Origin of the sequence: Streptococcus constellatus subsp. constellatus, assembly GCF_023167545.1 — a bacterium.
Classification (GTDB): domain Bacteria; phylum Bacillota; class Bacilli; order Lactobacillales; family Streptococcaceae; genus Streptococcus; species Streptococcus constellatus.
The window spans coordinates 1,326,445-1,384,115 of sequence record NZ_AP014647.1; the positions used below are offsets into that span (position 1 = coordinate 1,326,445).

The window sequence follows — 57,671 nt, forward strand, 5'->3', positions numbered from 1 at the left end:
CGTATTTCCGTCTGAATAACGAAATCAACCGTCCAATCAACGGACAAATTATGCTTCACAAAGATAAGGAAGCTTTGGAGGCATTTTTTAAAGAAAATGTGGAACCAAATACCAAGCAATTCTCATCTATTACTGAAAAAATTCACTTTTTAATTCAAGAAAACTATTTAGAAAAAGAATTTATCCAACTTTATAAACCTGAATACATCGAAGAACTGGCTGCTTTTATTCGTGAGCAAGATTTCCATTTCAAGTCTTTCATGGCAGCTTATAAATTCTATAATCAATATGCTCTCAAAACAAATGACGGCGAGTATTACCTCGAAAGCATGGAAGAGCGTGTTCTTTTTAATGCGCTCTATTTTGCCAACGGTGATGAAGCAATTGCCAAAGATATTGCTAATGAAATCATTCATCAACGTTATCAACCTGCTACTCCAAGTTTCCTTAATGCCGGCCGGTCTCGTCGCGGAGAACTAGTCTCCTGTTTCCTCATTCAAGTAACGGATGATATGAACTCTATCGGTCGCTCGATCAATTCAGCTCTGCAGCTATCTCGGATTGGCGGCGGTGTTGGAATTTCCCTCAGTAATTTGCGTGAAGCTGGTGCTCCTATCAAGGGCTATGAAGAGGCCGCATCTGGAGTGGTGCCAGTCATGAAACTTTTTGAAGACAGTTTCTCATACTCTAATCAACTAGGTCAGCGTCAAGGGGCTGGAGTAGTTTATCTCAATGTCTTCCATCCGGATATTATCTCTTTTCTTTCAACCAAGAAAGAGAATGCCGATGAAAAAGTGCGAGTGAAAACTCTTTCTTTAGGTGTTGTCATTCCAGATAAATTTTACGAATTGGCTCGCAAGAATGAAGAAATGTACCTTTTCAGTCCGTATTCTATCGAACGTGAATATGGCGTTCCGTTCGCCTATATTGATATTACCGAAAAATATGACGAATTGGTTGCCAATCCTAAGATTAACAAAACAAAGATTAAAGCTCGTGATTTAGAAACCGAGATTTCCAAGTTGCAGCAGGAATCTGGCTATCCTTACGTCGTCAATATTGACACCGCTAATCGTGCAAATCCAGTGAATGGTAAGATTATCATGAGCAACCTCTGCTCTGAAATCTTACAAGTACAAGAACCTTCATTGTTGAATGATGCGCAAGAATTTATCAAACTGGGAACAGATGTTTCTTGCAATCTCGGTTCTACCAATGTGGTTAATATGATGACTTCACCAGATTTTGGCAAGTCTATCCGAACCATGACTCGTGCTCTGACTTTCGTTACAGATAGTTCCCACATCAAAGCTGTTCCAACCATTGATCATGGCAACAGCTTAGCTCATACTTTTGGGCTAGGCGCCATGGGCTTGCACAGTTACCTAGCTCAGCAATTGATAGAATATGGCTCAGCTGAATCTGTTGAGTTTACTAGTATTTACTTTATGCTCATGAATTATTGGACCCTTGTTGAATCCAATAATATTGCCCGTGAGCGTGGTATGACCTTCCATAACTTTGAAAAGTCTGACTACGCAAGCGGTTCATACTTTGACAAATATGTGACTGGCGAATTTGTACCGAAATCTGATCGAGTGAAAAAACTCTTTCAAAATATCTTTATTCCGTCTGCCAAAGATTGGACTGAGCTGCGTGAGAAAGTCATGACAGACGGTCTTTATCATCAAAATCGCTTGGCTGTTGCGCCAAACGGATCTATCAGCTATATCAATGATGTATCTGCTTCGATTCACCCGATTACCCAACGCATTGAAGAACGCCAAGAAAAGAAAATCGGAAAAATTTACTATCCTGCTGCCGGTCTGTCAACTGAGACTATTCCTTACTACACTAGCGCCTATGACATGGATATGCGTAAGGTCATTGATGTCTACGCTGCAGCTACTGAGCACGTGGATCAAGGGCTTTCTCTGACTCTCTTTCTACGCAGCGATATTCCGCAAGGTCTCTATGAATGGAAAAACGAAAGTAAACAGACCACCCGCGACCTTTCTATTCTGCGCAACTATGCCTTTAACAAGGGGATCAAATCTATCTATTATGTCCGCACCTTTACAGATGACGGCGGTGAAGTCGGAGCCAATCAGTGTGAAAGTTGTGTGATTTAAATATGAAGAATACCCATCAATTTTTGCAAATATCTCTTTTATTTTTTAATTGATAGTTTAATTATAGATATTTGTTTTCTTATTTTTATAAATATTGTCAGCTTTCTTAACCCTAAAAGCACAGAAATAAATTTCATTACTTTTACAACTTTCTTACTAATTTTTATATATATAATTTTGAAAATTGTATCGATTAAGACTAAGAACATTTTTATCAAGATTTTACCTATATCATATTGGCAACTACTTACTGCAGTCCATTTCTTAATAAAGATGACAGAATTCAATTCCAAACTGCCTTTAACCAGTCAAATACTTATGCTAACGCTTACATTCATTGGAATATCATCTGTTGATAAAGTATATAATACCTATAAAAAATTGGAGGATTAATCTACTTGAAAACCTACTACAAAGCTATTAACTGGAATGCCATCGAAGATGTCATTGACAAATCTACTTGGGAAAAACTAACCGAGCAATTCTGGCTCGACACACGAATCCCTCTTTCCAACGATTTAGATGATTGGAGAAAATTATCAGCTAAAGAAAAAGACCTTGTTGGTAAAGTCTTTGGCGGGCTGACACTTCTTGATACCATGCAATCTCAATCTGGTGTGGAAGCTATTCGAGGAGATATTCGCACGCCTCATGAAGAAGCTGTGCTAAACAATATCCAATTCATGGAGTCTGTTCATGCTAAGTCCTATTCATCTATTTTTTCGACTCTTAACACAAAATCAGAAATTGACGAAATCTTTGAATGGACCAATACCAATCCTTATTTACAAAAGAAAGCTGAGATCATCAATGAGATTTACCTCAATGGAAATGCACTCCAAAAAAAAGTCGCTTCAACTTTCCTTGAAACCTTTCTTTTCTACTCTGGTTTTTTCACACCTCTTTACTATCTTGGGAATAACAAATTAGCCAATGTCGCTGAAATCATCAAATTGATTATCCGTGACGAATCCGTTCACGGTACTTATATCGGCTACAAGTTTCAACTTGGTTTCAACGAATTGTCAGAAGAAGAACAAGAAACATTCCGAGAATGGATGTACGACCTGCTATACACCCTCTACGAAAATGAAGAACTCTATACAAAAACACTCTATGACGCCATAGGATGGACAGATGAAGTTATGACGTTCTTGCGCTACAATGCTAATAAGGCGCTCATGAATCTCGGACAAGATCCACTTTTCCCTGACACAGCTGACGATGTCAATCCGATTATCATGAATGGTATCTCAACTGGAACTTCTAACCACGATTTCTTTTCTCAAGTTGGAAATGGTTATCTTCTTGGTGAAGTTGAAGCCATGCAAGATGACGATTACAATTATGGATTATAAAACACCTGCTCATTAAAATAACATTTGATAACATAAAAACACGAATGAGGTAACACCAGCAAATAGCTGGAACCAAAATTCCATTCGTGTTTTTATTGTAATGATTGCACTATTTTTAGATCACTATTGAAACATCGCAATCAGCATGATTATAGCTGCTGGTGTATTGTTTAAGATATGTACAGCGATTGAATCTTTCAGATTTCCCCGACGTGCAAATGCGACATAAAGCACTAATCCCATTGCAAAATATAATGGAAATTCTGTCCATTTTGAAATATGAGGAAGTGCAAAAATGATAGATGTTATGAGCGCTGCCACTATTTTTTGATCTTTTTCAAAGAAAAAGATCGTCGCAAAACCGCGAAACACCAGTTCTTCAATTATCGGAGCTATCACTGCAACCGTCATCACATATAACAAAGCAAAAAAGATGTGATCAACTGACATAATTTTTCCTAGATTTTGTAAAGCGTTATCGTTGCTAGTTGTACTTTGCCCTGTTAACAGAATATTTAGATAAGTTCCAACTACTGCTACCACTCTCGCCACTAAAAAGAATAACAAGGCTTTTCCAAAATCTCCCCAAGAAAACGACAGAACTTTGACGTCTTTTGAGATATGTGTTTGGTATCTTCTCCATAAAGTGCGGATAGCAAAAAACACGAGCACAAGGTAGGCTAAAACTAGTAAAATTTCTGTATATATTGGTAGATTTTGTCCTTTTGCTAAGAATAACATAGGAATGCCATTGATGACCATAACTAAAACAATTAATCCCAATAATTTTAAAATTCCAAGTCCTATATGGGCTATTTTTTTCATTAAAGATTCTCCCTTTCTCACTAGTTATTTTACAGTGTTTACGGCTTATTTAAAATTATTTTTCACCATAGAAAAGTTCATCACATTGACGTATAGTGGATAAATACTACAATTGCAATGGGAAGATATTGAATCTCACGTAAGCTAAGCGAGATGACAAAGATGAAAACGTAAAGTACTGGCAAAATAAACTGATTTAACTGAAAAAGGATTTTAAAGTTCTGCTTATAATACGCTTCTCGTTCTGCTTCATCATAAGTTTTCATAAATATTAAAATGTCTTCAGGAAATGCAAACGTTGGTAGTTTAAAATGCCAAACCTGCTCAATTGTTTTTTAGAGGTAATATTGCCCATATATGACGAAAGACAAGGTTAAATAAGAAAACAAACTGATTCTAAGTGAAAAACTATTTTTAGTGATAGCTAAACTAAGTGAAGTTAGTATATCAAAAATTACCAAAATTGTCATCACATCTAGGGAAATGGTGCCGTATTCCAGATTTTTAAACATCTTCTGGTAAAGCTGCTCAATTAACTCATTTTCTTTTCTTGATTCCGATTGTTTCTGAATTTTCCGACTAGAAGATAGTAAATAAATCATCGTGCAGAATAAAATCAGATTGAGCAAACGAATAATCCATCCTAAAAGTGTACTATTTAAAAAAGTTGGAAAATGGAAAGTTTCGAGTCAGCTATTGGCTACAAAAATTCCCATCAAAACACTGACTATCATCAAATCACTAATTTTCATCCATTTTTTCATTACTATTCTCCTCTAGATAAACTACATTTTCTACGTTTTCTCCAAAAATATGAGCAATCTTTAAGGCAATAATAACAGATGGAGCATACTCTCCCTGTTCGATTAAACTGACGGTTTGTCGAGAAATTCCTGCTTTTCTGGCTAGTTCTGTTTGATTGAGCCTATCTCTTGCTCGAAGTTCCTTGAGCCGATTTCTCAACTTCATACCATATTCTCCTTTCACAATTTTATTACAACATATATTTGTCATTTTGACAATTATTATTATCAAAATAAATATTATCATTTTCAATTTATAGTATACAGCTATCCAATCCATATAAAAATCCCCCAAAGTTAGTTTGTATCCAACTTTGAAGGAATTCTTCAAGATGATATTGACTTTCTTGCTTCAACTATTCATTATTCTTTTTTGAACGTTTTGCTAAGATAAAGATCACAATTCCTAAAATAACGATCCCTACTAAACCAAGGAAAGTCACTTTTTCACCAGTTGATGGAAGAAAACCACGTTTGTTTTGCTTTGGCGCTTCTTTTACAACTTTATAATTTATTTTGTAAGTAGAGAAGTGAGTTGTTTTAAAGCTAATCGTTTTATCTTTATTGAGAACAAAGTCAAATTTTTCTGCTTGTTTACCATCTTTCATAGCATAAACAGATTCCACCGTAGCACCTTGTTTCACTGGTACTGTCACTAATGTGGAGCTAACTTGTGACACTGCTTCACCTTTTGGATTGGTCAAAGTAATATCATAGCTATCTGCATTTTCTTCAATTGTCTTTTTAACTGCTAATTTGAGATTAGCCTTTACTAAATCTGCATTTTGCAAACGAACACCTGTAGCTGTATCCACTAAGGTATCAGAAGTATCGTTTGGTTTTGGTTTTTCAACATCTGATGAACTAGATGTAGAAGTTTCGTTTGTACTTGACGAAGATTGAGATGTAGACGAAGTTGAAGATGACTCACTTGTACTTGAAGATGGTTCTGTGCTAGAACTTGGCGGTGTTTGCTCATTTTTGATCTTTTCTTCCATTTCAGCTTCTAGAGCTTTCATCTCTTTAAAGACTTTTTCCGCACGTGCCATACTAGCTGCAGTCACTTCTTCTGACGAAGCTCCGCCTGCAGCTGCGTATTGTTCGTCAGCCTTAGCTTGTTCTTCAATCCATTGTGCTTCTAAAGCTTTCCATTTTTCCTGTACACTATTGCCAAATAATTTTTGGTGTTTAGCCGCCATATCGTAAATGTGAGATGCAACCCAATACCACGAATTTTTGTCGTACTTCGTTGTATCAACTTGGTAAGCTGAATACGTATTGGTAATATTTCCATAATATGGTAGATATGGAGCGAAACGAGGACTCCCAACAGAAAGCCACATCGTACCACCACCCATGCTAGCAGGGATATTATCTTTCAATTGGAAAATGTGTGCTTCCATTACGTTTGGGTTGCCAAGCGGATATTTATAGACTGGATCTACTTTTCCACGTTGAGGAATGCCTTTACCGTCTAATTCCATTTGGTCTAGTGGTTTGAATTGCGTTCCTTCAAAACGGTTCCGCTGCATCCGCATCACATCTGCAACACTGATTTTCTTATTGCTAGATTGCAATAAATCAAAATATTTATCATCATAATTGACTGGTGCGTCTGGATTCAAAGCCTTAATACCTGCCCAAGCACGCGAACGATCTGCCTCTGACATTGGTGGATTATAAGATTGGGAAATATGGAATTTACCATCAATCTCCTTGTAAGAATTAGCATCACGCGCTACCTTTTCAACATTTTCTGAAGCAATGACATTTTCCTTGTCATTAAAATCAACACTTCCTAAGAAGAAAGTATTAGGGAAAACACTATATTTATCATCGGGATATTTAATGGCAACATATTGGTGGCCAGAGAGGATTTCCATGTACCAAACACCCGTTTTATCCGCAATCGTCACGATATTGCCTTCAGCAGCACCTTGCTTTTTGACAATCTCCGCGATGAGTTCCACACCTTCACGAGCCGTTTTTACATGTGGTAAAACGACTGTAGTCATAATAGACTCTGCTAAGCCTTTTTCAACATAAGGATCAACTTTTTGAATAGCTTTATTTGCTTTTGCAGAAACAGTGGCTGATATAGATACTCCATGTTCATTGAAGCCTACTTCGTCAAAAATACCTTCTTTTGGCGTGACGTCTGAAACCGAAGTGTATTTATAACTCCGAGCAGGTAACTGCCATTCAAAACCATTGGCTTCATCAATCAGCTTTGCACCTGCTTTATTGTCCTTAGCTGGATGGACTTTATAGACTTTATTATGATGAGGCTCCAAATCCTCTGTACGACCATACAAAGTCGAACCATCTGCTGTCAAGTTCTTCCCAACAATAAAACCTGTACAAGCTTCAACTGCTTGGAAAGGAAAGAGAATGAGAGCAGATAATAAAATTGTTAAACGAAAAATCAATTTTTTCATATATTTCTCCTTTTATCATTGCATGTTGAATACATCAACTTTTTATAAATAAGAGCAATGCACACTCTTATCACCTTTTTAAAACCGTATACCTTAAATTTAGTATACTATTTTAAATCTATTTTAGCAAGCGCTTTCATGTATAATTTATGTATTGATTATTCTTTTTGTCCTAACATTTACAATAAAAAACCAGGAAATCATTCCTGGGTACATCGTTCATATTGTGAAATCTTTTGCAGTATTTTTTGGTAATCGCTTGCTTCTAAATGATAAGTTAATTCCTCTGGGCTGTAGAAATTTTTTCTCAAAAAGAAATCGCTCGGTAATTCTAATCCTAAAGTATCCAAAACAGTCTGAGAAAATATTGTATAGGCAAATCCAATAGCTGTGATAACATTCTTATCTTTTACAACTGGCTGATGGAGTATATTTTCTTTTTCCAAAAAAGAAAAATAGTCTACTAACTCCATATATAAACCGCCTGTATAATATCGATTTCTCAATAAACCAGCTTTTCCCAAAAACATAGGTGACGAAGAAATGGCAGTTACTATTGTTCGCTTGATATCTACATTTTTCAAAAAAGAGATGAGTCTAGAATCATAGAGACTAACAAAAGGCTCCTGTGTACCTGGCAATATGATACAATCATACACTACACCTTGAACTTCTTTAAAAGTAAAATCCGGAATAACTTGTAATCCTTCTTCACTTGTATAAATTTTCTTTTCTGAAGCAAGATAGTCCAAAGACTGCCCAAAAGAAAGACAAAGAATGGATGTCAAAGTTGTGATTTCCTGCAATGAGCACGCTGGATACAGTAAAACTGCTATTTTCATAGAGGCTCCTTTTAGAAACATAGATCAAATGTTTGCTACACTTGCTTTGCCAGATATACAAATTCCATTTCATTCTGTACGATTGCTGCTATCCAGATAGGCGTATAGTTATCATCCTTTATAAGAGATTTTATTTTCTATGCTTTTCAGGATCCCAAACAAAGCTTGCGATAAAACTAAAAACAAATGTCAACAAGCCAACAACAAGGGATAGTAAGAGGGCAATCAAACGTGGCAACAGCAATAATATATTCGGACTTTTTTTCACTTCAAGAGCTGCTACTTCTGCATCTAAACGATCAAATTCTGTCTGAATGCGACGGGCGACTTCTTCCACGCCTTCATCATTCATCTTTTTGATATCCGAAATATCAATCGGCTGGCCAAAATCCATGTCCACACGCTCACCTTTTGCTAAACCTTTCAGGCTCATCGGTCCGACATAAACGGCCGGAAGAATCCGTACCTTTGCCATTTTGGCAATCAAAGCTACTCCTCCTTTAACATCCTTAGAATGACGGCTGCCACTTGGAAACATAATCAACGAGCGGTTGCTTGATTTCAGCATTTTTACAGGGTATTTGATAGCGGATGCTCCAGGATTTTCACGGTCAATCGGAAAAGCACCACACATCCGAATCCACCAACCAAAAACGCGATTCGTGAATAATTCTTTTTTTGCCATAAAAATAAATTGCTTGGGTCTTGTAGCGAAAGCCATATAAACAGGATCCCACCAGGTACGGTGCGGTGCTACCAAAATATAATTTTCCTCTTGGTCAGGAATATTCTCCAGATGATGTAAATGAGCATTACCATTTATAGCCCATAAAATCAACATCACTAATCCTCTTAAATATCTGTAGAACATAACCTCTCCCTTCTTATTTCTTCCATTATACCTTATCCAATTCTTGCTCGCAAACTTTTTTCGTCATAAAAGTGTCGCAGCCGAATGGATTCTATTAGAAATTTTACTAAAAAAATGGTATGATTATCCTCATGAACATGAAAGAATTTACGGGATTAACCCACCAACAAGTCCAAGAAAAAATTGCTCAAGGACTTACCAATGATTTTACAGCCAATACGAGTACCAGCACCTGGCAAATCATCAAGCGCAATGTTTTTACGCTATTTAATGCACTAAATTTTGCAATTGCCCTGGCGCTTGTTGCTGTGCAAGCATGGAGCAACTTGGTTTTCTTTGCTGTTATCTGCTTCAATGCCCTCTCTGGTATCGTGACAGAATTGCGAGCTAAACACATGGTCGACAAACTGAATCTTTTAAACAAAGAAAAGATAACGGTCATTCGCGATGGTAAATCTAGTCAAATCAATCCAGAAGACTTAGTCTTGGATGACTGTATTCAACTGGCTACGGGGGAGCAGATTCCAAGTGACGCAACTGTTTTAGACGGTTTTGCAGAAGTGAACGAAGCCATGTTGACAGGTGAAAGTGACCTTGTTCAAAAGGAGATTGGGGAGCAATTGCTCTCAGGAAGTTTTCTTGCCAGCGGGCGTGTTATTGCCAAAATCACTCATGTAGGCTCTGATAATTATGCTTCTAAACTGATGCTAGAGGCTAAGACTGTCAAACCAATCAATTCTCGTATCATGAAATCCATGGACAGGATTGCAGGTTTTACAGGAAAAATCATTATCCCTTTCGGAATTGCGCTCTTTCTAGAAGCTCTCTTTGTAAAACATTTACCTGTCAAAGACTCAGTTGTCAATACCTCAACGGCTCTTCTGGGAATGCTACCAAAAGGAATTGCTCTTTTAACGATTACTTCTCTTTTAACAGCTGTCATCAAGCTGGGCTTACGAAAAGTCCTCGTACAAGAAATGTACTCCGTTGAAACATTGGCCCGTGTTGATATGCTCTGTCTTGATAAGACAGGTACCATTACACAAGGGAAAATGCACATTGAAACCTTCAGCCCACTCACAGAAGATTTTTCAGAACAAGCCATCTCTGACATTCTTAGTGCTTATATCACTGCAAGCGATGACAATAATCCAACTGCCCAAGCCATTCGCAAGCAATTTACTACTCCGACTGACTATCAAACAAGTAATATGATTCCATTTTCGAGTGACCGTAAATGGGGAGCTATGGAAATGTCGGACTTAGGTACTGTCTTTCTCGGTGCGCCTGAAATGCTCTTTCATGAAGAAATTGAGCTAGCACAGGAAGCTCAAAAGCGTGGTTCGCGTGTGCTCGCTTTAGCTATTAGTCCTGAACGCATTGACCATAAACACATTCACTTACCAAGTAGCATTCAACCCATTGCCATTTTAGAAATCACAGATCCGATTCGTGACGGAGCAGCTGATACTTTGGAATACTTACGCTCACAAGAAGTGGGCTTAAAAATCATCTCAGGTGACAATCCAATTACTGTATCAAACATTGCTGCAAAAGCTGGTTTTTCAAATTACCAAAGTTATGTTGACTGTTCAAAAGTAACGGATCAAGAATTGATTGAGTTGACAGAAAAGACAGCTATCTTTGGCCGCGTTTCTCCTCATCAAAAGAAACTTATCATTCAAACCCTGAAAAAAGCAGGGCATACCACAGCAATGACTGGTGACGGAGTCAATGATATTCTAGCCTTACGGGAAGCAGACTGCTCCATTGCCATGGCTGAAGGGGATCCTGCAACACGACAAGTTGCCAATCTGGTGTTGCTTAATTCTGATTTTAACGATGTACCTGAAATTCTCTTTGAAGGACGCCGCGTCGTTAATAATATCGCCCGCATTGCACCAATTTTCCTCATAAAAACAACTTATTCGTTCATTTTGACAATCATTTGTATTTCCAGTATCTTACTGGGTCGAGCAGAATGGCTCTTAGTCTTTCCATTTATCCCCATTCAAATCACCTTGATCGACCAATTTGTTGAAGGTTTGCCGCCCTTTGTCCTCACCTTTGAGCGGAATATCAAACCTGTTGAACAAGATTTCCTTAAAAAAGCAATTTTCAAGGCGCTACCTAGCGGGCTAATGGTCGTCTTTAGCGTTTTATTTGTCAGTATTTTCGGTGGATTGCATAGTTGGTCACAACTAGAAATCTCAACTTTGCTTTATTATTTATTAGGCTCTATCGGATTTCTATCTGTTGTCCAAGCCTGCCTTCCGCTCAATCTCTGGCGGATTCTACTTATCCTCTGGTCGCTCATTGGCTTCTTCGGAACAGCCATTATCCTGCAAAAGTACATTGAAATCACTACCTTAACCAGCAACAGTTTGCCAATCTATTTCATTCTGATGCTCCTCTTTACAATTACTTTTATTGTTGTGACACACAGACAGAATGAACGGGAACAGAATTTGTAAAATTTAACCTATAGCAGTAAGAAAAACCGTACATTTTTGTCTTACTGCTTTTTTTATTGCTTCTTTTCCTCTACATCATGATATAATAAGGGTATATGGCAGAAATTCTTTTAAAAGACGGTGAGCGAATCAATCAGCTCTTTTCTACTGACGTCAAAATTATCCAAAATCGAGAGGTCTTTAGCTATTCAGTAGATAGCGTGCTCCTCTCCCGCTTTCCAAACTTACCTAAGCGTGGTCTTATCGTGGATCTCTGTGCCGGAAATGGTGCTGTTGGACTTTTTGCAAGCACGCGCACGCAAGCCCAAATCATTGCTGTTGAGATTCAAGAACGTCTCGCAGATATGGCCCAGCGCTCTATTGAGCTAAATAATCTAACCAGCCAAATGCAGGTCATTCAAGATGATTTGAAATATCTCACCAGATATATCAGTGGTAGCAAAGTAGACATGATCCTCTGCAATCCGCCTTATTTTAAAGTAGATGAACATTCTAATCTCAATGCAAGCCGACATTATTTGCTTGCACGTCATGAAATTGCGACAAATTTGGAAGAAATCTGTCAAATTTCTCAACGGGTTTTAAAATCAAACGGACGTTTAACAATGGTCCATCGTCCTGAACGCTTCCTTGATATTATTGAGACCATGACAGCTCACAATTTAGCTCCGAAACGTATTCAGTTTGTTTACCCAAAGGCAAATCGAAAAGCCAATATGCTTCTCATTGAAGCTATCAAAGACGGCTCTCGCGACGGACTAAAAATCCTGCCACCGCTTTTCATTCATAATGAAGATGGCAGCTACACTCCAGAAATTCATGAGATTTACTATGGAAATTAAAGCCTATATGTACGTTCTGGAATGTTCCGATGGCTCTCTTTACACAGGTTACACGACCGATATCAAAAAACGACTTCATAAACACAATGCTGGAAAGGGTGCCAAATACACACGTGCACGATTACCCGTTACGCTTTTGTACCAAGAAGAATTTCCTGACAAACCTTCTGCCATGTCAGCTGAAGCCCTCTTTAAAAGAAAAACACGACAACAAAAATTAGAATATATTGCAGATAAGAAAAAGTAGAAAGTTTTATTGCTTTCTACTTTTTTGCAATGATTTACTTAATACTTTGCTTAGAGAGAACAGCAACAAATACACTTAGAAAAACAACGCCAATACCAGCTAGATATGACATGCTAGTACCGGTACTTGGTAATATTTAGCTAATTTTTCGTCGCTTGTAGTAGGCAAAGTTTCTTTGGTTTTATTTATTTGAGAGGTCTCTTCATTTTTATTAGACAAATCAGAATCTGTCAATCCAGCATGAGAGTTTCCTCCTTTTTGTTCTTTGTTATTAGAATTTTCCTTTATTTTTTTACCATCTTCATGCTGAACAGTAGAAGAAGACTGGTTTTCTAGTGGTACAAGTGCTTGAATGGCAGTCTGTAAAGCTTCACTTTCTGCATTAACTTCTGCTTGTGTTGTATCATTTTTTTGTAAAACAGCCTGCGCCTCTTCTACTTGAACTTTCAATTTAGTAAGCGAATCTTTTGTATAATGTGTACCTTTTGTCAATTTTTCTTTTGCAACAGAAATTGCTGTTGCCAAATCTGTTTTATCCACATCTTCTTTGGTTAAAAGCAAATCGTCAATCATCCCCCAAGAACCTTTATTTGCTTTCACAGTCACTCCCAATGTCACCTCTGTCTCTTTTGTCAATGTAAAGCTCAATTTCTTACTTTGTTTTTAAAAAATTATACAAAATGATAATAATGTTTAATTTTGAACTCTTTCATTTCATATTTGAAAAAGCTCACTTCTGTGCAATCCCATTTGGAATAATGATTTCTTGAAGAAGTTTCTCTTCTTCCTTGATACGATTATATAAAACAAAAGCATAAAAAGGAAACAAGACACAAAATGAAAGAAGTGCATGGCAAAGCAGTGCTAAACCAATCAACTCTGGAATGATATTCAAGAAATAATTTGGATGTTTGACATAGCGGAAAAGCCAATGATCAACAAATTTATGATTCTTAACCAGCATCAATTTTACAGTCCAAATGTCACCTAAGAGCTGTGTCACAACATAAAGCATGAACATGGAAAATACTAATAGTCCTAGCCCCACGCTACTGAGCGCATCAAAACGAACCTGACGTATTGTGGCTTCAACAAAGCAAGAAAGATAAAATAAAATATGAAGAATAGTGATGTACTTGGTATTTTGTACCCCAAATTCTTGACCGCCATTTGCTAGTATCGCTTTCTCATTTTTAATAGATATTTTCAAAAATACCAATCGAAATACAAATACAGCTAAAACAATGAGTCCTGATAAAGTCATACGACCTCCTTATAAAAACAAAATTAACTTCATTATATAAAGAGAAGATTCTATGAGTCAATACTTTTAAAAAATATCATACAGATTTTAGGAAATCTTTACATAAATCATACTTTCAAAGCAGGACAATAGAAAAGTGACAGCTCTATTGAACTGTCACTCAATATAAAAACAACTTAGTTAACGAATTTCTCGTGTTTGCACTATTTTTTTGCACCAGCAAGCACTCTTTTTAGGATAACGCTCTTGAGTTTCAAAGTCAACATAGAAAAGATCGTAGCGTTTTTCATAACCGTTGGACCGAGAAAATACATCCATCAGCAACCATAAGAAGTAGCCTTTTACATTGACGCCGTCCGCAATAGCATCAGCTAAAACTTCCAAATGTTTCTTAACATAGTCAATCCGAGCATCATCATAAACCATATTATCTACAAACTCATCTTTATAGCCTAAACCATTTTCTGTGATGTAAATTTTCTTATAATTAGATAATCTTTAACAATACGCATAATCATATCATAAAGACCTTTAGGGTAAATTAGCCAATCCCAATCTGTTCTTGGAATATCCACATCAAATTTATACTCGCAAATACCTTTTAATGCATAAATAGACATTCCTTTTTCTCCTGCTCCATTTAAATTAAGGGGATTATATACCTGTTTACACAACTACAAAGTATAGTTGTCAAATTTACAAAAATCTTATTTTAAGATACTATATATTGTGATTAGGGTAAAGTGCTATATAGTTCCCTAAAAATTTACAAACTTGTTAGTTTCATTTCCTGAATAATCCTTTTCACATCTTCTAGCTCTACTTTGGGAGTCCATTGCAAACAGTTAGCTGTCGCATAAGCACAGGCACGAATAACGGCTTCTCTATCAACTAATCCTTTATTTTCTAATGAATAACAGAGACTACCTAAGAAGAAATCACCTGAAGCAATTGGATTTTTAACTTGAATTTTTGGAAAAGTGAGCTGAAAAATATCATCTTGCAAACGCGCAACAACTCCCTTTTCTCCCATTGTTACAATGAAATATGGAATTTCAGCGTATTCTTTGAGAAGATTCACTGCTTCTTCTGCCGATTCAACTGATCGCCCTGTTAATTCTGCTAATTCTTCATCGTTAATTTTTACAACTTTAGGCTTAGCTGGAAGAGCTGCTTCCAAAGCTGCACCACTAGTATCTACTACTAAATTCACATCTTCTGGCAAAAGACGACCAATTTGCGCGATATAATCATCCGGCATCCCTTTCATCAAAGAACCAGAAAAAACAACACTATCACCAGATTGAACGTGGCTTAGAAGCCTTGTCGTAAAATGTTCTAACAATTCCTCACTCAGCTCAAATCCTGCTTCGTACACAAGGTAGTTTTTTCCTGATTCTGTATCAACCATAATCGTGCACGTACGTGTATTCTTATCAACTTCTGTCACAACTAATGGAATTTGATTTTCTTTATTTAGTTGCTGAAGATATTCCCCCATTTTGCCGCCTAGCATTGTGTGAATACAAAAATTCACTTGCTCTTCGCCTTTCTCGCAATTCAAAACATAAGCAACATTAAAACTTTTTCCGCCAGCATTTTCGTACACTTGAATTGGTCGATTGACCACATTTTCTTTAAAATGGCTAAGTAAAACAGTCCGATCCAAAGCTGGATTGGGACAAACCAAATGAATCATCTTTTTTCCTTTCTTTTTCACGTAAAAGCCAGACTATTTCAAAAGGAATAGCCTAGCTTATTGTTATTTTATTTTGCATTTGCAGCGTATTCTTCATTTCGCTTAATCATTTGCTTTCTATACCAAGCAAAAATTCCGATATAGAATGCTAAGAAAAGAAGCACTCCAATAATCGCTTTAACATCACCTGTTGTCGCATTTCCAATTGTCCAGCCGAATAGTTTTTCAATCGGTCCTTCAAGAGTAGAGTGAGTAATTAATTGTGTGCTTGCTACACCTTTAGGGAACGCATCTACACCTTTCGCTAAATCAGTAACAAATGGTGCAATAAGGGTTCCTGAAAGAAGGAACAATGGAAGCAGTAAGGTTCCAAAAACAATCATCCGAATCAATTTACCGCGTGTGACAACCAGAAGGGCTGGTGTGACTCCCATAGCGATAATTCCTGCCAACGGTAAAATTCCATTTCCAACTTTTGATAAAAGAATAGCTTCAACGAGCATGATTGGAGCCAGTACATTAGCACATGCCCAAATTTCAGCGCGACCAGCGATAAATGGCCAGTCAAGACCAATGTTGAATTTACGACCCTGCAAACGTTTCGTTGCAACATTTGTAATACCTTGCGACAGTGGTTCTACGGCTGCGATAAACCAAGAACCAATCAATGAGAACAATTCCAAGCAGACACCAGCAGTCAAACCAAGCGATAACCAACTTTTGATAACCAATTCCCATGATTTAGCTTCTTCTACACCTGCAACTGGATGCGGTGTTCCCATCACTCCAATAACAATACCGAGAATAAAACCAATGAAAAATTTAGAACCCCAGAAACCGATTTTCTTATTGAGCTTTGCAGCGTCAAAGTCATATTTATCAAGCCATGGAAAAAATTTATCAAAAATTTTATCCAACACCATAATAACTGGATTCATCATATAATTCATGTGAGTTGAAGTCATCGGCGAAGAACTTGGTGCATTGAGCAAGTCGTCAAAAGTTGGTTTCATCAAGTCTGAATTGATGATTTTCATCACTCCGACTAGCACAACCGCTAAGGTGGCAACAAAGAGAGAAACACCCTGACTCACACCGTTATTATCAGCATACCATTTAATCAACAGACCAGTAATTGACAAATGCCAAATGTCAAAAATATCAACATCTAGAGTATTTGTTTTCTTGGTAACTAACATAACTACATTTACAATGAGCATGATGAGCAAGAAATAAAGTGTCCAAGCCGAACCCCAAGTAATCGTTGCCAAAGGCGCCCATCCAACATCTGTAATGTTCAATTTAATCCCTGTATTTTCAACAAATTTTGTCAATGAAGCAGAGAAAGCACCGTTCAACATTCCGATGATGGCTCCAATACCAGTAAGAGCAATAGCCAATTTAATACCGCCTTCAAGTGCTTTTGAAAATTTTACTCCAAAAAGTAAAGCCAAAGCAGTCAAAACAATCAGCATAATAATTGGTGCACCCATATCTAGTATGGGTTTAAAAAATTTATTAGCTAAGTCAATAATGACATTCATAAATAAATCCTCCCGATCATATTTTATTGAATTGTATTTTTTATTTTATTAAGCTCTATTAAAGAATTTAGTGCAAACCATGCTCTTTGATAGTTGCCTCAATATTGTCATAGACAGGCGCGCTCATAGCTGGAATCCGAAACAAGATAGGCCCTGCTTCAATAACAGGAATTCCTGGTTCAAAGCCTAAATCTGTCGCTGCTATCGGCGTGAAAATATCATAACCTTTTATCAAGTCTTCATTGACATCTTTGACCATGACAGCATCACATTGGACATCATAACCACGATTAGAAAGTTCTTCTTCAAGAGCACTCTTGATTTGATGGCTAGAATTTACCCCCGCTCCACAGGCTGCTAAAATTTTAATCATTTTAAAATCCTCCGTTTTTTATTTTTAATAGTTTAATCCTTGATTGTTTCTGATAAATAATGAAATATTTTTTCAGAATTGTTTAATTGTGATAGCGCATACAATTTTCCATCTGCTGTAAAGAAATCCATTAGCTGCGCTAAAATATTGGTCTGGCTCGCATTAGAATTATTGATAATAAAGAATAAGAGCGAAACCTCCACTTCTTTTGTAGGAGCAATCATATTATGAAAGATGACTGATTGTTCTAACCGTACCACTACTACTTTTTCTGCCAAATTGTGTGCTATATCCGTATGTGGAATAGCTACATTAGGTAAACCTTTTCCCAAAAATTCCATGTCAAGTCCTGTCGGAAATGACTTTTCTCGCTCAATCAAAGCCTTTTTATAAGAAGAGGTCACAATCTTCCTTTTTTCAAGAAGATCCGCAACTTGGCTAAAAAGATGCTCTTTATTGTCAGCTTGCAGACAAAAGACTAAATCTTTATCAAAAAAATGATTAAGTCCCATCTTATCTTCTCCTTCTGTTTGTTTGTTCTATTTTGTTTACAAAATCATTATATAATTATTTGAAAGCGTTGTCAATAGTTTATTGTGTTTTGTTTTGTTGTTTTATATTTGACATTGTTTGTTTCAGGCGTTATAATATTGTTGTAAAATAAAAAAGGAGGTATAAACATGAAAGTTATACTAGGGACAGACCTTGATGGTTTTGAGTTAAAAAATAAAGTGAAAACTCATTTGCTTCAGCTCGGTTATGAGATAAAAGACCTTAATGAGCAAGAAGGGGCTGTTGATTTTATAGATTCAACAGTTGCCCTTGTAGAAGAATTACGAAAAGATGATACTACTCGTGGTATTTTGTTTGACCGTTTTGCTGTCGGCTCTTACATGGTCGCAAATAAGCATAGAGGTATTATCTGTGCTGCTGTTTCAGATGAACATTCGGCCATGATGACAATTCGTCACAATTCTACTCGTATCATCACTCTCGGATCTGCAATTCTTGGTGAAGAATTAGCCAATGCCTGCGTGGATGCGTATTTAACTGCAGATTATGATGCGGGTCGTCACCAAGTACGGATTGATATGTTAAATAGATTGTGCTAGGAGGGAAATGCTATGAAAATTGCACTTGGTTGTGATCACATTGTCACAGATACAAAAATGAAAATCTCTGAACACCTAAAAGAGCTTGGACATGAAGTCATTGATGTCGGTACCTATGATTTTCACCGTACTCATTATCCCATCTTTGGACGCCTAATCGCAGAAAATGTCGTTTCCGGAAATGCCGATCTTGGAATTGCTCTTTGTGGAACCGGTGTCGGAATTTCTGCTTCTGCCGACAAAGTTCCTGGTACACGTGTAGCCCTCGTTGGAGATGTCTTAACAGCACGATATGCCAAAAAAGAGCTTAATGCCAATATCATTGCTTTCGGCGGACGCATTCTGGGACAAAATCTCATTAACAATATTGTTGATGTCTTTCTAGAAACCAAATACGAACCAACAAAAACTAATCAAAAATTAATTGAAAAAATTGACAAGGTCATTGAAGTAAACCCTGAAATTGCAAAAAATAATCATATCTTTGACGAAGAAAATGCCAAATGGGATCGTGGCGAATACCATGATTGATAAAAAACATATAAAAACCAGCTTAGATATATGGTACTAGCTCCATAAAATGAGACATAAGAAAACCACTTCTGTTGAAATCTAGGAAACTAGAAACAGGAGTGTTTTATTATGCTCAAAAAAACCTATTCAGTGGAAACTAAGTTAGCCTGTATCGAAATGAAGAAGGCAGGTAAGTCTAACAAGGTCATTACGGCAAAGGTCTGGAGGAGCTATCTAAAGTAGAACAACTACGACTACAGGTACAACTCTTAAAAAAGTATCAGAACTTGATAAGGCAATCGACAAAGTAAACCTTATCAAGCTGGTGGAAGAATACAAGAAAATCTATCCTGTGTCAGTTATCCTGGACTGTTTCGGCGTCAAACGCTCAACTTTCTACCGTTGGAAAGCAAGAGGCGAAAAACTTGAGAAGAGAGACGAGGTTGTAGAGAAAATCGAGCAACTCTGTATGGAACATCATTTTATCTACGGCTATCGTACTATTACACGACTACTTAAGAAAATCCATGGACTAATCGTTAATCGCAAGAAAGTCTATCGAATTATGAAGGAAAGAGGTTGGCTCTGTCGTGCACGTCCTAAGAAGGTGCCAAATATAGATCAGCCTTACTATGTGACAGAGAATAAGCTAGATCGTGATTTCTAAGTAGAAAAACCACTGGAGAAGCTAGTCACAGACATTACCTATCTCTACTTTGTCTACCTATCTTCCGTCATGGATCTCTACAATCGTGAGATTGTAGCTTACACCATTTCAGATTGTCAAAATACTAACTTTGTACTGGATACGCTCAATCAATTGGAATTGCCTAAGGGAGCACTTTTACACAGAGATCAGAGCTCTGTTTACACCTCGAAAGCTTATTACCAAGCTTGCACAGAAAAAGGCATCACCCGCTATATGTCCCGTAAGGGAACACCAGCAGATCATGCCTGTATCGAATGGTTTCATTCTGTTCTCAAGTCTGAAACCTTCTATCTCCATAACTGGAGAAACTTAACCAAAGATAGTATAACAGATATTGGCGAAAAATACATCACATTTTATAATGAAAGTAGAATTCAACAGAGATTAAACGACCAATCTCCCACAGAGTACAGAAGAGCGACTGCCTAATAGTGTTTTTCTACTGTCCCATTTTCGAGGTGCAGTGCCAAATCTAGGCTTGCTTTATCTATTTATAAAACATTTGTATAAGATTGGTACTTTTCCTTTACTTTAGGCGAAATATCATCATCCGTAATCACAGCATCTAAATCATCCAATCGATAGAAACAATAGAAAGAATAGCTATCAAATTTGCTATTATCCGCCACAATGTACTTTTCAATTGCATTGTTCAAAATAATGGCATCCCCATTTCCTTCTTCTTCGTTGGCCGTCGTAACATTGTGACCATCAATCCCATTCACACCAATAAAGGCCTTCGAAACCTTGATTTCTTTTAACAATTTATTGGCAAATTGCCCAACAAATGTTTGCGTCTTGACACGATAACGACCTCCAATCAGAATAATATCACAATTAGGGTTGTCTTTTAATTTTTCAAAAATAGGAAGAGAATTTGTCACAATACTGACACTTTTATCAGCTAAATAATCTCCGATAAAATCCGTTGTCGTTCCTGAACCGATAAAAACCGTATCACCTGAAGAAATCAAATTTGCACATTTTTGAGCAATTGTTCGTTTTTCTTCAATATTTAACATCGTTTTTTCTGTATGGGAAGCTTCATTCAAGCCGTTTTTTACTTTTTTATGAGCTCCTCCATGAACCCGTGTCAGCAGGCCTTGTTTTTCTAGATCAATCAGATCACGACGTATCGTCATGTCCGTCACATCCAGCAGTTCTTTTAATTTCTTGACAGAAACAACTCCTTGCTGATCCAATTCTTGGAGAATAACTCTATGTCGTCCTTCTTTCATTTTGTCTCCTTTCTAACTTATATTATAATTAGATTCCTCAAATATATTATACAACAATTTATTCATTTTGAAAAATTAAAAACAAGATTTTTTTCATTTTTGTCAGTTATTGTTTGACTTTGTTTTATTTGTGCTTTATAATGAAATCATATAAAATAAAAGGAGTCTGGGAATGACAACAAAACAAGAAAAATTAAACCGTTTATGTGATAAAAATGGAATTATTGGTGCTTTAGCCATTGACCAACGTGGTGCACTTCGTCGCATGCTGGGAGAAGATACGCCTGTTGCTGAATTAGAAAATTTTAAAGTTTTAGTTTCCAAATATTTAACTCCCTATGCATCCTCTATCCTACTGGATCCTGAACTCGGCTGGAAAGCGGCTGGGACTCGTGACAAAAATGCAGGACTATTAGTAGCTTATGAAAAAAACGGCTATGATAAAACCGTACTCGGTCGCTTCCCTGACCTTGTTGAAAATGTATCAGTGCAGCGTTTAAAAGCAAATGGTGCTGATGCTGTGAAAGTCTTACTCTATGTAGACATTGACGAAGGTAAAGAAGTTAATGACATTAAAGAAGCTTTTATTGAACGGATCGCTTCTGAATGCAAAGCCGAAGAAATGCCATTTTTCTTGGAGCTAGTTTCTTATGATGCCCATATAACAGATGAAAAAGAATACGCAACATTAAAACCACGTAAGGTGATTGACGCAATGAAAGTCTATTCACAAGAACGATTTGGAGTAGATATTCTGAAAGTTGAAGTTCCCGTTAATATGAAATACGTTGAAAGTTTCGCTGAAGGAGAAATTTTGTATAGCAGAGAAGAAGCTGCTGCTTTCTATAAAGAGCAGAACGAAGCAACACATTTGCCGTTTATATTCTTATCCGCCGGTGTATCAGCTCAACTTTTCCAAGAAACACTTCGATTTGCTAAAGATTCCGGCTCGACATTCAACGGTGTCCTTTGTGGACGCGCTACTTGGGCCGGCGCTACAAAAGCTTATCAAGAAGGTGGAGAAGCAACTACTATAAAATGGCTTGAAACTGTTGGTAAACAAAACATTGTCGAATTAAATGCGGTTCTCCAAGAGACAGCTACACCTGTTGTATTTAAATAACTTTGTATCTCCTTATAAAAACATAAAAAGACGAAGACACTACACCCCCAAAATGAGACATAAGAAAACCACTTCTGTTGAAATCTAGGAAACTAGAGACAGGAGTAGTTTATTATGCTCAAAAAAGCCTATTCAGTGGAAACTAAGTTGGCCTGTATCGAAATGAAGAAGGCAGGTAAGTCTAACAAGGTCATTACGGTAAAGGTTCTGGAGGAGCTATCTGAAGTAGAACAACTACGACTACTTAAGAAAATCCATGGACTAATCGTTAATCGCAAGAAAGTCTATCGAATTATGAAGGAAAGAGGTTGGCTCTGTCGTGCACGTCCTAAGAAGGTGCCAAATATAGGTCAGCCTTACTATGTGACAGAGAATAAGCTAGATCGTGATTTCTAAGTAGAAAAACCACTGGAGAAGCTTGTCACAGGCATTACCTACCTCTACTTTGGGAACTGTAAACTCTACCTATCTTCCGTCATAGATCTCTATAATCGTGAGATGGTAGCTTACACCATTTCAGATTGTCAAGATACTAACTTTGTACTGGATACGCTCAATCAATTGGAATTGCCTAAGGGAGCACTTTTACACAGAGATCAGAGCTCTGTTTACACCTCGAAAGCTTATTACCAAGCTTGCACAGAAAAAGGCATCACCCGCTATATGTCCCGTAAGGGAACACCAGCAGATCATGCCTGTATCGAATGGTTTCATTCTGTTCTCAAGTCTGAAACCTTCTATCTCCATAACTGGAGAAACTTAACCAAAGATAGTATAACAGATATTGGCGAAAAATACATCACATTTTATAATGAAAGTAGAATTCAACAGAGATTAAACGACCAATCTCCCACAGAGTACAGAAGAGCGGCTGCCTAATAGTGTTTTTCTACTGTCCCATTTTCGAGGTGCAGTTCCGAATGTTTATTCGCCTTTTTATTATTATATAGTTATTTATCACCTTTATTCCGAATCACAAAACCTGTTTTCTTCTCACTTGAAGTATTGCGTGGTTTCTTGTGCTCTTTGCGATAGCGTTTTTCTTTGTCAAAATACTCATTGCGACCGCCCTTTTTGTAATTGCCACGTCTGCTACCACGTTCACGACGATTTCCACCTTTATTATTCCGATTCCCCTTATTGGCACCAGAAACATATTTAAACGGTAGTGGTTTCTCACGCGCAATTTCCACTTCTGGAAGAGTATCTGGATCTTGCACCGTTAGGCTCAAGATATATAAGGCTAACTCTTCTGGCGTAAATTCAGCTGCTAGCTTACGAGCATCTTTACCAAATTTCTCAAAATTGCTACGAATGGTCTCATCTGCAAAATCTCGCTCAATCTTTTTGAGGGCTACTTTTTTCTTAGCTTGAAAGGCTTCTTCTGCAGTTGCTGGCTTCATACCTTTCATGCGTTTCTTGGTCAGATTTTCGATAATCTGCAGATAGCCCATTTCATTTGGAGCTACGAAAGTGATAGACTGACCTGACTTACCAGCACGACCAGTCCGACCAATCCGGTGAACATAGCTTTCTGGATCCTGCGGAATGTCGTAGTTGTAGACATGGGTCACACCAGAAATATCCAATCCACGTGCAGCTACATCTGTTGCAACAAGAACGTCTAGATTGCCATTCTTGAAATCACGAAGTACACGGAGGCGTTTTCCTTGGTCTAAATCGCCATGAATCCCTTCTGCTCGGAAACCACGAATCTTGAGACCACGAGTCAATTCATCTACTCGGCGTTTGGTACGCCCAAAAACAATAGAAAGTTCTGGCTGCTCTACATCCATAAGACGTGTCATGGTATCAAATTTTTCATTTTCCTTGACGCGGATATAGTACTGGTCTACCAGCTCAGTAGTCAGCTCTTTAGCTGCAATTTTCACATGTGTTGGTTCTTTCATAAACTTCACACCAATCTGCTTGATAGCATCCGGCATGGTTGCTGAAAAGAGAAGGGTCTGACGGTCTTCTGGCACACGGGAAATGATAGACTCAATATCTTCCAAAAAGCCCATGTTAAGCATTTCGTCTGCTTCATCTAAAATAAGCGTTTCTACATGATTGAGTTTCAACGCCTTACGCTTAATGAGGTCTAATAAACGCCCTGGGGTTCCTACGACAATGTGAGCACCTGATTTCAAAGCTTTAATTTGCTTTTCAATGCTAGACCCGCCATAAACTGAGCGGACTTTGACACCCTTACTACGACCAAATCTAAAGAGTTCTTCTTGACTCTGTACTGCTAATTCACGAGTCGGTGCAATAATCAGTGCCTGAACAGTTGGATCCTCTGTATCAATCTTTTCCAGAGTAGGAAAACCAAACGCAGCTGTTTTTCCAGTACCAGTCTGGGCTTGTCCAATGACGTCTTTTCCTGCCATAGCCAGCGGAATGGTCTGTTCTTGAATCGGGCTAGCTTCTACAAAACCAGCTTTGTCAATTTCTGCTAACAATTCAGCAGACAAATGTAATTCATTAAATTTCAATTTTTTCTTCTTTCTAAAAGGCAGTACGAAGCTACCTTATAAGACATTTTGGCTCTTCTTTTTATTAAAAATATGGTTTCTCAAATCGGAATACTAAAAAAGCGCCAACTTGGTCGCTAGTTACCATTAAACAGAAAAGCTTTTAGTTTTTGCAACCTACTTAGTATAACATAAAGAATAGTAAAAAGATAGAACTGATAGCGTTTTACTTGAAAATTAATTAGAAGTCTAATAGATACTATGATAAAATTAGCTTCTTCTCTTCTTTATACTTCCTTTAGATATTTAATTATAAAGAAATATTTAAAATGAGAACCATATAAAACAATTTACACTAATCATATAGTACTCACGTTGCTAGTTGACAAAAAATTCTAAATGGTAGGCTAAAAGAACCTGTTCAATCTCCAATTGCCATTCTGCTAAAGACCTAACAATCGGGTGCTCAATGTCAAACATTGCATTTAGAACAAAGATTCAAGTTTCAATAGTTCCTCGAATGGCTAGAATTGCAGGAATGTTACGCTCATCAATGCCCTCCATATTTTTACGAAGCGGCGTCCAAAGATGAATCCCCTTTGCCTCCAAGCGTTCTTTCAACTCTTTACTTAGGTATCCCAAATCTCCTAAAACGCGAGAATAAGGGACACGGTCTCCAGCAATTCTTCTGCTACCTGAATATCATGGACTGAGGCAAGGGTAACCAGATAATCCAAAATATAGCCCGACTCTGTCACCGCCAAATGCACTCTCAAACCGTAAGACCACATCTTTTTGGAAGCACAGTAGCCAATGTTGACCACCTTATTCAAGACCTTAATCCGATGATTTCTGACAGGCTGGAAAAGGAGGATTGGAAAGCTGTCAATGATGACCAATTCATCAAAATCCAGTTGATTGAAATAGGGGCGAATCAACCGAAGCAGGGGCGTCAGATAACGAGCACGGAGATAAAAGCGGCTTCTCTCCAGTCCGGTGAATCCGAAGAAATTGCAAATCAATTGGTAAAACCTTCGCTGTGACTTCATTCCAATTTCTGCCTGGAACAGCATTAAGGTCAAAACAGAAACATCTGAAACCTTGCATTGCTCTACATTCTTACGATGAACCAGCTCATCAGGAGCGATCTTTTGATATAAGTCACATCAGACTTCACGAAGCTGTGGCATACTGAGTTGAAGAGGATGACGACTCGGTGTATAATGGAAAGTGTCCATTTGGTTTACCTCTCTGCTTTTTTTCTTCACTTGCAGTGTACACCAAATGGGCTTTTTTGTGAAGTAAAATCAACTAGCAACAGGGGTATATAGTATTTTAAAACAAGACTTCTGTAAATTTGACAACTATACTTTGTGCCTATGTAAACAATATATCATTTCTTTTAAAATTTATCGGGACAAAACTAGAAACGATTATGATTTTGCTTCACTTCCTCATCTAGACAATTTTATTGTTTATTTACAAATCGCTTTAGAAACTGAACAAGAATAATCCAGAGTATAAAACTAATAAGCACAATATAGAGCCAAGCATTCTTATCACTTGACCAAGGCAGTGGCACATTCATTCCAAAGAATCCTGTAATAACTGCCAATACTGCCAATAAGACTGAAATAATAGTTAATAGAGCTAAATTATCGTTTAGATTGTTGTTCAAAATATTGTTGTACGAGCCTGACAATTGATTGAGAACTTGAGCAATCAAATCTGTCATAGCGACGAGTTGACGAGCTTCAATCATGACATCATCAAACTGCTCTTTTTCAATCTCATCTAAATGGCGATAAATGGCATGGCCTTTAATATGCTCCAAAAGCATGCGGTTCTGCTTGGTAGCAGCAACCAGATAGACCATAGAGGTTTCTAAATCAGCTAAAGCAAAGAGATTTTTTTAGTGGTTGTTTGGTGCAAAAGATGATTGATGTTATCTTTTGTTTCGTCCATTTGTTCAATCACAGGATAATAAGAATTACACACTAATTCTAAACTAGCAAATAGAAATTTGTAAACTGTAACTGGTTCATGGTGTTCAACATAATTTTTCATCATATCTACAACATAAGTATTTTCCTTATTGCTAATGGTAATGAGCCGATCCTGCTGTACCACAAAGGTCATAGGGACTGTTTCATAGTAATTTTTAGCTCTTTTTAAATTGAGTACATTGAAAATAAAAACAACTGTTCCTGTCTCACGATTGTAGTCCATGTGGGCGCGTTCATTTTTATCCAGTGCATACTCAATTGTTTCTTCATCAATATTGTATTTTGTATAAGAACCTGGGTGTTGACTCAAAATATCTGCATCCAAATTTATCCAGGCCATTCCACTCTGTAATTTCTTTTCGATAAACACTACTTTCCCCTTTCACTATCAATGGAAAAGGACTGAGAGAAGAAAGCTCAATCCTTAGGAAAATTTAATATATACAATTCAGTAAATTTTTATATCCCGTAGCAACTAATTTAGCGAGCCGATTTTATTATAACTATGATGCTGCTATACACGGTCTGTAATCAGATAGTTTTGGTACGTCACATCTTCTCTTCTAACTTGACATCCGGATACTTGTCCGCAAACCAGCGAAGAGCAAAGTCATTTTCAAAAAGAAAGACAGGCTGGTCAAAGCGATCTTTAGCTAAGATATTGCGACTTGAGGACATACGCTCATCCAGGTCATCTGGTGAAATCCACCGAACTGTCTTTTTACCCATTGGGCTCATAACCACTTCAGCATTGTATTCATTTTCCATGCGATGCTTGAAGACCTCAAACTGGAGCTGACCGACAGCTCCTAGCATATACTTGCCAGTTTGGTAATTGGTATAAAGCTGAATGGCCCCCTCTTGTACCAGCTGTTCAATCCCCTTATGGAAGGATTTTTGCTTCATGACATTCTTGGCTGCAACCTTCATAAAAATCTCTGGTGTAAAGGTTGGCAAAGGTTCAAATTCAAACTTGTTCTTGCCCACAGTCAGGGTATCACCAACCTGATAAGTCCCGGTATCGTAAACTCCGATGATATCACCTGCCACAGCATTGGTGACATTTTCCCGGCTTTCGGCCATAAACTGGGTGACATTAGACAGCTTAGCGGACTTTCCGGTACGAGGCAGGTTGACACTCATACCGCGCTCAAACTCACCAGAAACGATACGGACAAAGGCAATACGATCGCGGTGGCGCGGATCCATATTGGCCTGAATTTTAAATACAAAACCTGAAAAGTCTGGGCTGAGCGGCTCGACTACCTCACCGTCTGTCTTCTTATGGCCATGTGGTTCCGGAGCAAACTTAAGGAAAGTTTCTAAGAAAGTCTGCACGCCAAAGTTGGTCAAGGCTGAACCGAAGAAAACCGGGGTCAATTTACCAGCTAAAATCGCTTCTTCTGAAAATTCATTTCCAGCTTCTTGTAAGAGTTCGATATCCTCCTTGACCTGATCATAGAAAGGATTGGAAGCAAAAAGTTTATCCCCATCTTCCAAAGAAGCAAAACGCTCATCGCCTTTGTACAGTTCTAGACGTTCATTATAGAGATCATAGAGACCCTCAAAACTTTTTCCCATACCGATTGGCCAGTTCATTGGGTAGCTAGCAATGCCTAGAATTTCTTCCAGTTCTTCCAGTAGATCTAAAGGTTCGCGGCCATCTCGATCCAGCTTGTTCATAAAGGTGAAGACTGGGATATTGCGATGTTTGACAACCTCAAAGAGCTTCTTGGTCTGTGCCTCAATACCTTTAGCTGAGTCAATGACCATGACCGCTGCATCCACCGCCATCAAGGTTCGATAAGTATCTTCTGAAAAATCCTCATGCCCCGGCGTATCCAGAATATTAACCCGTTTGCCATCGTAATCAAACTGCATGACAGAGGACGTCACAGAAATTCCCCGCTGCTTCTCAATATCCATCCAGTCGGACTTGGCAAAGTTTCCAGTCTTTTTCCCCTTGACTGTCCCAGCCTCACGAATCTCGCCCCCAAAGTAGAGCAGCTGCTCAGTAATGGTCGTCTTCCCTGCGTCCGGGTGGGAAATAATAGCAAAAGTCCGTCGCTTCTTAATTTCTTCTTGTAAAGTCATCTTTTTCTCTTTCTTTCATTTTAGAATAATCGTGAATGTTAGCATCTACTTTTTATCTTTACATCGGAATCCTTGATCCTTTCAACTTATCCATTATAGCGGATTTAGCACTTTTTTTCAATAATCTAGAGAAGATAAAAATCGCCCTCTCGGGCGATTAATTTTATTTTTTTCGATAGTCGAGACTTCTATTAAAATCTCACAAGCACACTAGCAAAGAGAAAAATCGCTAAGATAACCATTAACATCAGTAAATAGATTAACCGTTGTTTCCTCGTTTGAAGTTCTTCTGTTTCTTCTGCTGTCATGGAAAAAACGGCCTTGTTCCGTTTTAATAGGTACAAAATCAATCCTTCTCCTCGTTGACCACCAGTCGTTAAGAAAGCCCAAAATTTGGGGTGTTTCATCCCGCGAACCGCAGCATCTAATTCAACCAATTTAAATAATTGATAAACAAACAGTCCGTTTGTTACGATAAGCAAACCAATCAAGGTCAACAGATACCAAGTCATGATAAAACCTCCTATATTTTGCGAATAATCTGCACCAAGATATACCCACTTGTCCCAGTCACCAGCGCCACCGCTAACAAGGTCAACAGATAACTCTTAGAGATTGGAGTGACAAAAATGAAGAAAAGGAATAATAAACAAATATTACATATAAAGGCTAGTAAAATCTTTCGATTACTCTTAACAGTATTAGTGGAATCTTCTAAGTGCTGAATCATATGCTCATATCCTTTCAACAATTCATCCAAACTAACCTGATACAAATCACTTAACTGTAAAACATATAAAATATCCGGATAAAATTTTTCTGTTTCCCAATTTGAGATAGTTTGTCTAGATACATTTAATTCTTCTGCGACACTTTCTTGTGTCAGGCCACATATTTGCCGCGCTTCTTTTAATTTTTTACCAATTTCCATTATCTCTCTCCTATCTTTCTACTTTTATTTTACTATTTTCTTTCATAAAATCTAGCAAAATTTTTTTACATTGCACAAAATAGTGGAAAAAATCCTGCCAAGTAAATTTGACAGGAAAATAAATATTGAGATGTATCAGTTTGAAATTATTTTTGATTTCTTTTTCCATCGCCTTTTAAATATTTCATCAAGAAGAATTAAGGTGACAGACAGTATGGTTGAAACAACCAAATAATTAAACAAAATATTCTCCCCTTTAATAAAAGGTGGGTGTGTCATAAGACCATAGTTGCCACCTGTCAAATGATTAACCCCTACTAAAAATAAATCTAATGCAAAAGTATAAAAAAGAATCTGATATTTTTTTAGTGCTTTCTTATCATACGAATTCATCAGATACACAAGGGAATTACCCAGCAAGGCATAATGAGCAATCAAGAAAGAAAAGCTCGTAATATGCGGAAGAAAATCATAAGGGTCAAAGACCGGATAGCCCAAAGCAAATACCGCACCGCTTACTCCCATTAAAGCAAAATACTGTTTGATTCGCCAGTTGTCTGGTAAAAAAACAACAGCAAGCATGGCTAAACGACAATGATAAAGGGGTAAACTATTGGCTAGTGGTAATCGAAAGCCAATATACCATGTATAAAGAACAACTAACTGTATAATTTATCCATTTAAACGTTTCTACAATATATGGATTATCATGATTTTTTACAGCAGTATAAATAGACAAAGATAAATGCAATCATCAAACCATGCCAAAACATCGGTATCAGGGACGGTTCTGTTTTGTGAGTCGTTAAAAAACTATTCACTATAACTTAATTTTCCTGTCTGACTGTTTCTTCTTGTTCTTGCTTAAGCTGTATTTGTTTAAAGACCAGAGAAATCATCCAAATAGCTAAAATCAGAGGCAATGACACCAACAGATAATTGCTAATTATCCCATGATCACCTACTAAAGGCGGCTCCTTCAAAAAACCATAATTTCCACCACTCACAAAATTTACAAATAATAACAAGAGATTCATAGCAAAACTAATCTCTACAATTCTCCGCAAGTCCAATTGCTTACTATCATAATGATTCATCAAATACGTGAGAGAATTCCCCAAAAGAGCATAGTGACCAATCAGATAGGATACTAAGGTAATATGAGGAAAAGTAAATGGATCAAACAAAGGATAAATCAAGGCACAAATAGGCCCAAATACTCCTAAAAGAGCAAAATATTGTTTATAAACTGAGGAATCAGGCAGAAACAAAATAGCAAACATCGCCAATCTACAATGATAAAAAGGAAGTGCCTCAGATAGTGGTGACAAAGTGGCGACATACCAGCTATAAAGCATTAGAATTTGGAATCCTTGTACAAATTTTAAAATAATTTGATAACGCTTATTTTGATGATATTTTACAGCACTGTACATGATGTAAATGATTCCCAAAAACATCATTCCATACCAAAACGGGGTTAATTGTGGTGCCTCTGTTTTATGACTTGTAAAAAATTCTTGTAAATTCATCTCTTACTAATCCATCCTATTGATTAATTTTTTTATTATAGTTAGTTTTCTCGTTGTGGCAACAGTCCCTAGTTTCTTTTCGAGAAAATTATTATTTAACTTCTTTATTCTAGCATCTCTTGGTAGATACATATAAAGGCAAGTTTCTCCAACTGCAAATATTTCATCTGTAAAGTTCATTTCTCTCACTTCTGTCAATCGCTCTGTCGAAATATGACTGTTTGTAAAAACCAGATGAATCCGTGATGAATCCAATTCCTCAGGGAAAGGATTTTGCAAGATAGCTTTTTCTAAATCCGATTTTTCTTTTACAATAATGGCTAAATTTGCGCCGATTTTCTCTAAAATCAATTGATGAATATGTCGAGCCAATTCTTTAGCAGATATACTCGTTTCACAAATCACATTACCTGATTGAATATAGCTTGAAACATTATCTAAACTAGATGTTTCCAACAATTGAACTAAGTCACTCATCTTAGGAATTCGATTTGGTCCCATAGGCATCACACCGCGAAGAAGAGCAAGATACTGCACCTGATGCTTACACCTCATTCTCCAATTCCTCTACTAGGTTAGCTAAATTCATAGAGTTACTTCCTTTTATCAACACTTGATCTGCTGGTTGGAGCACTTTTTTAATCGCTTTTACTAAGGCCGGAAACTGGTCTTTTTCAGCATTTTTTACAAAATAATGAACTTTCTCTGGTGGGAAAATTTCCTGAGCATAGGCAAAAAGCGCAGCCATATCCTCTCCGTAGAGAAATATTTCTGAGAGAATTTCCGGATTTAGACTAGTTATCATAGCACCATGCATTTGTTTAGACTCAGCCCCCAGCTCCTTCATATCAGCCAAAACAACCACTTTCTGACCATTTTCATTACAAGGAATCGTTGAAAAAGTCTCCAAAATCAGACGCATAGCTGTTGGATTCGCATTATAAACATCTGAGAGGATATCAGCTCCATTTTTAGCTTTTTTCCATTCAGTGCGATTTCGCGTTAATTCAAGGGTCAAAAAAGCTTTTTGAATGACCTCTTCTGTCACCCCTTCTTTTAAAGCTACATAGGTTGCAACCATAGCATTAGTCGCATTGTATTTTCCAGTTACTGGAAGGTCAATAGCACTAGTTAAAAAGTTGGTCTCAAAGGTCAAGCTATCTTTTCGTTCTTCTAATTTTGTTAGACAAATATCTTCGTCTGGACCAAAACGAACAACATTTTGCTGACTTGGTAAAAAGTCATTGATAATTTTGTCCGCTGGGACAACTAAAAGAGCCCCATTTTTCATACCGTCAGCGATTTGTAGCTTTCCTTTTGCAATTTCATGACGGCTTTTAAAAAATTCTAGATGTGCTTCACCAATTAAAGTCACTATGCCTACTTTTGGCTGAGCGATAGTAGATAAAAGATGAATATCCCCCATGTGATCCTGCCCCATTTCCAGAACCAACTTTTCAGTATCATCTGGCATATGCAAGATCGTATAAGGAAGACCAATTTCATTATTGTAGTTTCCTTGCGTTTTGTAAGTCTTATAAGCCATTGACAAGAGGTGAGCCAGCATGTCTTTGGTCGTCGTCTTACCATTAGAACCTGTGACTGCAAAAACATCTACCTTCATCTTTTCCAGATAATACCGTGCCAAATGCTGCAGTGCTGCTAATACATCATCTACTAAAATATAAGGATAGTCTTCCAATTCTTTTTCTGACAAGGTTGCCACAGCTCCATTTTCAAACGCTGTCGCAATAAAGTCATGCCCATCACGCGCGCCCTTAAGAGGCAGAAACAAATCTCCCTCTCCAATCAATCGGCTGTCAAATTCTGCCTTTCTAAATGTACAATCTGGAAATAGATGAACATCATTTTTAGCTTTCAAAACAGAAGCCACTTCATAGAACGTTAATTGCATTTTTATCCCCTACTTATCTTAAATATCTCTAACTCTCTCATTATACCACAGAAAAACCGACTTTTACAGATTCACTAAAAGATATAGCAAAATAACAGAAAAAAATGAAAAGACAGGAGCAATGTTATTCCTGTCTTGTTTTATGACTGCAAAAAGCTCTTATATTGATGCTATGGCTAATTGCTCAAAGCAAAGCTTTAAGATTCAGACAAAGCTTACGACTTATTCGCTTTTCAAACTTGGAAGAGTACCTGCTCTTATCTCATAGTAAATGCTTTTCACGTTTTGTAAACATTTCTTGAGCTAACCGAACCAATTTTTCAATCAAATCCGTATAAGAAATGCCCATATTTTCCCAAAGCAGGGGATACATAGACCACTGTGTGAATCCAGGCATCGTGTTTAACTCATTAAGGAAAATCTCGCCCTTATCAGTATAAAAGAAATCGCAGCGAGCTAAACCAACACCGCCAATAGCATGGAAAGCTTTTTCTGCATATTGCCGCATAGTGACAATGACATCTTCAGAGAGTTTTGCAGGAATATCCATGGTGATTTTGTTGTCAATGTACTTGGCTTCGTAGTCATAGAAAGCAACATCTTTCACTACCTCACCTGGCCAACTGCTTTTGGCTCCTTCATTTCCAAGTAAACCAACTTCAATTTCACGCGCATTGACACCTTGCTCAATCAAGACACGGCTATCATATTTGAAAGCCAATTCAAGAGCAGAACGCAATTCATCTTGATTTTCAGACTTAGAAATGCCGACACTAGAGCCCATATTTGACGGTTTTGTAAAAACTGGATAAGTTAGATTTGCCTCTACTTCTGCAATCTTTTCGTCTATATTTTCCCCTTCAATCACTGCTACATAGGGAACTTGCGGAATGCCAGCAGAAGCTAACACTCGTTTTGTTGTGATTTTGTCCATGGCAACACTAGAAGAAAGGATATTACAACCCACATAAGGCATTTTCAACACTTCAAGAAATCCTTGGATAGACCCGTCTTCTCCCATTGGACCATGAAGAACGGGGAACACAGTAGCACCTTCTTCGTAAATATCACTCGGCTTCATTTTTTGACTCTCAATGACGGTATCATTTGTCATCAATTTTTCATCATCAGCAGGTTTGCTTGAAAATTCTTGCGTCTTGATAAAATCACCTGCTTGTGTGATGAAATAAGTCTTGACAAAAAATTTGTCATAATTAATCGCACGCATGACACTCTCTGCTGATAAGACAGAGACTTTTCTTTCCGCACTGCGTCCGCCGTAAAGAAGAATGATTTGTTGTTTTGACATTTTCATACCTAACCTTCTCATCTTAAAAGAAATCTACAAATTTAATCGCCTTTTAGTATACCATATTTTAGCTTGTTTTTGAACAGAAACAGAGCTTTCATTTTCTTTTAAACAAAGCTCTATCACCCTTTTACAACTCCGTACGATTCTCAATAGCTCGAAGCAAAGTCACTTCATCTGCATATTCAATATCAGATCCAACTGCTAATCCACGGGCTAGTCGCGTCACTTTGATACCAGCTGGCTTTAACACCCGCGAGATATACATGGAAGTTGCTTCTCCATCTGCTGTAGCATTGGTCGCTACAATCACTTCAGCCACCTCACTATCCATTAACCGTGTAATCAAACTTTTCAGATTGATGTCATCAGGTCCGACACCATTCATAGGAGAAATCAATCCTTGCAAAACATGGTATAAACCATGGTATTCTTGGATATTTTCCATAGCAGATACATCTCGACTATCTTCTACAACCAAAATAGTAGATTGATCACGGGTCTCATCGGTACAGATAGCACAAGGATCATCATCCGTTAAATTGCCACAAATAGAGCAATAGGTTAGCTCACGTTTGGCTGCAAGTAAATTTTTAGCAAATTCATTGACATCATCATCACTCATGCCAATCGTATAAAAAGCCAAGCGTGTTGCTGTTTTTATGCCAATTCCTGGTAATTTTGAAAAACTTTCAATTAATTTCGCAATCGGTGTTGGATAAAGCATAATTCCCTCTCTAATTCATCGGATGCTGTTGATGATATAAATTAATAATATCACGTGTAATGCTATGGCTAACGGTTGAAGATAAGTCTGTATTATGTGGAAAAACAACTGCAACTGCAATTTGCGGATTGTTACTTGGTGCATAAGCAACAACGTTTGTATTGATGGCTTCCTGTTTTCCATTATTGACAAACGTTTCTGCTGTCCCTGTTTTCGCACTGATTGGCACTGCTTCACCTTGAGATAAAGTATGCCCTGTTGTAAAGCCGCTTGTTCCATGTACTACTTGGTAAAAACCTCGACGAATCAAATCCATGTTGTCTTTTGAAATGTCCACTTTATTTAACTCTTTGGTGGCTTTTCCTTCAATTAATTTTCCAAGACCACCTTTTTCATTATTGTCATAAATTCCTTCCACTAAGTGTGGTGCGATACGAGTACCACCATTAGCTACCGTTGCAGCATACTGAGCTAATTGCATCGGTGTATAGTTATCAAACTGGCCAAAAGCATTGGTTAAATAGTTTGCAAACGTATATTTTTTAGGAGTATAGCCTTCGGACTCACTTGGTAAATCAATTCCTGTAGATGCTCCTAATCCATATTGCGCAAAAGTTTTACGCAATTTGTCCATAGAGGAATTCAAATTTTTCAAATCAATCGTCATATTAGGCGAATAAGGGGTTCCCATCATATTCAACGCTAGTTGAACCATATAAGTATTGGATGAATATTCTAATGCCTCTAAAGCTGTAATTTGTCGAGGGCCATACTGAGTAAACCAAGAAGTGATTGCTGAGGAACCTCCAAAAGAAATCGGTTGATCTGTCAGAACTTGGTTACCTGTGATAGCTCCACTTCCCCAACCTGCTGTCAAAGTCGCACCCTTAACAACCGAACCAGGCACAAAGTTATTCATAATGGTACCAAGTGAATCGGCTGTCAATTCTCCAGTATCAATATTATGTTTTAAACCCGCCATTGCTAGAATAGCACCCGTTTTTGGATTCATAGCAACAGCATAAACACCCTCAGAATATGTCGCATGACCGTTCGCTAATTCTGCACTGAAATACCTTCTCAAAATATCTTCCACACCATTTTGGAAAGTCAAATCCATCGTTAATTTCAGATTATTTCCCTTACTACCATTGGAAATATTTTTCACGCTTTCCATATTTCCATTTTTATCAAGATTGATTTCTTTGACTGCGCGTTTTCCTTGAAGTGTAGACTCATATTGTTTTTCCAAATAACTCGTCCCAACACGATCATTAAGAGAATAGCCTTTTTTCAAATAAGCATTCACTTCTTCTGCGGGTAGCCCTGCCTTTTCACTTGAAACGCTTCCGATGATAGAAGCCAAAGAAGTATCCAACACTTTCCTGTCCCAGCTGGTGGTAATACTGATACCAGACAGTTCTTTCGAGCTAGAGGCGATTGTCGCAATTTGGTCAGGAGACAAATCGTCTGTTCGGATATTTCCCGTCTCAAAATTTGCAATAGCATTCATTTGACTAAACAAATAAATAACTTTTTTATCTTCATTTGAGTAGTTTAATTTGACCACATCAACACTTTTAACGGCATTACTATAAATCTTCGACTCTGTCAAACGATTTCCATCTGCACTATACTTTTTATTTTTAGGCAGTTGATTGACGACCTTCTTATAAACCTCGCTATCTGCCAAATAATAATCGACCTGTTGTCGCTCAGTAACGTCTGCATTGGAAATGGAAACTAACGGCAGTAATTTTTGAGCAATTTCTTTAATCGTTTCAGCTCTCATTTTATTGCTACGCGTAAAGGAAACGACTTGCTTGGTTGTATTTTCCACCAAAGGTTTTCCACTTGCATCATAAATTTGCCCACGAACAGAGCTAGTTGTTACTTTGGTTTTGCTGGCAGTCGCCAATTTTTTTGTATAAAATTCCCTATGCACAACTTGCATATAGCCCAAACGAACAATCAAACTCATAAACAATAAAATCACAATCCCAAATAACAAATTGAGCCGTCTAGGAATGGAATGACTATCAAATTTTCTTTTTTTCTTAAACATGTTTTCTCTCATTCTAGTCAAAATGCTACCTTTTATTGTACCACAAATCCAAGAAAATGAAGTCAAGTAAAATGGAAACACTGATAAAAAACACAGCTAAACCAATTAGAATTTTGCACAATATCAAAAAGCTCTGTTTACGCAGAGCTTCTTAATATTTTATTGGGCTTATTTTCCAAGATAGTATTCTTTTACAAGATTCAATTTATCATCAAATTCAAATACAAGCGGTGGGAAATTAGGAATTTCCACATTCATGATTTCATCATCTGATAATTGTTTGATGTGTTTTACAAGAGCGCGGATTGAGTTACCATGCGCACCTACAAACACATTTTTACCATCTTTCAAAGCTGGAGCAATTTTATCTTCCCAGAATGGAAGAGCACGTTCCAAAGTAACTTTCAAGTTTTCCGCATCTGGAATCACTGAATCATCAAGGTTTGCATAGCGACGGTCAGTATGTGCTGAATATTGATCATCTTTTGCCATAGCTGGTGGCAATACATCATAAGAACGACGCCAAATATGAACTTGTTCGTCACCCCATTTTTCAGCTGCTTCAGCTTTATTTTGACCTGTCAAACCGCCATAATGACGTTCATTCAAGCGCCATGATTTTTCAACTGGCACCCAAAGTTGACCTGCCGCTTCAAGAGCAAGATTTGTTGTTTTGATAGCACGTGTCAAAACAGATGTGTAAGCTTGGTCAAACTCAATACCAGCTTCTTTAATCAATTTACCAGCATCAATCGCTTGTTGCGTCCCTTTTTCAGACAAATCAACATCAGCCCAACCAGTAAAGAGGTTAGCTTTATTCCATTCAGACTCACCATGGCGAGCAAAAACTAATTTTACCATTAGATATCTCCTTTGATTTTTGAAAACTGTCTTACAGTCATTTTATATTTTACAAAATTTTTCATAAAAAATCTAGTAGCAATAGGAGAATATTTGATTTTTACTGTTTTCTTTATTCAAACAGTGTATCTATTTACTCAGCTATCTCCTAAACAATCAGCACAAATTCCATATATCAGCACTTTGGTTTTTGTGATCTTATAACCTGTCTGCTTTTCAGCTTCACGTCTCAGATCAGGTAGGTCCACATCTTCAAAGTCTGCAATTCGTCCACATTTTTCGCAGACAATATTCAGATGTTCATGCCCCATAAAATCAAAATAGGTCGTATTGTCATTCTTTATCTTGATTTCTTCCACAAAACCCTCTTCAATCAATACTTTCAGATTATTATAGACCGTTGCTAGGCTCATGTTAGGAAACTCAGGCCTCAAATCTTGATAAATCTTTTCTGCACTAGGATGCGCATGCGTCCAAATCATATAGGCAATAACCGCCTTTCGAGTCTCTGTAATACGCACACCTTTCACTTTTAACCGTTGAATAACATTTTCATAATCACTTTGATCTTTAATTTCTAAATAAGGATGTAAATTCATGCCTACCTACTCATAATTGTTTTTTCTTATTATATCATGAAATTAAGAGAATACGTATTTAGAATGATTGTAAATAAATGCAAATGATCAGCTTTTGTCTTTCAAAACATAAGAAAAACCTATTGCACAACGCCGAAACGTTGATACAATAGGCTTTTTATCGTTGAATTATTTAACAGCGTCTTTAAGAGCTTTACCTGCTTTGAATGCTGGCACTTTAGAAGCTGCGATTGTGATTTCTTTACCAGTTTGTGGGTTACGACCTTTACGAGCTGCACGTTCACGAACTTCAAAGTTACCAAAACCGATCAATTGAACTTTTTCACCAGCTGAAAGGAATTCAGTTACTGCTGCAAATACCGCATCAACTGCTGCTGCTGAATCTTTCTTAGTCAATTCTGTAGCTTCTGCTACTTTTGCAATCAAATCTTGTTTGTTAGCCATTTAACAAATCCTCCAAAATATTTTATGAATTAGTAGTCACTAACTCTAACAAGTATTATCATATCTAAAAAATGTTATTAGGTCAAGCACAAAACGAACTTTTTTCAATTTTTCCAAAAATATCAAACTTATTCATAGCGAACGAGGATTGCCCACGCATTTTCACCTGTATGTGTTTGAATAATAGAACCAGTCTCCAAAACAGAAATCGTTTTTTCCACACACGGTTGCAAAATCTGTTTCATTTCGTTCGCCAATTCGGCAGTTCCTGCATACGAAATTCCAATCTCTGCTACTTTTTTATCCTTCAGACTTACAGCCAAATCATTGACCCATTTTTTAAAAGTTTTTACGCCCCGCCCCTTTACAATTGGTTGTAGTTCATGCTGTTTCATCTGCATCACCACTCGAATATTCAGAAGCGAGCTGAGAAGTCCTGTTACACGACCAATGCGACCTCCTTTTACAAGATTTTCAAGAGTCGATACACCGATATAAAGTTCCGTTTTTTCACGCACTTCTTCAATTTTTGCCAAAATATCTTCTAAATCAGCACCTGCCTTGGCTAATTTGGCAGCTTCTACCACTTGAAACTTCAAAGCTTGATCTGTAAAAGAGCTATCAATGACTGTGACATCGACGTTTGATAAAGTGGCACCTTGACGGGCGGCTTCAACTGTTCCAGATAAAGCATGGGACATATGAATTGAAATGATTTTATCAGCATGTTCACCCAATCGTTCAAAAACCTCTGCAAAGACGCCGACGGGCGGTTGACTTGTTTTAGGAAGATTTTTACTGGACTGCATCAAGCGAAGAAATTCTCCTTCTTTCAGATCAGCATCGGAATAAACAACACCATCTACCATTACAGACAAAGGGACGATTGTAATCTCTAAATCCTCTACAATTTGCGGTTCAATCGTAATAGATGAATCCGTTACAATTTTGATTTTTGTCATGTTTTTCCTACTTTATAAATTTTATCTATTTAATTTATTATATCAAAAAAATAACTTTTTGTGGAATAATTTTTCTGAATAAAATATGTAAAAGATGTGTATAGCTCTTTATTGTTCTCAATAGACAGAATTATTAAATTTTCAGAAAATAATTGACACTCTAATGTTTTTTTGTTAGCCTATTCTTGTATCTTAATTTAAAGTAAATTTTAGAGAAAGAGGGAATAGTTGATAAATGAAACAGACAAAATTTTTAGGAATTCTTTGTCTTATACTGGCTTTCATTTCAATTATGGTTGGTGCTAGCAGTTTTTCTTGGCATAAACTACTCAGTGGTGAGACTAACACTTGGCTATTATTTTTAGAGTCGCGCTTACCAAGGACTATTAGTATCATTTTAGCAGGATCTAGCATGAGTATTGCGGGACTTCTGATGCAAACTGTTACACAGAATCATTTTGCGGCGCCTAGTACAATTGGAACAGTAAATGCTGCAAAGTTCGGTATGCTTCTCAGCCTCTTCTTCTTTCCAACGGCGAATTTGGCTCAAAAAATGCTCTTCGCCTTTGTCTCTTCTATTTTTTTTACGATTATTTTTATTAGATTTATCAGAAAATTATCATTTAAGGAAAAATGGTTACTGCCACTTGTCGGAATTATTTATAGTGGTGTCATTAGCGCAGCTGCTGAAATTCTTGCCTATCGTTTTGATCTAGTGCAAAGTATGACATCGTGGACGCAAGGATCTTTTGCAATGATTCAGACACATCAATATGAGTGGCTTTTTTTGAGTTTTGTTATTCTGATTGCTGTCTGGCGGTTGTCTGCTACTTTTACAATTATGAATCTAGGAGAAGATGCTAGCCATAATCTAGGGATATCTTTTTATCAAATGGAAGGATTGAGCCTATTTCTCATTGCTCTCACAACCAGTGTGACAATGATTACAGTGGGCTCGCTTCCTTTCATAGGCGTGATTATACCAAATATTGTGCGAAAATTTTATGGAGATCATATCACGCGTATCAAAAGTATTACTGCCCTGACGGGAGCAGGCTTAATTTTAATCTGTGATATTATGTCACGTATGGTGATCCGTCCCTATGAAATCTCAGTTAGTTTGATTCTGGGAATTTTTGGAAGTTTAACATTCATTTATCTTTTATGGCGAGGTGCCACTCATGAATAAAATGAAAATCCAAACAAAAGGGCTCATCATCTTACTACTCTTTGTAGCTGTAGTAGCTATATTTTTCTACCTGATGCCAACGGAGTATCCTTTGACAGGCTTTATCATAAAACTGCGATCGCAAAAGTTATTGCCCTATCTAATCATTGCAGTTGCTGCTAGTTTTTCAACAATCAGTTTCCAAACGATTACTGAAAATCAATTTTTAACACCAAGTATCCTGGGGCTGGATGCTCTCTACGTGCTCATGCAGACTGTCTATCTATTTTTTGCCAATCAGTTTATTGGAAAGATATCAAATCCCTTGTTTGAGTTTATTATCATTTTGAGTATTCAATGTGGATTTTTCCTTTGTTTGCAGCCTATGATTAAAAAACTGTTACAACAAGGTTTTGTGTTCATCTTACTCATCTGTATGGCATTAGGGACACTATTTAGAAGTACAAGTACCTTTCTGCAAGTGTTGATGGATCCTAACGAATACGATAAGCTTCAAACTAAACTATTTCCTTCATTTCAACGAATGAATATGGAAATTGTTCTGATTGCTACTGTCATCATCGGACTAGTTAGTCTATATGTATTGAAAAAGAATGCTGTGCTCAATGTCTTCCGTTTAGATAAAAAGACAGCTATGATTTTAGGCATAGAGGTAGAAAAAGAGCAAAAAAAACTGCTATGGGCTATTGTTTTACTGACTTCGTCAACGACTGCTTTAGCTGGACCCATGATGTTTTTTGGCTTTATGATGTCTAATCTAGCCTATCTACTCATCAAAGAATACCAGCATAAATGGCTCTTTTTAGTGGCCAGTTTACTCGGCTTTATCTTTCTAATCAGCGGACAACTGCTGGTAGAGCAAATCTTTCAACTACAAATTAATGTCAGCATGGTCATCGAGTTAGTAGGAGGTTCTTTCTTCTTCTATCTCTTAGCAAAGGAGGCAAAACGTTAAATGCAATTAAAAAACATTAGCAAATCATTTGGGGAAGAGTTAGTCTTAGACGACATTCGTTTAAGAATTTCTCCCAGTAAATTCACCGCCTTTATCGGACCAAACGGTGCTGGAAAATCTACTCTTCTCTCTATCATGAGTCGCTTACTCAAAAAAGATCAGGGGTTTCTCAGTATCAAAGGAAAAGAAATTGAAGCTTGGAATTCTAGAGAATTAGCTAAAGAGCTAACGATTTTAAAGCAAAAAATCAACTATCAATCGAAATTAACTGTTGAAGAACTAGTTTCATTTGGGCGCTTTCCATATAGCCAAGATCACTTAACAAAAGATGATGTTCAACAAGTGGAGCAAGCCTTGATTTATCTGAATATCCTTGACTTGCGAAATCGCTTTATTGATACACTTTCAGGAGGGCAATTGCAACGTGTCTTTATTGCCATGGTTTTGGCACAGGATACAGATTTTATTCTTTTGGATGAGCCACTGAATAATCTGGATATTAAGCAAAGTATTGCCATGATGAAAATCTTGCGTTCACTTGTGGATGATCTGGGAAAAACGATTATTATTGTCATTCATGATATCAATATCGCTAGTCAATATGTGGATGAGATTGTCGCCTTTAAAGATGGGAAACTCTTTTGTCAAGGTACGACGGAACAAATCATGAAAAAAGAAACTTTAGATTCATTGTACGAAATGGACATAACCCTTGGTGAAATCAACGGGAAAAAAATCTGTGTATATCTATAATTTAAATTTGGAGGATTTCTGATGAAACAGAATACAAAAAAACTATTGTTATCTATCCTTACAGCTTTTGCTGTTGTATTTTTAGCAGCTTGTGGTGCTCATAATAAACAAAACACAAAGACAAACACTTCATCTTCTGCAAGTGAAGTTTCTATTAAATCGGCAGCAGGAGAGACTAAAGTTCCAATCAATCCTAAAAAAATTGTTACGTTTGACCTTGGTGCAGCCGATACCATTCGAGCTCTAGGAAAGGAAAGTAGTCTCGCTGGGATTCCAAAGAAAACCTTGCCTGCTTACTTGAAAAATCTTTCAAAAAACATCAAAAATGTTGGCACCATGAAAGAGCCTGATATGGAAGCAATCGCCGCCTTGAAACCAGATTTAATCATTGCTTCTCCACGTACAGCACAGTATGTTAAGAAATTTAAAGAAATTGCTCCTACTGTCCTTTTTAAAGCAGATAATAAAGATTATTGGGGGTCTACTAAACAAAATATCCTCTCCCTGGCAAGTATCTTTGGAGAAGATGGAACAAAAAAAGCTAAAAGCGAACTAGCTGCATTAGATAAAGAGATTGAAAGTGTTGCAAGTGCAAATGAAAAGTCAACTAAAAAAGCCTTAACGCTTATGCTGAACGAGGGCGCAATGTCAGCATTTGGTGCGAAATCACGTTTTGCATTTCTTTATAGCACCCTGAAATTCAAAGCCACTGATGCCAAAATTAAAGACTCTCGGCACGGTCAAGAGGTCAGTTTCGAAAGTGTCAAACAAATCAACCCAGACATTATTTTCTCTCTCAATCGAACTCTTGCTATCGGTGGCGATAATTCAGTGAATAAAGATTTATTGAATAATTCACTAATTCAAGAAACAAATGCTGCTAAAAAGAAAGCGATTGTTAATTTAACATCGGATCTTTGGTACCTTAGCGGTGGTGGTCTCGAGTCTACTAAATTGATGATTAAAGATGTCAAAAATATAGCTGGAAAATAAACAAAAAGAGTTGAAAGAAAACTTACTTGAAAAGTTCTTTCAACTCTTTTGTTGTACAACATTCAATTATCTTCCGCCACCAATGTATGATTTTTGACGAAATAATGTTCTAAAATGCCCTCGTCTCCGAATAAAACTCCATGGAGAACTCCACCATAGACAGCTCCACCATCCATACCAATTTTTTGATCCTGCGTTCTCCAAAGGTGACTTGTCCCAGGTCTCTCAGAAAAGAGATAAAAAGTTGGGGTATGACCAAATACGATTGTCTTTCCGGTTTGATTGTATCCCTGATGAAAGGGTTCGCGCAACCAAACCTTTTGATAATCACTAGTTTGGTGCCAATCTTTCAAATCTAAATCAATACCGGCATGCACAAAAATATACTGTTCTGTTTCAACAAAGAAGGGCATCTGACGGATGAAAGTCACGAGATCTGGTGCCTCTTCTAACACGCGCTTAGCATCTTCCACTCCATCAACAGGAGTATCTAAAGGTCGTCTTAAAATTGAATTGATTGTCGTATCTCCACCATTACGGCGATAATGTTCATATCCTCTCTCGGGATTATCTAACCAAGTTAGAAACATATACTCATGATTTCCAGAAATGCAAATTGCTCCTTGCTTTACAACAAGGTTCTTCACACACTCTAAAACTGCTCTACTATCCTCACCACGGTCAATCAAATCTCCTAAAAAAATGAGCTGGCTTTTTCCATCCCATTTTTTGAGTAGCGTTTCTAGCATATTTGCCTTTCCATGTACATCTCCAATTACAAAATAATTTGTCATGGTTTTCCTCCTAATAAAAGAAGAGGTTGAAATTCAAGTCTCCAACCTCAAAGCATCTTGTATAGTAAACAACTGGTGCAGAAACGAACTACTCAAAGTACTACTTTAAAGTTACAGATAAAACTTGCGAAGCAAGTCACTCTTCCAAATTCGGAAGAGTGCTTTTGACGAAAACTTCATTTTATTCCATTGCCGACTTAGCAGCCTTCTAGATACTTAAGCAACTTTGTAGGAATTAGATTATACAAATATCCGGGGTCATTATACCAGAACTTTGGCATAACGAAGGAGACGAACAACGTCAACCCATTCACTGTTTCAATAGTTCTCTAGCCTGCGTGAGAGCTGCTTCAGTCACATTTTCACCCGCTAACATTTTAGCAATCTCTTCGATACGCTCTTCATCAGACAACAAGCGAACTGTTGAAACTGTTGAATATTCATCTGATATTTTCTCGATGAAAAATTGATAATCTGCAATAGCAATCACTTGTAGTAGGTGCGAGATGGCAAGAACTTGTCCATTGGAGCCAATTTTATGAATTTTCTGAGCAATAGCTTGCGCAACACGTCCAGATACGCCTGTGTCTACTTCATCAAAAACAATGCTTGTCTTGCCTTCTTTACGAGAAAAAGCAGACTTGATTGCCAACATCAAACGTGACAATTCGCCACCGGAAGCAATCTTAACGAGCGGTTTGTAATCTTCGCCCGGATTAGTCGAAATGTAAAATTCAACATGCTCATTTCCCTCGCGGCTAAACTTTCCTTTGGTAAATTGAACTCGAAAATTCGCCTTTTCCATATAGAGATCTTTTAATTCTTGCTGAATCTCTGCTTCCAATTGCTGGGCTAATTCGTGCCGTTCCTGACTCAGACGACCTGCTAAAGAGACCAAATCTTTCTCTAGCTTTCTCAGCTCTTGATCCAAATCATTTGATGAGAGATTCTTTCCAGTCAAAAGCGCATATTCTTTAGAAATTTGCTCTAAATAAGCTAACACATCATCCACATGCCCACCGTATTTACGAGTAATGCTATAAATTAGATCTAGACGCCTTTCAACTTCTAAGAGACGATCACCATCAAAATCCATGTTATCTAGAATGTCTTCCAAACGCTTTGTTGCGTCTTCCAGTACATAGTAAGACTCAGAAAGATTAGCCGCAATTTCTTTGTAAGTAACATCGTACTCTTCGATAGCTTCCATATCATTCATGGCAGCTCGAATATTAGATAAACTCGAAAACTCCTCATTATCCAGCATAGCGTAGGCATTTGTCAAAGTGTCTGCAATCTGCTTATGGTTGAGTAATTTATCACGTTCTTGGTTTAATGCCAAATCTTCGCCAGCTCTTAAATTGGCCGCCTCAATCTCTGCAATCTGATATTCCAGCATATCAATTCGCGCCTTATTTTCTTCTTGATTCTTCTGAATCGTTATAACTTGCTTACGCAACTGACGATACTGATCAAAAGTTTGCTGATAATCCGCTTTGAGTTTAAAAAATACTTCATCTCCAAACTCGTCCAACATAGCAATATGTAACTGGGAACGCATCAACTCTTCTTGGTCGTGCTGACCATGAATATCCACCAAATGCTGTCCAACCGATCGCAAAACGGATAAATTGACCATTTGACCATTAATACGACTGATACTGCGACCGTTTTGGAAAATTTCTCGCCGAATAATCAACTCATCTGTCATATCAAGCCCTTGCTGCTCAAAGATTTCAACCAAAGCTTTACTCTGTTCAATCGCAAACAGTCCTTCAATCTCAGCTTTCGGAGCGCCATGACGAATCACATCTGTTGTTGCTCGGCTTCCCAACATCATATTCATAGCATCAATGATAATAGACTTCCCAGCACCCGTTTCACCTGTCAAAACAGTCATGCCTTGCTCAAAATTGAGAGAAACCTCTTCAATAATTGCAAAATTTTTAATGGAAATTTCAAGTAACATAGGCTACCTACCAATTTTTTATCTCTTCCAATACCTTATGAGCCATTTCTTCATTACGGAAAATAAGGAGGATTGTGTCATCATCCGCTAAAATACTAAAAATGTCATCAGAAAAATCTTCTACGATTTGTCGCTTCACAAAAGCTGTGCTTCCAGGGACAAGGCGAAGGTTGATCATATTTCTTAACAACTCAAAGTCTAAAATATTGTTATCCGCTAATTTTAAGCTTGTACTAGCTGATTTTGGTAATTCATAGATATAGGTGTTATTCTTCTGCGGAATTTTGACAATTCCCAGCTCTTTAATGTCTCGTGAAATGGTTGCCTGTGTTGCTGTGATTCCTGATTGTTTCAGATATTCTACAATGGCTTCTTGTGTTCCAACTTCATAATCCGACACAAAATGTCTAATTTTTTCTAATCTTTCTTTTTTATTCATCCTTAAATTCCTTATGTGCTGTTTCCACGACAGTTGTAATCATCGTCCTTACTAGGTTTTCGGGGTGAAACCTTTTTTCTAAATAGGCCAGAAATTCCACATTCCCATGTCCACCTTGAATAGGGGAGAAATCCAGACCTTTAACGGAGAATCCGGCTTCAACCATAAAGTCCGTTACTTTTTCTAAAACTGCTTGATGCACTTTTTTATCTTTTACAATTCCATTCTTGCCAATTTGCTCTCTACCAGCCTCAAACTGCGGTTTAATGAGTGCCACAACTTCCCCATTTTTAGCCAAAATCTTATGCAAAGCTGGTAGAATGAGACGAAGCGAGATAAAACTGACATCAATGGAGGCAAAACTAGGTATCTTCTCAAAATCAGCTGCTTCAGCATAACGAAAGTTAAATTGCTCCATGCTGACCACTCGCTCATCTTGACGGAGTTTCCATGCCAGCTGATTCGTGCCGACATCTACTGCGTAGACTTGCTGCGCACCATTTTGCAGCATAACATCCGTAAAGCCACCTGTCGAGGCTCCAATGTCCAGCGTGACCTGCTCCTCAACTGAAATGTCAAACACCTGCAAAGCCTTTTCTAATTTTAAACCACCACGACTGACATATTTGAGCTTTTCTCCCTTGAGTTTCAACTCCATACTTTCATCAATTTTTTCACCAGGTTTATCAAAACGTTGACCATTGGCAACGGCAACAACTAAACCTGCCATGACCCCTCGTTTAGCTTGTTCTCTCGTTTCAAACAAACCTTGCTTATAAGCTAGAACATCTACTCTTTCCTTCGTCATTAAGTCTCAAACTTTCTATTATTTTTCTGATAGCAGCCCCTGAAAAATCTATGTCCATTTCTACCTCTGCTAATAAAATCTCAGCTGCGCTCAATTGTTCTTCAAAGAAATGCTTAGCACCATCCAAGCCCAAAAGAACTGGATAAGTGGCCTTCCCTGCTGCTACATCTTTCTGTGGTGTCTTCCCCAAGTCCTCAAAACTCGCTGTCTCATCTAGAATATCATCTCGCACCTGAAAAGCTAGTCCAAGTAATTGACCCGTTTTTCTTAATTTTTCTTGCTGCGGTTCTGCTAGTTCAGCAATCAAACCAGCTGCAATAAAAGGATAGGTCAGGAGCTTACCAGTTTTGTTAGCATGAATAACCTGTAACTCTTCCAAACTAACGCCCCGACCTTCTCCTTGCATATCAAGAACTTGACCTCCAACCATGCCAAAGGTTCCAGCAGCTTGAGATAATTCTGCAATTAAGTTTGCCCTAATCTGACTAGGTAATGCCGCTTCTGCTACTAAGGCATAAGAATCCAAAAAGAGCGAATCCCCTGCTAAAATAGCCATATCCTCTCCAAATTTTTTGTGGCTGGTTAAACGACCACGACGATAATCATCATCATCCATAGCTGGCAAATCGTCATGAATCAAACTTCCAGTATGAATCATCTCAAGCGCTGCGGCCACCTGAAAATGGGCCTCCGTCAATTCCAAACCCATACCTTCTAACAATTCCAAAAGCAGCAGAGGGCGAATCCGCTTGCCGCCTGCATTGATTGAGTAAAGAACCACTTCAATCAAATCAGCCGATACCATCTTTTGAACATAAAAATTCTCAATAGTCCGCCCAATTCTAACCAATTTTTCGTCTTGTTTCATTCCACTTCCGTTTCTGTGCCGTCAGCCTGCATAACCTTGACCAGTGTTTTTTCTGCCTTATCTAAGGTTGCTTGAAGTTCTTTTGAAAGTTGCATTCCTTTTTGAAACTCAGAAATCGCTTCTTCCAAAGGGACATCTCCGTTTTCTAACTTTTGCACAATGACTTCTAAATCAGCTAAATTTTCTTCAAATTTCTTTTCTTTTGACATTTTTTACCTCAACTTCCAGATGACCGTCATGCATAACCACACTGACCTTGTCACCCTTTTCTATATCTTTGGTACCTGATAGCACCTTGTCGTCTTTTTGAACAATCGCATAGCCACGAGCTACAATTCGACTGGTATCCAACATAAGCAATGCATCAGATAAACGCTTGACTTCTGCTACCTTGTAATCATAAATCACCGCCATATTGCTACGTAAAAGGCGTTCCAACTGGACTGCACGTTCTTGATAAGTCTGAACCATCCTTAAAGGAGATAAAGCCTCCAAACGATGTTCTAAGAGCTTTGCTTGCTGCATCCCTTCACTATAATATTCGCGAATTTGTTGCTTGAGTCGCAAATTTAATTGATCTAATTTTTGAAGATAGCTATCATATAATCGTTCCGGTTGACGAAAAATGACAGACTGGCTCAACTTAACCAATCGCTCACGATTATAGGTAAGACGATTAGACGTAGCAGTAGCCAAACGATTTTGTTGCTGCTGTATGTGGGCTAAGAGATCCAATTTTGTTACAGGTGTTGCTAGTTCTGCAGCGGCAGTTGGCGTTGCGGCGCGTCTATCTGCAACAAAATCTGCCAAAGTCGTATCTGTTTCATGCCCTACACTTGAAATGATTGGAATTTGAGATTCAAAAATGGCACGGACAACAATTTCTTCGTTAAATGACCAAAGATCTTCAATTGATCCACCACCTCGACCGATGATAAGGACATCTAAATCCCTTCGTGTATTAGCACGACGGATACTATCTGCCACCTGAGTAGCAGCTCCTTCTCCCTGTACTTTGGTTGGATAAAGAATAATCTCTACTCCTGGAAAACGACGGCTAACAGTTGTAATAATATCACGAATCACTGCACCACTAGGACTAGTCACTACCCCAATTTTCTTAGGAAATCGTGGTAAGGTTTGTTTAAATCGAATCTCAAACAAGCCTTCTTCCCCTAATCGTTTTTTTAGCTGCTCAAACTGAATTGCCAAAGCCCCTACACCATCTGGCTCCGCTTTTTCAATGATAATAGAGTAGGAGCCACTTGGCTCATAAAGCTGAATCCGACCGACAACATTGATTTTCATGCCTTCTTCCAAGTCAAAACCTAGCTTTTTGTAAACTCCGCCCCAGATTGTTGCCTGAATAACAGCCTTTTCATCTTTGAGAGAGAAATACTGATGATTCGGACGTTTGCGAAAATTGGAAACTTCTCCTGTCAGATAAACCCGCTCTAAATAAGGATCTTTATCAAACTTTAACTTTAAATATTTAGTCAAGGTCGATACAGATAAATACTCAGCCATTTCTCTCCTTTCTTCCCCTATAGTTCTTCTTCATTTGTAATGTTTATTATACCAAACTATCTATAAAAAATCATTGACAGAATTCATAAACACTAACACCATTTCTTCATCCACTTAGGAATCGCTTTACTAATTTCTGTTGGCAAGACCACATAAGATTTTTTGCTCAACTCCTCTGCAATCGCAGAATGAAGATAGACAGCGGCAGTTACACGATCTAGTAGAGAGCTCGTTTTAAATTGTCCTGTAAAGCCTGCAATCATACCTGCAAGCGTGTCCCCCATACCGCCTGTTGCTTGATACGGACCTCCAATGGACAGTTGAAAACAGTTCCGATTTCCACTTTGAAAAATAGTCGTTCCATGTTTTTTTTGAACAACGATAGTTTTAACAGGAAAAGCATTAACTGCTTCTTGACTTTTTTCGAGTGTCTGCTCTGTTAACTTTAATCCACTCAACCGTTCCCATTCTTTTTGATGTGGTGTAAAAATCGTCTGTGCCTTTGGAAATGGCAAAACTTCTTTGCTAAAAAAAGAAATGGCTCCACCATCCATGATAAAAACTTGACGTTCACTAGCAAGATTTATTACCAACTGTAAAGTAGCTTTTTCAAAAGGATTTTCAGCCAAACCTGGACCAATCAATAGCACATCTGCCTTTTGGATCTGTTCTTTCAATAATTTCTCGTCCCGAATATCAAAAGCCATTGCTTCAGGTAATTGTGCATGTAACGATGGGATATTTCCCTTATCTGTTGCCACTGTGACTAAGCCAGCTCCACTATAGATCGCAGCCATTGCTGCCATTATTATTGCGCCACCAAACGGATAAGTACCGCCAATCAATAACAGACAACCATACTCTCCCTTGTGACCATTCAGCGCACGTGGTTGAATAACCTTTTTCAATAATGTATAGTCTACCACTTTCATGTTTGCTCCCTTCACTTATGCCAGTAGAGAAGTGACACCCTTGTTTATCTTTATTTTACCATAAACGAAATAGACATGTCTCCAAAATCGAAGACATGTCGCATTCTATTTCTTCAAACTGCGTTTGCAGGCTCTATATGTCTGTTCCACGAGCATAGTAATGGTCATGGGACCAACGCCCTTTGGCACAGGAGTAATGAGACTAGCGATTTCTGATACTTCATCAAATTTTACATCGCCAATCAATTTACCATTCTGATCGCGGTTCATCCCCACATCAATCACGACTGCACCTTCTTTAACAAAATCTTTCGTCACAAAGTGACCACGACCAATAGCGACAACCAAAATATCAGCCTTTTTTGTTATTTCTGACAAATGATGTGTCCGCGAATGAGTCAAAGTCACTGTGGCATTTTTAGCCAGCAAGAGCTGTGCCATGGGCTTACCCACAATATTACTTCGTCCAATGACCACCGCACGTTTGCCTTCTAAGTCAACACCATACTCATGAAACATTTCCATAATACCAGCAGGTGTTGAAGGGATCATAACAGGATGGCCACTCCAAAGTCGCCCCATATTCATCGGATGAAAGCCATCCACATCTTTATCGGGATCAATCGCTAGCAGCACCGCTTCTTCATCAATGTGTTTGGGAAGAGGCAATTGCACTAAAATACCATGCCAAGCTGAGTCTTGATTGTATCGTTCTATCAAAGCAAGTAATTCTTCTTGACTAGTCGTTTCTGGCAAACGTACCACTTCACTATGAAGCCCTACAGACAAAGCGGAGCGCTCTTTATTTCGCACATAAATCTGACTGGCTGGGTTATTCCCCACTAAAATCACTACAAGTCCTGGAATCGATCCTGTTTCGTCTTTTAATTTTCTAACCTTTTCTGCTAACTGTATTTGCAATTTTTCTGCCAAAGCCTTGCCATCAATTATCTTTGTCATATCTATCTCATTTCTAATTTCTTCATTCTATTATAACATATAACAAAAAAATGACTGCTTTTTCTTATAAAACATTATCAATCAAAAGATCGTAGAATTCCTTTCTTCTTTCAGTTTTTAATATTTTATAAAAAATTACAGAAAAAACAGAAAAAAATCAGCCAAAAAACTTAAAATTACCTTAAACCTTAAAACTATTTTAAGGTAACTGCTTTAACATAGAACACGGTACCGATTTAGTTTAAAAATATATAGAAGGGAAGAAAATTATGCACATAGCCAAGCAGGCTTTGAATTACATCAGTAGAAAAAGAGTTAAAACTCTTCTTGTATTTCTGATACTTACTCTCATTTCAACTGCCTTAACTAGTAGCTTTTCCATTATGGGAACAACTAATAATATCGAAAAGAAAATCTATGACGCATCTAATACCGGCTTTACCATAACTAGTAAAACACTTGAACGACCACTTTCACTAAAAACAGCAGAAAAATTACTTGAGAATAAAGAAATTTCAAAATTCAACTTCAAATACGATGCTTTAGCAAGTTTGACAGATAAAACTGTTGTTAAGAAAAAACAAGGTGTCACAAGAGACAATCAAAACCCTGTCCTCAACAATCTGGTTGCTGCATTAGGAACAAGTGATTCTACTCTAGAAACAACCTTTGCAAGTGGTGTTTTCAAACTTGAACAAGGAAAGCCAATTCGTAAAGGCGATAAATCCAAGATTCTCATCCATGAAAAATTAGCTAAAAAGAACCATTTAAAGGTTGGAGATAAACTAAAACTAAAGGGAGCTTCCTTAAAGGATGAGGATGCTAAACAACTCCATGAAGTAGAGTTTGAAATTGCTGGTATCTTCTCTGGAAAAAAAGAAGAGAAACAAACCGGTTTAAGCTCAGATGCGACAGAAAATACTGTCTATATGGACTATGAATCGAGCCAACACTTACAAGGCTACAAACCAGCTGATTATAAATTATCTGCAGCCGTTTATTTCGTATCAAATCCAAATCAAATTGATAAAGTCATTAATACAGTCAAAAAGTCAAAAATTGATTGGAAGCAAACTGATCTTGTTAAAAATTCTAAGGCTTTTGAAGCAGTTTCTTCTTCTGTTACCAGTTTCAAACAGATTATTAATGTTTTAACTTTCAGTATCATTATTGGAAGTATCATCGTTCTTTCCTTGATTCTCATGTTCTGGTTGAGAGAAAGGATTTATGAAATCGGAGTACTATTATCTCTCGGTATTTCAAAAGCGATGATTATCTCTCAATTCATACTGGAACTGGTTATCATATCAGTATTTAGTATGGCACTAGCTTCTATTAGTGGCTCTTATATTTCCACTATGGTATTCAAAGGGTTTATAAAAGGCGGTCAACAACAAGATAGCTCATCCGCTATTTTTGAAAATATCGTTCCGCAGTTACATACCTCTACTATTCTGATGACTTATGGAATACTGCTCATCATCATTTTACTTGCAGTAGTAGGTTCATCTTCTATTATCCTACATAAAAAACCAAAAGATATTTTAACCGATATAAGTTAAGGAGACAAAACATGACAATTTTAAAAATGGATTCAGTTAGTTACCAATACAATAGCCTACAAGAAAATGTATTGAATCAGATCACAGCTTCATTTGAAGAAGGAAAATTTTATGCTATTATAGGGAAATCTGGTGCAGGAAAATCAACCTTGCTTTCCCTTCTTGCAGGACTTGATACTCCTACAAAAGGAAAAATCCTCTTTGAAGATCAAGACATCGCTCAAAAAGGCTATAACCATCACAGACGGAAACAAATCTCCCTGGTTTTCCAAAATTATAATTTAATCGATTACTTAACTCCGATGGAGAATGTTCGACTCGTAAATTCTCAAGCAAATAAAGATAGCTTACTACAACTTGGACTCAACGAAAAAGAAATCCATCGTAACGTATTACGATTATCAGGTGGCCAGCAGCAACGGGTTGCTATTGCACGCGCTCTTGCATCTACAGCACCAATTATCTTAGCAGATGAACCAACTGGGAACTTAGATGAAGGTACTGCCATGGACATCATTGAAGTCCTAATTAAATCAGCTAAACAAAAAAATAAATGTGTGATTGTGGTGACACACAGCAAAGAGTTAGCTAATAAAGCAGACGTCGTCTTAGAGTTAAGCAATAAGAACTTAGTCGAAGTCACTAAGAATTATAAATAAGACCTCCAAGGAGAAGAAATTATATGTTAACGATAAAGAACGCTCTTGCCTATGTATGGCGCAAAAAAATAAAAACACTGATTATCTTTTTGATCCTGTTAGCCATCTCTACTTTAACACTTGGCAGTATTGCTGTTAAAAATGCAACAGACGCTGCTTCAAAAGAGACTTTCAAAAATATCACTAGCAGTTTCTCAATGCAGATTAACCGCGAAGTGAACCAAGGTACGCCTCGCGGAGCAGGAAATCTTAAAGGCGAAGATATCGAAGCTGTGGAAAAAGTTAAAGGTATCTCTGGCTACATCAAACGAATGAATGTTGTCGCTGACTTAATTGATCACCAATTGGTTGAATCTGGAGAAACTGACTTTGAAAGCGAAGATAGAAAACAAAAATTCGGCCGTGCCATTATGGCAACAGGTATCAACGATTCATCTAAAGATGATAAATTTACCGCAGAAACCTTCAAACTAGTTGAAGGTAGACATATCAACAAAAATGACAAAAATGTTGCTTTAATTCATAAAGATTTTGCAGAAAAGAACAAACTTAAAGTTGGCGATACGATTAATATAAAATCGAATACTTATGACTATGATAACGTTCGCAAAGCTAATAAAACGACTAAAGTGACAGTTATCGGAATTTTTGACGGGAAAAATAAAGGAGGCGTTTCTAGTCCTCAAGAATTGTATGAAAATACCTTTATCACAGACTTAGAAACGACTAAAACTTTACAAGGTTCAACAGATAAAAACGCTATTTATCAAGATGCTACTTTCTTTGTAAACGGTAGCCAAGATATTGATAAAGTGATGGCGAAAGTAAAAGAAATATCATCTATTGATTGGGAAGCCTACACCCTTGTTAAGAGCACAAGCAACTTCCCAGCACTTCAATCTTCTATTAACGGTATTTACGGCGTTACTGGAAACCTCTTAATCGGAACGCTAATCTTTGGAGCGATTGTTCTTACCCTAGTCTTGTTCTTATGGATCAATGGTCGTAGAAAAGAAATGGGAATCATGCTTTCAATGGGAATTAGCAAAACAAAGATTTTCTTCCAATTTATCACAGAAGTTCTCTTTGTAAGTATATTTAGCTTCATTGGTGCTTACTTTGCAGGTAGTGCTGTCAGCAAGGTGATGGGAAATAGCATTTTAAAACAAGTTACCAGTGGTATTGCTGAAAAACTAGCTCGAGAAGGTAAGAGCGCCAATCTTGGAGGCGGGGCTGAAGTGGATGGCTTTAACAAGACCCTCACTAGCCTCAATGTACATGTATCTCCTGATGATATGACAAAAGTGGTCATCTTTGGACTTGCCATTATCATCGTTTCCGTCCTCATTGCTTCAATCACGCTCCTTAGTAAGCAACCAAAAGACTTACTAATGGGAGATAATAGCAAGTAGAACACAGAAACCATTCATATAAAGAGGCTGAGAAAAAGATCTCAGCCTCATTTTATTATGGTCGAAAGCCTTTGACACGGTAGCTAATGCTCAAAGCACTGCTTTTAGGTTGCAAATAGAACTTGCGGAGCAAGTCACAATTTTGTTCGTCTTTTAGGCTCCAACAAATTTCTTTGATAAACACTTCGTTTTCTTTATCCACCACCTCAACAGTCTCCTGGGCTGCTGAGCAACCTGAGCCTAAAAACAAGAGAGCGAAACTAAACATATTCAATTTTTCGTTCTGCCCCACCACCTTACTTGATAAGTTACTTTTGCCAACCTTCGAACGGAATAACCTTGGATTCACTCTGACATATCAAAGAACGATGTGAAGTTCTTTTGATTTGCTCTCTTAGCCATTGTATGTTGTTTGCCTTTTTGCTACCAACCCTACTGATTGTTTACTGGCTTTTACAGTTCTTTCGATGTGCTTTCAACTTCTTCATAGCCCAGTCATAATGACTTGATGTGCTACTAATAAAGTAGGAGCCGAGGGTACTCCCTCCAACCCATTTATAGATGCCCTTTGAAAACAACTCTTCATCCGTAAAATTTTCAGCTAAAACCAGCACGTTTTTCTGAGATTGATGAAGCATTTTAGTTGCTTCTTCTAACGAAGTCTGTTGATGCTTCTGCCAGAATGCCACATTCAGCTCACCATAGTTTTTCCAATTATAAGCTAGTGGTAAAAATGACTTTTCTACACCATTTTGATTAGAATACACCCAATTGAGAAGCAATTGTTGCCACTCATAAAGGTGAATGAGAACATCTCTAAGATTTTTATCTCTCTTCCAATGAGCTTCTTTCCGTTTCTCATCTTTTGAAAAATCAAATGGGGTATTCAACTCTTCTTCTGTTAATTGAGAAATCAATGACTGTAGCTTTGCATATTGCTGTGTCGCTGCACTAAGCAACTCAGTCTTGCTAGTCGGCCTTACCATGTTAAATTCTCCTTCTGCTTTCTGAATGAACAGGAAACAACTTGACAATATTGTACTGACTCCAAAAGCTAGATTTTTTGTGTCTGACTTTTGGGATACAGTTCACATCTGTCAAGTTTTTGATTTTCTTTCTATTTATTATGTCTCATTTTTTCTTTGATTTCACATTGACAGTCACAATCACCACAGTTTCCCTTTCCCTTAATGATATGGTGCAGCGCTGCGCCAGCTAAAACTAAAATAATGATAGATACAATAATCGTGGACATAATTTCTCCTATACTGTTTGATGTGTCAGACTATCTAAAGTGATAACTTCTACTTTTTCTTTCCGTGCTTTTCTAAAGATGAAATAGAGACCAACTGCTACAACGAACAAAGCAAAAATAGTCCCAAAAGATATTCCTTTTCCATATAGCAACGCTTGACCAAACTGATAAATCACAAGACTAACATTATAAGCCAGTAGCGTTTGGAAAGATAGAGCAATCCATGTCCACTTTGCATTGCCCATTTCGCGATGAATTGCACCAATCGCT

60 protein-coding genes and 4 pseudogenes (2 of these 64 only partly in view) are annotated in these 57,671 nt (G+C 37.5%); 19 read left to right on the plus strand and 45 right to left on the minus strand.

Going from position 1 to position 57,671, the window contains the following annotated elements; genetic code table 11:
* Together nrdE and nrdF are read left to right on the plus strand one after the other, a co-directional pair.
* Positions 1-2,132 carry the 3' portion of a class 1b ribonucleoside-diphosphate reductase subunit alpha gene (gene nrdE / locus SCSC_RS06415; RefSeq protein WP_006269617.1) on the plus strand. 28 nt of this gene lie to the left of the window's left edge, so only the last 2,132 of its 2,160 coding nucleotides appear in the window; the start codon falls outside the window, past its left edge; it ends in the stop codon at positions 2,130-2,132.
* Positions 2,133-2,530: 398 nt separating this feature from the next.
* Positions 2,531-3,490, plus strand: a complete 960-nt coding sequence (gene nrdF / locus SCSC_RS06420; RefSeq protein WP_006269622.1) for a class 1b ribonucleoside-diphosphate reductase subunit beta — start codon at positions 2,531-2,533, stop codon at positions 3,488-3,490.
* A gap of 123 nt (positions 3,491-3,613) precedes the next feature.
* Here the strand turns inward: nrdF and SCSC_RS06425 are convergent, their stop codons facing one another.
* From SCSC_RS06425 to SCSC_RS06450, 6 genes are all read right to left on the minus strand, one after another.
* Entirely contained in the window at positions 3,614-4,315 is a 702-nt protein-coding gene (locus SCSC_RS06425; protein WP_006269629.1) for a CPBP family intramembrane glutamic endopeptidase, read from the minus strand.
* An 80-nt stretch (positions 4,316-4,395) separates the two neighbouring features.
* The gene (locus SCSC_RS06430; RefSeq protein ID WP_006269611.1) at positions 4,396-4,581 is read right to left on the minus strand and encodes a DUF3169 family protein; all 186 of its coding nucleotides are present in this window, start codon (positions 4,579-4,581) and stop codon (positions 4,396-4,398) included.
* A gap of 475 nt (positions 4,582-5,056) precedes the next feature.
* The gene (locus tag SCSC_RS06435) at positions 5,057-5,284 is read right to left on the minus strand and encodes a helix-turn-helix transcriptional regulator (RefSeq protein WP_006269625.1); all 228 of its coding nucleotides are present in this window, start codon (positions 5,282-5,284) and stop codon (positions 5,057-5,059) included.
* Positions 5,285-5,474: 190 nt separating this feature from the next.
* Positions 5,475-7,556 carry a C69 family dipeptidase gene (locus SCSC_RS06440; protein WP_006269640.1) on the minus strand — a complete coding sequence of 694 codons (2,082 nt, stop codon included), beginning with the start codon at positions 7,554-7,556 and terminating at the stop codon, positions 5,475-5,477.
* A gap of 200 nt (positions 7,557-7,756) precedes the next feature.
* Complete coding sequence (locus tag SCSC_RS06445; RefSeq protein WP_006269666.1) at positions 7,757-8,398, minus strand: DJ-1/PfpI family protein; 642 nt, start codon at positions 8,396-8,398, stop codon at positions 7,757-7,759.
* A 130-nt stretch (positions 8,399-8,528) separates the two neighbouring features.
* Entirely contained in the window at positions 8,529-9,269 is a 741-nt protein-coding gene (locus SCSC_RS06450; protein WP_022524507.1) for a lysophospholipid acyltransferase family protein, read from the minus strand.
* Between the two features lie 119 nt (positions 9,270-9,388).
* On the opposite strand from SCSC_RS06450, the gene SCSC_RS06455 reads away from it, so the two are divergent.
* From SCSC_RS06455 to SCSC_RS06465, 3 genes are all read left to right on the plus strand, one after another.
* Positions 9,389-11,743, plus strand: a complete 2,355-nt coding sequence (locus tag SCSC_RS06455; RefSeq protein WP_006269612.1) for a cation-translocating P-type ATPase — start codon at positions 9,389-9,391, stop codon at positions 11,741-11,743.
* A 95-nt stretch (positions 11,744-11,838) separates the two neighbouring features.
* Positions 11,839-12,585 (plus strand): tRNA1(Val) (adenine(37)-N6)-methyltransferase, encoded by a 747-nt coding sequence (locus SCSC_RS06460; protein WP_006269645.1) that lies wholly within the window; start codon positions 11,839-11,841, stop codon positions 12,583-12,585.
* The gene (locus tag SCSC_RS06465) at positions 12,575-12,832 is read left to right on the plus strand and encodes a GIY-YIG nuclease family protein (RefSeq protein WP_006269682.1); all 258 of its coding nucleotides are present in this window, start codon (positions 12,575-12,577) and stop codon (positions 12,830-12,832) included. Before SCSC_RS06460 ends, SCSC_RS06465 begins: the two co-directional genes overlap by 11 nt.
* A gap of 34 nt (positions 12,833-12,866) precedes the next feature.
* On the opposite strand, the gene SCSC_RS06470 is transcribed toward SCSC_RS06465, so the two are convergent.
* The 8 genes and pseudogenes from SCSC_RS06470 to SCSC_RS06505 form a co-directional block, all read right to left on the minus strand.
* On the minus strand, positions 12,867-12,944 hold the full coding sequence (locus SCSC_RS06470) for a hypothetical protein (RefSeq protein WP_232565274.1): 78 nt from the start codon (positions 12,942-12,944) through the stop codon (positions 12,867-12,869).
* Positions 12,932-13,432, minus strand: coding sequence for a hypothetical protein (locus SCSC_RS06475; protein ID WP_232565272.1), 501 nt, complete (start codon positions 13,430-13,432; stop codon positions 12,932-12,934). The genes SCSC_RS06470 and SCSC_RS06475 overlap by 13 nt, the downstream gene beginning before the upstream one ends.
* Before the next feature lie 130 nt (positions 13,433-13,562).
* Positions 13,563-14,096, minus strand: a complete 534-nt coding sequence (locus SCSC_RS06480) for an isoprenylcysteine carboxyl methyltransferase family protein (RefSeq protein WP_006269605.1) — start codon at positions 14,094-14,096, stop codon at positions 13,563-13,565.
* 180 nt (positions 14,097-14,276) lie between these two features.
* A pseudogene (locus tag SCSC_RS06485) lies at positions 14,277-14,737 on the minus strand (family 1 glycosylhydrolase); the annotation flags it as partial.
* A gap of 125 nt (positions 14,738-14,862) precedes the next feature.
* Positions 14,863-15,795: a 1-phosphofructokinase family hexose kinase gene (locus SCSC_RS06490; protein ID WP_006269619.1), complete on the minus strand. Its 933-nt coding sequence runs from the start codon at positions 15,793-15,795 to the stop codon at positions 14,863-14,865.
* Positions 15,796-15,863: 68 nt separating this feature from the next.
* Positions 15,864-17,339: a PTS galactitol transporter subunit IIC gene (locus SCSC_RS06495; protein ID WP_003068407.1), complete on the minus strand. Its 1,476-nt coding sequence runs from the start codon at positions 17,337-17,339 to the stop codon at positions 15,864-15,866.
* 67 nt (positions 17,340-17,406) lie between these two features.
* Entirely contained in the window at positions 17,407-17,712 is a 306-nt protein-coding gene (locus tag SCSC_RS06500; RefSeq protein ID WP_006269633.1) for a PTS sugar transporter subunit IIB, read from the minus strand.
* 32 nt (positions 17,713-17,744) lie between these two features.
* A complete protein-coding gene (locus SCSC_RS06505; protein WP_006269673.1) occupies positions 17,745-18,224 on the minus strand; it encodes a PTS sugar transporter subunit IIA in 480 nt (159 codons plus the stop codon).
* A gap of 168 nt (positions 18,225-18,392) precedes the next feature.
* Here SCSC_RS06505 and lacA point away from each other — a divergent pair, with 168 nt between their 5' ends.
* From lacA to SCSC_RS09540, 4 genes are all read left to right on the plus strand, one after another.
* Positions 18,393-18,824, plus strand: a complete 432-nt coding sequence (gene lacA / locus SCSC_RS06510; protein WP_006269610.1) for a galactose-6-phosphate isomerase subunit LacA — start codon at positions 18,393-18,395, stop codon at positions 18,822-18,824.
* A 12-nt stretch (positions 18,825-18,836) separates the two neighbouring features.
* Positions 18,837-19,355: a galactose-6-phosphate isomerase subunit LacB gene (gene lacB / locus SCSC_RS06515; RefSeq protein WP_006269641.1), complete on the plus strand. Its 519-nt coding sequence runs from the start codon at positions 18,837-18,839 to the stop codon at positions 19,353-19,355.
* Between the two features lie 334 nt (positions 19,356-19,689).
* A complete protein-coding gene (locus SCSC_RS09535) occupies positions 19,690-20,004 on the plus strand; it encodes an IS3 family transposase (protein ID WP_373852536.1) in 315 nt (104 codons plus the stop codon).
* A gap of 12 nt (positions 20,005-20,016) precedes the next feature.
* Positions 20,017-20,475, plus strand: a complete 459-nt coding sequence (locus SCSC_RS09540) for a DDE-type integrase/transposase/recombinase (protein ID WP_080668547.1) — start codon at positions 20,017-20,019, stop codon at positions 20,473-20,475.
* A gap of 62 nt (positions 20,476-20,537) precedes the next feature.
* Here SCSC_RS09540 and SCSC_RS06525 read toward each other — a convergent pair whose 3' ends face one another.
* Positions 20,538-21,284, minus strand: coding sequence for a DeoR/GlpR family DNA-binding transcription regulator (locus SCSC_RS06525; RefSeq protein ID WP_006270046.1), 747 nt, complete (start codon positions 21,282-21,284; stop codon positions 20,538-20,540).
* A 172-nt stretch (positions 21,285-21,456) separates the two neighbouring features.
* Here SCSC_RS06525 and lacD point away from each other — a divergent pair, with 172 nt between their 5' ends.
* From lacD to SCSC_RS06540, 3 genes are all read left to right on the plus strand, one after another.
* Positions 21,457-22,407 (plus strand): tagatose-bisphosphate aldolase, encoded by a 951-nt coding sequence (lacD, locus tag SCSC_RS06530; RefSeq protein ID WP_006270045.1) that lies wholly within the window; start codon positions 21,457-21,459, stop codon positions 22,405-22,407.
* A 114-nt stretch (positions 22,408-22,521) separates the two neighbouring features.
* Positions 22,522-22,803: an IS3 family transposase gene (locus tag SCSC_RS06535; RefSeq protein ID WP_022524510.1), complete on the plus strand. Its 282-nt coding sequence runs from the start codon at positions 22,522-22,524 to the stop codon at positions 22,801-22,803.
* 12 nt (positions 22,804-22,815) lie between these two features.
* Positions 22,816-23,286, plus strand: a complete 471-nt coding sequence (locus SCSC_RS06540; protein WP_080668548.1) for a DDE-type integrase/transposase/recombinase — start codon at positions 22,816-22,818, stop codon at positions 23,284-23,286.
* A gap of 71 nt (positions 23,287-23,357) precedes the next feature.
* Here the strand turns inward: SCSC_RS06540 and cshA are convergent, their stop codons facing one another.
* The 17 genes and pseudogenes from cshA to SCSC_RS06625 all read right to left on the minus strand — a co-directional run bounded on the left by cshA (position 23,358) and on the right by SCSC_RS06625 (position 40,326).
* A complete protein-coding gene (gene cshA, locus SCSC_RS06545) occupies positions 23,358-24,902 on the minus strand; it encodes a degradosome RNA helicase CshA (protein WP_006270613.1) in 1,545 nt (514 codons plus the stop codon).
* A gap of 357 nt (positions 24,903-25,259) precedes the next feature.
* Positions 25,260-26,119 (minus strand): annotated as a pseudogene (locus SCSC_RS06550) (IS982 family transposase).
* Positions 26,120-26,349: 230 nt separating this feature from the next.
* Positions 26,350-27,257, minus strand: a pseudogene (locus SCSC_RS06555) (magnesium transporter CorA family protein).
* 179 nt (positions 27,258-27,436) lie between these two features.
* Positions 27,437-28,981 (minus strand): peptide chain release factor 3, encoded by a 1,545-nt coding sequence (locus tag SCSC_RS06560; protein ID WP_006269747.1) that lies wholly within the window; start codon positions 28,979-28,981, stop codon positions 27,437-27,439.
* A 191-nt stretch (positions 28,982-29,172) separates the two neighbouring features.
* A complete protein-coding gene (locus SCSC_RS06565; RefSeq protein WP_006269768.1) occupies positions 29,173-29,493 on the minus strand; it encodes a hypothetical protein in 321 nt (106 codons plus the stop codon).
* Positions 29,494-29,504: 11 nt separating this feature from the next.
* On the minus strand, positions 29,505-29,912 hold the full coding sequence (locus SCSC_RS06570) for a helix-turn-helix transcriptional regulator (protein ID WP_006269756.1): 408 nt from the start codon (positions 29,910-29,912) through the stop codon (positions 29,505-29,507).
* A gap of 135 nt (positions 29,913-30,047) precedes the next feature.
* Positions 30,048-30,733 (minus strand): annotated as a pseudogene (locus SCSC_RS06575) (YwaF family protein).
* Positions 30,734-30,739: 6 nt separating this feature from the next.
* The gene (locus tag SCSC_RS06580) at positions 30,740-31,444 is read right to left on the minus strand and encodes a YwaF family protein (RefSeq protein ID WP_006269761.1); all 705 of its coding nucleotides are present in this window, start codon (positions 31,442-31,444) and stop codon (positions 30,740-30,742) included.
* Between the two features lie 6 nt (positions 31,445-31,450).
* Positions 31,451-31,999: a DUF1697 domain-containing protein gene (locus tag SCSC_RS06585; protein ID WP_080572552.1), complete on the minus strand. Its 549-nt coding sequence runs from the start codon at positions 31,997-31,999 to the stop codon at positions 31,451-31,453.
* The gene (locus tag SCSC_RS06590; RefSeq protein ID WP_006269741.1) at positions 31,989-33,359 is read right to left on the minus strand and encodes a UDP-N-acetylmuramoyl-tripeptide--D-alanyl-D-alanine ligase; all 1,371 of its coding nucleotides are present in this window, start codon (positions 33,357-33,359) and stop codon (positions 31,989-31,991) included. Before SCSC_RS06590 ends, SCSC_RS06585 begins: the two co-directional genes overlap by 11 nt.
* A gap of 262 nt (positions 33,360-33,621) precedes the next feature.
* The gene (locus SCSC_RS06595) at positions 33,622-34,668 is read right to left on the minus strand and encodes a D-alanine--D-alanine ligase (RefSeq protein WP_037565728.1); all 1,047 of its coding nucleotides are present in this window, start codon (positions 34,666-34,668) and stop codon (positions 33,622-33,624) included.
* Between the two features lie 130 nt (positions 34,669-34,798).
* Complete coding sequence (recR, locus tag SCSC_RS06600; RefSeq protein WP_003068251.1) at positions 34,799-35,395, minus strand: recombination mediator RecR; 597 nt, start codon at positions 35,393-35,395, stop codon at positions 34,799-34,801.
* 10 nt (positions 35,396-35,405) lie between these two features.
* Positions 35,406-37,472, minus strand: a complete 2,067-nt coding sequence (gene pbp2b, locus SCSC_RS06605) for a penicillin-binding protein PBP2B (protein WP_172459567.1) — start codon at positions 37,470-37,472, stop codon at positions 35,406-35,408.
* A 156-nt stretch (positions 37,473-37,628) separates the two neighbouring features.
* Entirely contained in the window at positions 37,629-38,321 is a 693-nt protein-coding gene (locus SCSC_RS06610; protein WP_003036126.1) for a phosphoglycerate mutase, read from the minus strand.
* Positions 38,322-38,458: 137 nt separating this feature from the next.
* On the minus strand, positions 38,459-38,920 hold the full coding sequence (locus tag SCSC_RS06615) for a Fur family transcriptional regulator (protein ID WP_003035860.1): 462 nt from the start codon (positions 38,918-38,920) through the stop codon (positions 38,459-38,461).
* A gap of 168 nt (positions 38,921-39,088) precedes the next feature.
* The gene (locus SCSC_RS06620; protein ID WP_003036014.1) at positions 39,089-39,364 is read right to left on the minus strand and encodes an HU family DNA-binding protein; all 276 of its coding nucleotides are present in this window, start codon (positions 39,362-39,364) and stop codon (positions 39,089-39,091) included.
* Positions 39,365-39,492: 128 nt separating this feature from the next.
* Entirely contained in the window at positions 39,493-40,326 is an 834-nt protein-coding gene (locus SCSC_RS06625; protein WP_006269763.1) for a DegV family protein, read from the minus strand.
* Between the two features lie 235 nt (positions 40,327-40,561).
* Here SCSC_RS06625 and SCSC_RS06630 point away from each other — a divergent pair, with 235 nt between their 5' ends.
* Genes SCSC_RS06630 through SCSC_RS06645 form a run of 4 tightly spaced genes read left to right on the plus strand, consistent with a single transcriptional unit; the run spans position 40,562 to position 44,216 of the window.
* The gene (locus tag SCSC_RS06630) at positions 40,562-41,515 is read left to right on the plus strand and encodes an ABC transporter permease (RefSeq protein WP_006269745.1); all 954 of its coding nucleotides are present in this window, start codon (positions 40,562-40,564) and stop codon (positions 41,513-41,515) included.
* The gene (locus SCSC_RS06635; protein ID WP_006269749.1) at positions 41,508-42,470 is read left to right on the plus strand and encodes an iron chelate uptake ABC transporter family permease subunit; all 963 of its coding nucleotides are present in this window, start codon (positions 41,508-41,510) and stop codon (positions 42,468-42,470) included. Before SCSC_RS06630 ends, SCSC_RS06635 begins: the two co-directional genes overlap by 8 nt.
* Positions 42,471-43,223 carry an iron ABC transporter ATP-binding protein gene (locus tag SCSC_RS06640; protein ID WP_006269739.1) on the plus strand — a complete coding sequence of 251 codons (753 nt, stop codon included), beginning with the start codon at positions 42,471-42,473 and terminating at the stop codon, positions 43,221-43,223.
* Between the two features lie 21 nt (positions 43,224-43,244).
* The gene (locus tag SCSC_RS06645) at positions 43,245-44,216 is read left to right on the plus strand and encodes a siderophore ABC transporter substrate-binding protein (RefSeq protein WP_003068226.1); all 972 of its coding nucleotides are present in this window, start codon (positions 43,245-43,247) and stop codon (positions 44,214-44,216) included.
* A gap of 62 nt (positions 44,217-44,278) precedes the next feature.
* Here SCSC_RS06645 and SCSC_RS06650 read toward each other — a convergent pair whose 3' ends face one another.
* The 9 genes from SCSC_RS06650 to SCSC_RS06690 all read right to left on the minus strand — a co-directional run bounded on the left by SCSC_RS06650 (position 44,279) and on the right by SCSC_RS06690 (position 52,513).
* Positions 44,279-45,010: a metallophosphoesterase gene (locus SCSC_RS06650; protein WP_006269744.1), complete on the minus strand. Its 732-nt coding sequence runs from the start codon at positions 45,008-45,010 to the stop codon at positions 44,279-44,281.
* Positions 45,011-45,320: 310 nt separating this feature from the next.
* A complete protein-coding gene (recN, locus tag SCSC_RS06655; protein ID WP_006269740.1) occupies positions 45,321-46,979 on the minus strand; it encodes a DNA repair protein RecN in 1,659 nt (552 codons plus the stop codon).
* A gap of 7 nt (positions 46,980-46,986) precedes the next feature.
* Positions 46,987-47,418 (minus strand): arginine repressor, encoded by a 432-nt coding sequence (locus SCSC_RS06660; RefSeq protein WP_006269766.1) that lies wholly within the window; start codon positions 47,416-47,418, stop codon positions 46,987-46,989.
* Positions 47,411-48,226 (minus strand): TlyA family RNA methyltransferase, encoded by an 816-nt coding sequence (locus SCSC_RS06665; protein ID WP_003068218.1) that lies wholly within the window; start codon positions 48,224-48,226, stop codon positions 47,411-47,413. Before SCSC_RS06665 ends, SCSC_RS06660 begins: the two co-directional genes overlap by 8 nt.
* Positions 48,192-49,094, minus strand: coding sequence for a polyprenyl synthetase family protein (locus SCSC_RS06670; protein ID WP_006269753.1), 903 nt, complete (start codon positions 49,092-49,094; stop codon positions 48,192-48,194). Before SCSC_RS06670 ends, SCSC_RS06665 begins: the two co-directional genes overlap by 35 nt.
* Positions 49,091-49,303 (minus strand): exodeoxyribonuclease VII small subunit, encoded by a 213-nt coding sequence (locus tag SCSC_RS06675; protein WP_003068213.1) that lies wholly within the window; start codon positions 49,301-49,303, stop codon positions 49,091-49,093. The genes SCSC_RS06670 and SCSC_RS06675 overlap by 4 nt, the downstream gene beginning before the upstream one ends.
* Entirely contained in the window at positions 49,281-50,621 is a 1,341-nt protein-coding gene (gene xseA / locus SCSC_RS06680; protein WP_006269765.1) for an exodeoxyribonuclease VII large subunit, read from the minus strand. Before xseA ends, SCSC_RS06675 begins: the two co-directional genes overlap by 23 nt.
* 92 nt (positions 50,622-50,713) lie before the next feature.
* Entirely contained in the window at positions 50,714-51,553 is an 840-nt protein-coding gene (locus SCSC_RS06685) for an NAD(P)H-hydrate dehydratase (RefSeq protein ID WP_006269760.1), read from the minus strand.
* Between the two features lie 105 nt (positions 51,554-51,658).
* Positions 51,659-52,513 (minus strand): bifunctional methylenetetrahydrofolate dehydrogenase/methenyltetrahydrofolate cyclohydrolase, encoded by an 855-nt coding sequence (locus SCSC_RS06690; protein WP_006269746.1) that lies wholly within the window; start codon positions 52,511-52,513, stop codon positions 51,659-51,661.
* A 269-nt stretch (positions 52,514-52,782) separates the two neighbouring features.
* On the opposite strand from SCSC_RS06690, the gene SCSC_RS06695 reads away from it, so the two are divergent.
* From SCSC_RS06695 to SCSC_RS06705, 3 genes are read left to right on the plus strand one after another with little or no spacing between them, the layout of a single operon-like run.
* Positions 52,783-54,075, plus strand: coding sequence for an ABC transporter permease (locus SCSC_RS06695; protein ID WP_006269762.1), 1,293 nt, complete (start codon positions 52,783-52,785; stop codon positions 54,073-54,075).
* An 11-nt stretch (positions 54,076-54,086) separates the two neighbouring features.
* A complete protein-coding gene (locus SCSC_RS06700) occupies positions 54,087-54,734 on the plus strand; it encodes an ABC transporter ATP-binding protein (protein ID WP_003030192.1) in 648 nt (215 codons plus the stop codon).
* A gap of 23 nt (positions 54,735-54,757) precedes the next feature.
* Complete coding sequence (locus SCSC_RS06705; protein WP_003068202.1) at positions 54,758-56,146, plus strand: ABC transporter permease; 1,389 nt, start codon at positions 54,758-54,760, stop codon at positions 56,144-56,146.
* Positions 56,147-56,201: 55 nt separating this feature from the next.
* On the opposite strand, the gene SCSC_RS06710 is transcribed toward SCSC_RS06705, so the two are convergent.
* From SCSC_RS06710 to feoB, 4 genes are all read right to left on the minus strand, one after another.
* Positions 56,202-56,351, minus strand: a complete 150-nt coding sequence (locus SCSC_RS06710; protein WP_006269755.1) for a hypothetical protein — start codon at positions 56,349-56,351, stop codon at positions 56,202-56,204.
* A 238-nt stretch (positions 56,352-56,589) separates the two neighbouring features.
* Positions 56,590-57,132: a ClbS/DfsB family four-helix bundle protein gene (locus SCSC_RS06715; protein WP_006269752.1), complete on the minus strand. Its 543-nt coding sequence runs from the start codon at positions 57,130-57,132 to the stop codon at positions 56,590-56,592.
* A 131-nt stretch (positions 57,133-57,263) separates the two neighbouring features.
* Entirely contained in the window at positions 57,264-57,401 is a 138-nt protein-coding gene (locus SCSC_RS06720; protein WP_003071957.1) for a FeoB-associated Cys-rich membrane protein, read from the minus strand.
* A gap of 8 nt (positions 57,402-57,409) precedes the next feature.
* Positions 57,410-57,671, minus strand: the end of a protein-coding gene (feoB, locus tag SCSC_RS06725; RefSeq protein WP_006269754.1) for a ferrous iron transport protein B. 1,883 nt of this gene lie beyond the right edge of the window; the window shows 262 of its 2,145 coding nt (coding positions 1,884-2,145); the start codon falls outside the window, past its right edge — the gene reads right to left on this strand; it ends in the stop codon at positions 57,410-57,412.

Bases quoted from the DNA above. Each gene is read 5' to 3' on its own strand.
- pbp2b (WP_172459567.1), bottom strand. From the start codon at position 37,472: ATGAGAGAAAACATGTTTAAGAAAAAAAGAAAATTTGATAGTCATTCC.
- SCSC_RS06470 (WP_232565274.1), bottom strand. From the start codon at position 12,944: ATGTCATATCTAGCTGGTATTGGCGTTGTTTTTCTAAGTGTATTTGTT.
- SCSC_RS06585 (WP_080572552.1), bottom strand. From the start codon at position 31,999: ATGAGGTGTAAGCATCAGGTGCAGTATCTTGCTCTTCTTCGCGGTGTG.
- SCSC_RS06435 (WP_006269625.1), bottom strand. From the start codon at position 5,284: ATGAAGTTGAGAAATCGGCTCAAGGAACTTCGAGCAAGAGATAGGCTC.
- SCSC_RS06675 (WP_003068213.1), bottom strand. From the start codon at position 49,303: ATGTCAAAAGAAAAGAAATTTGAAGAAAATTTAGCTGATTTAGAAGTC.
- SCSC_RS06610 (WP_003036126.1), bottom strand. From the start codon at position 38,321: ATGGTAAAATTAGTTTTTGCTCGCCATGGTGAGTCTGAATGGAATAAA.
- lacA (WP_006269610.1), top strand. From the start codon at position 18,393: ATGAAAGTTATACTAGGGACAGACCTTGATGGTTTTGAGTTAAAAAAT.
- SCSC_RS06480 (WP_006269605.1), bottom strand. From the start codon at position 14,096: ATGACTTTATCAGGACTCATTGTTTTAGCTGTATTTGTATTTCGATTG.
- SCSC_RS06715 (WP_006269752.1), bottom strand. From the start codon at position 57,132: ATGGTAAGGCCGACTAGCAAGACTGAGTTGCTTAGTGCAGCGACACAG.
- SCSC_RS06660 (WP_006269766.1), bottom strand. From the start codon at position 47,418: ATGAATAAAAAAGAAAGATTAGAAAAAATTAGACATTTTGTGTCGGAT.
- SCSC_RS06635 (WP_006269749.1), top strand. From the start codon at position 41,508: ATGAATAAAATGAAAATCCAAACAAAAGGGCTCATCATCTTACTACTC.
- SCSC_RS06665 (WP_003068218.1), bottom strand. From the start codon at position 48,226: ATGACGAAGGAAAGAGTAGATGTTCTAGCTTATAAGCAAGGTTTGTTT.
- SCSC_RS06720 (WP_003071957.1), bottom strand. From the start codon at position 57,401: ATGTCCACGATTATTGTATCTATCATTATTTTAGTTTTAGCTGGCGCA.
- SCSC_RS06460 (WP_006269645.1), top strand. From the start codon at position 11,839: ATGGCAGAAATTCTTTTAAAAGACGGTGAGCGAATCAATCAGCTCTTT.
- SCSC_RS06505 (WP_006269673.1), bottom strand. From the start codon at position 18,224: ATGGGACTTAATCATTTTTTTGATAAAGATTTAGTCTTTTGTCTGCAA.
- SCSC_RS06685 (WP_006269760.1), bottom strand. From the start codon at position 51,553: ATGAAAGTGGTAGACTATACATTATTGAAAAAGGTTATTCAACCACGT.
- SCSC_RS06525 (WP_006270046.1), bottom strand. From the start codon at position 21,284: ATGAAAGAAGGACGACATAGAGTTATTCTCCAAGAATTGGATCAGCAA.
- SCSC_RS06630 (WP_006269745.1), top strand. From the start codon at position 40,562: ATGAAACAGACAAAATTTTTAGGAATTCTTTGTCTTATACTGGCTTTC.
- SCSC_RS06690 (WP_006269746.1), bottom strand. From the start codon at position 52,513: ATGACAAAGATAATTGATGGCAAGGCTTTGGCAGAAAAATTGCAAATA.
- SCSC_RS06625 (WP_006269763.1), bottom strand. From the start codon at position 40,326: ATGACAAAAATCAAAATTGTAACGGATTCATCTATTACGATTGAACCG.
- SCSC_RS06440 (WP_006269640.1), bottom strand. From the start codon at position 7,556: ATGAAAAAATTGATTTTTCGTTTAACAATTTTATTATCTGCTCTCATT.
- SCSC_RS06535 (WP_022524510.1), top strand. From the start codon at position 22,522: ATGCTCAAAAAAGCCTATTCAGTGGAAACTAAGTTGGCCTGTATCGAA.
- SCSC_RS06455 (WP_006269612.1), top strand. From the start codon at position 9,389: ATGATTATCCTCATGAACATGAAAGAATTTACGGGATTAACCCACCAA.
- SCSC_RS06425 (WP_006269629.1), bottom strand. From the start codon at position 4,315: ATGAAAAAAATAGCCCATATAGGACTTGGAATTTTAAAATTATTGGGA.
- SCSC_RS06620 (WP_003036014.1), bottom strand. From the start codon at position 39,364: ATGGCTAACAAACAAGATTTGATTGCAAAAGTAGCAGAAGCTACAGAA.
- SCSC_RS06430 (WP_006269611.1), bottom strand. From the start codon at position 4,581: ATGAAAACTTATGATGAAGCAGAACGAGAAGCGTATTATAAGCAGAAC.
- SCSC_RS06650 (WP_006269744.1), bottom strand. From the start codon at position 45,010: ATGACAAATTATTTTGTAATTGGAGATGTACATGGAAAGGCAAATATG.
- recR (WP_003068251.1), bottom strand. From the start codon at position 35,395: ATGCTTTATCCAACACCGATTGCGAAATTAATTGAAAGTTTTTCAAAA.
- SCSC_RS06695 (WP_006269762.1), top strand. From the start codon at position 52,783: ATGCACATAGCCAAGCAGGCTTTGAATTACATCAGTAGAAAAAGAGTT.
- lacD (WP_006270045.1), top strand. From the start codon at position 21,457: ATGACAACAAAACAAGAAAAATTAAACCGTTTATGTGATAAAAATGGA.
- SCSC_RS06565 (WP_006269768.1), bottom strand. From the start codon at position 29,493: ATGACTTGGTATCTGTTGACCTTGATTGGTTTGCTTATCGTAACAAAC.
- xseA (WP_006269765.1), bottom strand. From the start codon at position 50,621: ATGGCTGAGTATTTATCTGTATCGACCTTGACTAAATATTTAAAGTTA.
- recN (WP_006269740.1), bottom strand. From the start codon at position 46,979: ATGTTACTTGAAATTTCCATTAAAAATTTTGCAATTATTGAAGAGGTT.
- SCSC_RS06560 (WP_006269747.1), bottom strand. From the start codon at position 28,981: ATGACTTTACAAGAAGAAATTAAGAAGCGACGGACTTTTGCTATTATT.
- SCSC_RS06640 (WP_006269739.1), top strand. From the start codon at position 42,471: ATGCAATTAAAAAACATTAGCAAATCATTTGGGGAAGAGTTAGTCTTA.
- SCSC_RS06500 (WP_006269633.1), bottom strand. From the start codon at position 17,712: ATGATTAAAATTTTAGCAGCCTGTGGAGCGGGGGTAAATTCTAGCCAT.
- SCSC_RS06705 (WP_003068202.1), top strand. From the start codon at position 54,758: ATGTTAACGATAAAGAACGCTCTTGCCTATGTATGGCGCAAAAAAATA.
- lacB (WP_006269641.1), top strand. From the start codon at position 18,837: ATGAAAATTGCACTTGGTTGTGATCACATTGTCACAGATACAAAAATG.
- SCSC_RS06490 (WP_006269619.1), bottom strand. From the start codon at position 15,795: ATGATTCATTTGGTTTGTCCCAATCCAGCTTTGGATCGGACTGTTTTA.
- SCSC_RS06700 (WP_003030192.1), top strand. From the start codon at position 54,087: ATGACAATTTTAAAAATGGATTCAGTTAGTTACCAATACAATAGCCTA.
- SCSC_RS06590 (WP_006269741.1), bottom strand. From the start codon at position 33,359: ATGCAATTAACGTTCTATGAAGTGGCTTCTGTTTTGAAAGCTAAAAAT.
- SCSC_RS06580 (WP_006269761.1), bottom strand. From the start codon at position 31,444: ATGAATTTACAAGAATTTTTTACAAGTCATAAAACAGAGGCACCACAA.
- SCSC_RS06670 (WP_006269753.1), bottom strand. From the start codon at position 49,094: ATGAAACAAGACGAAAAATTGGTTAGAATTGGGCGGACTATTGAGAAT.
- SCSC_RS06445 (WP_006269666.1), bottom strand. From the start codon at position 8,398: ATGAAAATAGCAGTTTTACTGTATCCAGCGTGCTCATTGCAGGAAATC.
- SCSC_RS06615 (WP_003035860.1), bottom strand. From the start codon at position 38,920: ATGAATTTACATCCTTATTTAGAAATTAAAGATCAAAGTGATTATGAA.
- SCSC_RS06645 (WP_003068226.1), top strand. From the start codon at position 43,245: ATGAAACAGAATACAAAAAAACTATTGTTATCTATCCTTACAGCTTTT.
- SCSC_RS06570 (WP_006269756.1), bottom strand. From the start codon at position 29,912: ATGGAAATTGGTAAAAAATTAAAAGAAGCGCGGCAAATATGTGGCCTG.
- SCSC_RS06495 (WP_003068407.1), bottom strand. From the start codon at position 17,339: ATGAATGTCATTATTGACTTAGCTAATAAATTTTTTAAACCCATACTA.
- SCSC_RS06595 (WP_037565728.1), bottom strand. From the start codon at position 34,668: ATGTCAAAACAACAAATCATTCTTCTTTACGGCGGACGCAGTGCGGAA.
- SCSC_RS06450 (WP_022524507.1), bottom strand. From the start codon at position 9,269: ATGTTCTACAGATATTTAAGAGGATTAGTGATGTTGATTTTATGGGCT.
- SCSC_RS06465 (WP_006269682.1), top strand. From the start codon at position 12,575: ATGGAAATTAAAGCCTATATGTACGTTCTGGAATGTTCCGATGGCTCT.